This window comes from Streptomyces sp. NPDC058371, assembly GCF_042723265.1.
In the GTDB taxonomy this organism is placed as follows: Bacteria; Actinomycetota; Actinomycetes; order Streptomycetales; family Streptomycetaceae; genus Streptomyces.
Map to the genome: position 1 here is coordinate 62,666 of NZ_JBHXJC010000021.1, position 41,790 is coordinate 104,455.

At 70.6% G+C, this 41,790-nt stretch carries 37 protein-coding genes; 23 read left to right on the forward strand and 14 right to left on the reverse strand.

Annotated features, from left to right (window positions below; translation table 11 throughout):
- Positions 1-143 precede the first annotated feature (143 nt).
- Positions 144-377, reverse strand: coding sequence for a chaplin (locus tag ACFWM2_RS37610; RefSeq protein WP_383289926.1), 234 nt, complete (start codon positions 375-377; stop codon positions 144-146).
- A gap of 300 nt (positions 378-677) precedes the next feature.
- Between ACFWM2_RS37610 and ACFWM2_RS37615 the strand changes: the two genes are divergently transcribed.
- Positions 678-884, forward strand: coding sequence for a hypothetical protein (locus ACFWM2_RS37615; RefSeq protein WP_383289929.1), 207 nt, complete (start codon positions 678-680; stop codon positions 882-884).
- 120 nt (positions 885-1,004) lie between these two features.
- On the opposite strand, the gene ACFWM2_RS37620 is transcribed toward ACFWM2_RS37615, so the two are convergent.
- Positions 1,005-2,003: a GlxA family transcriptional regulator gene (locus ACFWM2_RS37620; RefSeq protein ID WP_383290073.1), complete on the reverse strand. Its 999-nt coding sequence runs from the start codon at positions 2,001-2,003 to the stop codon at positions 1,005-1,007.
- Complete coding sequence (locus tag ACFWM2_RS37625) at positions 2,000-2,647, reverse strand: HD domain-containing protein (RefSeq protein ID WP_383289932.1); 648 nt, start codon at positions 2,645-2,647, stop codon at positions 2,000-2,002. The genes ACFWM2_RS37620 and ACFWM2_RS37625 overlap by 4 nt, the downstream gene beginning before the upstream one ends.
- Before the next feature lie 298 nt (positions 2,648-2,945).
- On the opposite strand from ACFWM2_RS37625, the gene ACFWM2_RS37630 reads away from it, so the two are divergent.
- Positions 2,946-4,130, forward strand: a complete 1,185-nt coding sequence (locus tag ACFWM2_RS37630; RefSeq protein ID WP_383289935.1) for a S1 family peptidase — start codon at positions 2,946-2,948, stop codon at positions 4,128-4,130.
- Between the two features lie 29 nt (positions 4,131-4,159).
- Here ACFWM2_RS37630 and ACFWM2_RS37635 read toward each other — a convergent pair whose 3' ends face one another.
- The gene (locus tag ACFWM2_RS37635) at positions 4,160-5,449 is read right to left on the reverse strand and encodes an MFS transporter (protein ID WP_383289938.1); all 1,290 of its coding nucleotides are present in this window, start codon (positions 5,447-5,449) and stop codon (positions 4,160-4,162) included.
- Positions 5,450-5,697: 248 nt separating this feature from the next.
- On the opposite strand from ACFWM2_RS37635, the gene ACFWM2_RS37640 reads away from it, so the two are divergent.
- The 3 genes from ACFWM2_RS37640 (at position 5,698) to ACFWM2_RS37650 (ending at position 9,367) form a co-directional block, all read left to right on the forward strand.
- Positions 5,698-7,164 (forward strand): hypothetical protein, encoded by a 1,467-nt coding sequence (locus ACFWM2_RS37640; RefSeq protein ID WP_383289941.1) that lies wholly within the window; start codon positions 5,698-5,700, stop codon positions 7,162-7,164.
- 140 nt (positions 7,165-7,304) lie between these two features.
- The gene (locus ACFWM2_RS37645) at positions 7,305-8,114 is read left to right on the forward strand and encodes an alpha/beta fold hydrolase (protein ID WP_383289944.1); all 810 of its coding nucleotides are present in this window, start codon (positions 7,305-7,307) and stop codon (positions 8,112-8,114) included.
- Positions 8,114-9,367, forward strand: a complete 1,254-nt coding sequence (locus ACFWM2_RS37650; protein WP_383290076.1) for a SpoIIE family protein phosphatase — start codon at positions 8,114-8,116, stop codon at positions 9,365-9,367. The genes ACFWM2_RS37645 and ACFWM2_RS37650 overlap by 1 nt, the downstream gene beginning before the upstream one ends.
- A gap of 40 nt (positions 9,368-9,407) precedes the next feature.
- Here the strand turns inward: ACFWM2_RS37650 and ACFWM2_RS37655 are convergent, their stop codons facing one another.
- Complete coding sequence (locus tag ACFWM2_RS37655) at positions 9,408-10,631, reverse strand: cytochrome P450 (RefSeq protein ID WP_383289947.1); 1,224 nt, start codon at positions 10,629-10,631, stop codon at positions 9,408-9,410.
- A 261-nt stretch (positions 10,632-10,892) separates the two neighbouring features.
- Here ACFWM2_RS37655 and ACFWM2_RS37660 point away from each other — a divergent pair, with 261 nt between their 5' ends.
- Positions 10,893-12,536: a GMC oxidoreductase gene (locus ACFWM2_RS37660; protein ID WP_383289950.1), complete on the forward strand. Its 1,644-nt coding sequence runs from the start codon at positions 10,893-10,895 to the stop codon at positions 12,534-12,536.
- A 116-nt stretch (positions 12,537-12,652) separates the two neighbouring features.
- On the opposite strand, the gene ACFWM2_RS37665 is transcribed toward ACFWM2_RS37660, so the two are convergent.
- From ACFWM2_RS37665 to ACFWM2_RS37675, 3 genes are all read right to left on the reverse strand, one after another.
- A complete protein-coding gene (locus ACFWM2_RS37665; protein WP_383289953.1) occupies positions 12,653-13,132 on the reverse strand; it encodes a carboxymuconolactone decarboxylase family protein in 480 nt (159 codons plus the stop codon).
- Between the two features lie 2 nt (positions 13,133-13,134).
- Positions 13,135-14,208, reverse strand: a complete 1,074-nt coding sequence (locus ACFWM2_RS37670; RefSeq protein WP_383289956.1) for a dihydrodipicolinate reductase — start codon at positions 14,206-14,208, stop codon at positions 13,135-13,137.
- Between the two features lie 160 nt (positions 14,209-14,368).
- The gene (locus tag ACFWM2_RS37675) at positions 14,369-14,746 is read right to left on the reverse strand and encodes a BlaI/MecI/CopY family transcriptional regulator (protein ID WP_383289958.1); all 378 of its coding nucleotides are present in this window, start codon (positions 14,744-14,746) and stop codon (positions 14,369-14,371) included.
- A 282-nt stretch (positions 14,747-15,028) separates the two neighbouring features.
- Between ACFWM2_RS37675 and ACFWM2_RS37680 the strand changes: the two genes are divergently transcribed.
- The gene (locus ACFWM2_RS37680; protein WP_383289961.1) at positions 15,029-16,717 is read left to right on the forward strand and encodes a glycosyltransferase; all 1,689 of its coding nucleotides are present in this window, start codon (positions 15,029-15,031) and stop codon (positions 16,715-16,717) included.
- Positions 16,714-17,493: a polysaccharide deacetylase family protein gene (locus tag ACFWM2_RS37685; protein WP_383289964.1), complete on the forward strand. Its 780-nt coding sequence runs from the start codon at positions 16,714-16,716 to the stop codon at positions 17,491-17,493. The genes ACFWM2_RS37680 and ACFWM2_RS37685 overlap by 4 nt, the downstream gene beginning before the upstream one ends.
- 122 nt (positions 17,494-17,615) lie before the next feature.
- On the opposite strand, the gene ACFWM2_RS37690 is transcribed toward ACFWM2_RS37685, so the two are convergent.
- Positions 17,616-18,752 (reverse strand): sulfite oxidase, encoded by a 1,137-nt coding sequence (locus ACFWM2_RS37690; RefSeq protein WP_383289967.1) that lies wholly within the window; start codon positions 18,750-18,752, stop codon positions 17,616-17,618.
- A gap of 166 nt (positions 18,753-18,918) precedes the next feature.
- Here ACFWM2_RS37690 and ACFWM2_RS37695 point away from each other — a divergent pair, with 166 nt between their 5' ends.
- A complete protein-coding gene (locus tag ACFWM2_RS37695) occupies positions 18,919-19,353 on the forward strand; it encodes a cupin domain-containing protein (RefSeq protein WP_383289970.1) in 435 nt (144 codons plus the stop codon).
- Between the two features lie 130 nt (positions 19,354-19,483).
- On the opposite strand, the gene ACFWM2_RS37700 is transcribed toward ACFWM2_RS37695, so the two are convergent.
- Positions 19,484-20,104 carry a hypothetical protein gene (locus tag ACFWM2_RS37700; RefSeq protein ID WP_383289973.1) on the reverse strand — a complete coding sequence of 207 codons (621 nt, stop codon included), beginning with the start codon at positions 20,102-20,104 and terminating at the stop codon, positions 19,484-19,486.
- Positions 20,105-20,395: 291 nt separating this feature from the next.
- Between ACFWM2_RS37700 and ACFWM2_RS37705 the strand changes: the two genes are divergently transcribed.
- From ACFWM2_RS37705 to ACFWM2_RS37720, 4 genes are all read left to right on the forward strand, one after another.
- Positions 20,396-21,859 carry a helix-turn-helix domain-containing protein gene (locus tag ACFWM2_RS37705; protein WP_383289976.1) on the forward strand — a complete coding sequence of 488 codons (1,464 nt, stop codon included), beginning with the start codon at positions 20,396-20,398 and terminating at the stop codon, positions 21,857-21,859.
- A 130-nt stretch (positions 21,860-21,989) separates the two neighbouring features.
- Positions 21,990-22,490 (forward strand): hypothetical protein, encoded by a 501-nt coding sequence (locus tag ACFWM2_RS37710; RefSeq protein ID WP_383289979.1) that lies wholly within the window; start codon positions 21,990-21,992, stop codon positions 22,488-22,490.
- Positions 22,491-22,728: 238 nt separating this feature from the next.
- Positions 22,729-22,899: a hydrophobic protein gene (locus tag ACFWM2_RS37715; RefSeq protein WP_383289982.1), complete on the forward strand. Its 171-nt coding sequence runs from the start codon at positions 22,729-22,731 to the stop codon at positions 22,897-22,899.
- Positions 22,900-22,959: 60 nt separating this feature from the next.
- The gene (locus ACFWM2_RS37720; protein WP_383289984.1) at positions 22,960-23,529 is read left to right on the forward strand and encodes a Dps family protein; all 570 of its coding nucleotides are present in this window, start codon (positions 22,960-22,962) and stop codon (positions 23,527-23,529) included.
- A 143-nt stretch (positions 23,530-23,672) separates the two neighbouring features.
- Here the strand turns inward: ACFWM2_RS37720 and ACFWM2_RS37725 are convergent, their stop codons facing one another.
- The gene (locus tag ACFWM2_RS37725; RefSeq protein WP_383289987.1) at positions 23,673-24,608 is read right to left on the reverse strand and encodes an anti-sigma factor RsbA family regulatory protein; all 936 of its coding nucleotides are present in this window, start codon (positions 24,606-24,608) and stop codon (positions 23,673-23,675) included.
- Positions 24,605-24,898, reverse strand: coding sequence for an STAS domain-containing protein (locus tag ACFWM2_RS37730; RefSeq protein ID WP_383289990.1), 294 nt, complete (start codon positions 24,896-24,898; stop codon positions 24,605-24,607). The genes ACFWM2_RS37725 and ACFWM2_RS37730 overlap by 4 nt, the downstream gene beginning before the upstream one ends.
- A gap of 303 nt (positions 24,899-25,201) precedes the next feature.
- Here ACFWM2_RS37730 and ACFWM2_RS37735 point away from each other — a divergent pair, with 303 nt between their 5' ends.
- The 4 genes from ACFWM2_RS37735 to ACFWM2_RS37750 all read left to right on the forward strand — a co-directional run bounded on the left by ACFWM2_RS37735 (position 25,202) and on the right by ACFWM2_RS37750 (position 33,945).
- Positions 25,202-26,083, forward strand: coding sequence for an RNA polymerase sigma factor SigF (locus tag ACFWM2_RS37735; protein WP_383289993.1), 882 nt, complete (start codon positions 25,202-25,204; stop codon positions 26,081-26,083).
- 394 nt (positions 26,084-26,477) lie between these two features.
- Positions 26,478-30,755: a HAMP domain-containing protein gene (locus tag ACFWM2_RS37740; protein WP_383289996.1), complete on the forward strand. Its 4,278-nt coding sequence runs from the start codon at positions 26,478-26,480 to the stop codon at positions 30,753-30,755.
- A gap of 110 nt (positions 30,756-30,865) precedes the next feature.
- Positions 30,866-33,349, forward strand: a complete 2,484-nt coding sequence (locus tag ACFWM2_RS37745; protein WP_383289999.1) for a SpoIIE family protein phosphatase — start codon at positions 30,866-30,868, stop codon at positions 33,347-33,349.
- Positions 33,350-33,594: 245 nt separating this feature from the next.
- Positions 33,595-33,945 carry an STAS domain-containing protein gene (locus ACFWM2_RS37750; RefSeq protein ID WP_383290001.1) on the forward strand — a complete coding sequence of 117 codons (351 nt, stop codon included), beginning with the start codon at positions 33,595-33,597 and terminating at the stop codon, positions 33,943-33,945.
- A gap of 237 nt (positions 33,946-34,182) precedes the next feature.
- Here ACFWM2_RS37750 and ACFWM2_RS37755 read toward each other — a convergent pair whose 3' ends face one another.
- Positions 34,183-34,614: a MarR family transcriptional regulator gene (locus ACFWM2_RS37755; RefSeq protein ID WP_383290005.1), complete on the reverse strand. Its 432-nt coding sequence runs from the start codon at positions 34,612-34,614 to the stop codon at positions 34,183-34,185.
- Between the two features lie 198 nt (positions 34,615-34,812).
- Between ACFWM2_RS37755 and ACFWM2_RS37760 the strand changes: the two genes are divergently transcribed.
- From ACFWM2_RS37760 to ACFWM2_RS37785, 6 genes are all read left to right on the forward strand, one after another.
- Positions 34,813-35,985, forward strand: a complete 1,173-nt coding sequence (locus tag ACFWM2_RS37760; protein ID WP_383290008.1) for a PP2C family protein-serine/threonine phosphatase — start codon at positions 34,813-34,815, stop codon at positions 35,983-35,985.
- A 145-nt stretch (positions 35,986-36,130) separates the two neighbouring features.
- The gene (locus ACFWM2_RS37765; RefSeq protein ID WP_383290011.1) at positions 36,131-37,027 is read left to right on the forward strand and encodes an STAS domain-containing protein; all 897 of its coding nucleotides are present in this window, start codon (positions 36,131-36,133) and stop codon (positions 37,025-37,027) included.
- Entirely contained in the window at positions 37,024-37,443 is a 420-nt protein-coding gene (locus ACFWM2_RS37770; protein WP_383290014.1) for an STAS domain-containing protein, read from the forward strand. Before ACFWM2_RS37765 ends, ACFWM2_RS37770 begins: the two co-directional genes overlap by 4 nt.
- A 47-nt stretch (positions 37,444-37,490) precedes the next feature.
- Positions 37,491-37,886: an anti-sigma regulatory factor gene (locus tag ACFWM2_RS37775; RefSeq protein ID WP_383290079.1), complete on the forward strand. Its 396-nt coding sequence runs from the start codon at positions 37,491-37,493 to the stop codon at positions 37,884-37,886.
- Entirely contained in the window at positions 37,883-38,953 is a 1,071-nt protein-coding gene (locus tag ACFWM2_RS37780) for a SpoIIE family protein phosphatase (protein WP_383290018.1), read from the forward strand. Before ACFWM2_RS37775 ends, ACFWM2_RS37780 begins: the two co-directional genes overlap by 4 nt.
- A complete protein-coding gene (locus ACFWM2_RS37785; RefSeq protein ID WP_383290021.1) occupies positions 38,950-40,680 on the forward strand; it encodes a PP2C family protein-serine/threonine phosphatase in 1,731 nt (576 codons plus the stop codon). Before ACFWM2_RS37780 ends, ACFWM2_RS37785 begins: the two co-directional genes overlap by 4 nt.
- A gap of 160 nt (positions 40,681-40,840) precedes the next feature.
- Here the strand turns inward: ACFWM2_RS37785 and ACFWM2_RS37790 are convergent, their stop codons facing one another.
- Positions 40,841-41,254, reverse strand: coding sequence for a MarR family winged helix-turn-helix transcriptional regulator (locus ACFWM2_RS37790; RefSeq protein ID WP_383290023.1), 414 nt, complete (start codon positions 41,252-41,254; stop codon positions 40,841-40,843).
- Between the last annotated feature and the right edge of the window lie 536 nt (positions 41,255-41,790).

The following is a 41,790-nucleotide window of genomic DNA, read 5'->3' on the forward strand; positions in this document are numbered from 1 at the left end:
CACCCCGTCCGGACCGTGTGCTGCCCCCGTAGGGATCTGGGGGTGGCAGGCTTGGAACCGGAGAAGCGACCCGGAGGCACAGCCCCGCCGGGTCGCTTCGGCCCACGAGACGCTCAGGGTCGAGCGGCTCGGCCGCCCGACGGTCAGTGGTTCTCGCAGGAGTTTCCGCTCGCGGGGTTGAGCAGGCCCACCACGTTGACCGAGTTGCCGCACAGGTTGATCGGGATGTCGATCGGGATCTGGACGACGTTGCCCGACAGCACACCCGGGCTGTCGGTGGCGATCCCGACAGGGCCCTGGTCGGCGGCGGCGGCACCGGCAGTCGCCAGCACGGTGAGGGTGGCTAGGGCGGCCGCGGTCATCAGGCGGATACGCATAACAAACTCCCATCAGTCGCAAGATTGCGGTTCCTTCACCATCACCTCGGGGGCCCGTTGACGACATTGCTGTACGGCCGAACGGGGCCCGGCCACGACGGGGAGAGTTCCTGGGACCACATTCCGGTTCGCTACATATCGCACGGAATGCAGGGAATGACCGTAACGTGAAGAATACGAACCAGGTCCATCGAGCTGCGTCTGGAGGAGCCGCCACCAGGTGACTCCGGAGCCTTGGGAGTGCGCTCCCGCGGGCCAGGGGTACACCGGGAGAACAGTCAGGTCGACCAGGGAGACACCATGTCAGCCACCCAGCCCGAATCGCCTCCGCCGTCCGATGACACGACGACCCCGGACGCCCTTCTGCACACCGGCTCCGACGGCGAGGTGTCCGCCGAGGACCTGGTGCTGGCCGCCGGTCGTGACATCACCCCGGAAACCCTCGCCTGGGCCGAGCGCAAGCTGGAGCAGGAGGGCCCGGCCGCTCTCGACAAACTGCTTCCCTGAAGGACGTACGACAGGTTCCACGACCTGGGCGTACGGCGGTCCCACGACCCGGGCGTACGTCGTTCGGTGAGCCCGGCGGGTCGGGTGGCGCGCTGCCCGTCGTTCCGTGATCCCGGCGGGTCAGACGTCCGCCGCTCTGCCCGTCGTACGGAACCGCGCCCGGTACGCCGTCGGCGAGATGCCGAGCGCCTGCTGGAACGCGCGTCGCATGGATTCCGCCGAACCGAAGCCGGCCTGCCCGGCGACCGCGTCCACAGGGTCGGTGCCGGCCTCCAGAAGGGCCCGCGCCGCCTCCAGACGGACCGACTCGACGTACTGCCCCACGGTCATCCCCGTCTGCGCGCGGAAGAGCCTGCTGAGGTGGCGCGTGCTGACCCCGGCTCCGCGAGCGAGCGCGTCGAGGTCGTGGACGGCACCCGGGTCGGCTCCGACCAGATTCATGACGCGACGGACCACCAGATGGGTGGCGTCCCGCGGGGTCAGACGGGCACTGAACTGGGACTGGCCGCCGGGGCGGGCCATGAACACGACGAGTTCGCGGGCGACGTCACGGGCCACATCGGGACCGTAATCCTCCTCGACGAGGGCCAGGGAGAGGTCGATTCCCGCCGAGACGCCCGCGGAGGTGATGACGTCGCCGTCCCGGACGAACAGGGGATCGGTCTCGACGGTCACCTCGGGGTAGGCCGCCGCCATCTCCCGGGCGAGCTGCCAATGCGTCGCAGCCCTACGGCCGTTGAGCGTTCCCGCCTCGGCCAGCAGGAACGCACCCGCACAGACGGACGCGACCCGCTTGGCGCGACCCGCGAGGTCCACCGTGGCGGCGATCAGGTCGGGATCGGAGACCGCGTGGCGCCATTCGCGCCTGCCCGGCACGAGGAACGTGCCGAGCCTGCCCGGCACTTGGTCCCAGCTGCCGTCGACACCGACGCGGACGTTGGCGGAAGTACGGATGTCCGCGCCCGTCACGGACACCAGCCGCACGTCGTAGTGGGCTCCGTAGGCGTTGGCCGTCGTCAGGACCTCCACGGGGCCCGTGACATCGAGCAGTTGGACGCCGTCGAACGCGAGGACCGCCACCGCGTGCACCCCGGCCGCGGGACCGCCCCCAGGGGTCATTCGGGCCACGCGGAGTCCAGGATCGTACGCACGAAGTCGCCTCGCTGGAATCCGGGCACATAGTGCTCGAGCACGTCGGCCTTCACATTGCCGAACGTGGTCTCGGGCTTGGGGCGGATGCCGTCGGTGAAGGCACCGAGGATCTGCCGCTTGAAGTCCGGCCGGGGGTGCAGGGCGACGATCGCCGACCGGTCCTCGGCGGAGATGTCGTCGTATCCGATGCCCAGTACGTCGTATTCGACGCCGGCGGTCACCAGGGCCACCTCCGGTTCCATGAACTCGGGGATCCCGGGCGTGGTGTGCAGGGCGATCGCCGTCCACACGCGGCGGACGCTGTCCTCGGGCACCTGGTGTCCCTGGAGGAACCGGCGGGCCTCGTCCGCACTGTCCACCTCGAAGCGGCGCCCACTGCCGTGGAAGCGCTCGGACAGGCCGAGGTCGTGGAACATCGCCCCGATGTAGAGGAGTTCGGGGTCGAAGCTCAGGTCACGGTTGCGGCCCTGCAGGGAACCGAACAGGTACACGCGGCGCGAGTGGTGGTAGATCAGGTCGCTCGTGACGTCCCGGACCAGCTCGGTCGCCTCCCGCGCCAGCTTGGTGTCCGGCGCGCTCACCCCGGCCGTCGATGTCGACTCGATGGTCATCGCATTCACCCGTCTCTTCCTGGTCATCTGCCCTGCCGGTCGCTCCGGCCACACATCCAGCCTCGCCGAACCGGCCGCCTCCTGCCATGACCGCAGGGCCATACAACCCACAGATACGGACACGCGCGTGGCACGGCCCGACGGATATCCGGGTACGGCCGGCGCGCCCGGCTTCCACCCCGCAGGACCGCATGCGTCAAAGCAAAGATGCGCCTTGGCATGGACCTGCTCACTTGGGAGGGCTAACCTCAGCGGCGCACGAGAGCGCTCTCAAAACGCCCTTCCGCTCCACTCCCCCATGCCGGAACGACGAAAGGCAACTCCCTTGAGACGCACGACACTTCTGCGCGCTGGTCTCTCCACGGCCCTACTGCTGAGCACCGTGGCCACCGGCCTCGGCACCCAGGCTTCGGCCGCCGACACCCCCTCCCCCACCCCCGCAACCCGGGCTCCGGCATCGGCCGCCCTGATCACCGCCATGCAACAGGACCTGGGCCTGACCAGGGCGGAGGCCACCACCCGGCTCAAGGCCGAGACGACGGCGCGGACCGTCGAGCGCGCGGCCCGGCGCGCCGCGGGCGCCTCGTACGGCGGCTCGTGGTTCGACGCCGAGCGCGGCGGACTCACCGTGGCCGTCAGCGACAGCTCGCGAAGCCGGGCCGTCGCGGCCACGGGTGCCCGGGTCGCCGTCGTCCGGCACAGCGAGCGGCAGCTCGACGCCACCATGGACCGGCTCGACGCCCTCGACGCACCGTCCGGCGTCAGCAGCTGGCACGTCGACCCGCAGAGCAGCTCGGTCGTCGTCAGTGTGGTCGCCGCACGGCAGGATGACAACGATGTCCAGGCCTTTGTGAGCCGGGCCCGGAAGGCCGGCCCGGTGACGATCCGGGAGACCCGGCAGGCGCCGCGGACCTTCGCAGCGGGGACGGTGGGCGGCGACCCGTACTACACGGGCAACGTCCGCTGTTCCATCGGCTTCTCCGTGTACGGGGGCTTCGTGACCGCCGGGCACTGCGGTCAGGCCGGCGCCGGGGTCAGCGGCTGGGACCGGTCGTACATCGGCAACTTCCAGGGGTCGTCGTTCCCCGACAACGACTACGCGTGGGTCAACGTCGGCAGCGGTTGGTGGACGGTGCCCGTCGTCCTGGGCTGGGGCACCGTGTCCGACCAGCTCGTGCGCGGCTCGGGCGAGGCACCCGTCGGCGCCTCGATCTGCCGCTCGGGCTCCACATCCCACTGGCACTGCGGCACCGTGCTGGCCAAGAACGAAACCGTCAACTACAGCCAGGGCGCAGTGCATCAGATGACCAAGACGAGCGTCTGCGCCGAACCCGGCGACTCCGGCGGCTCGTTCATCAGCGGTGACCAGGCTCAGGGGGTCACCTCGGGCGGCTGGGGCAACTGCAGCAGCGGCGGCGAGACCTGGTACCAGCCCGTCAACGAGATCCTCAGTCGCTACGGGCTCACCCTGCACACCGCCTGATCGCACCCGCAGAGGACGCATCGCCCACGTCAGCCGGCGCCACCCGCGGGTGGCGCCGCGCTGCCGACCTGGGCCGGCCGGTCCAGGACGATGCCTTTGTCGGTGCCCGGCGGCCGGTGCCGGAGCAGGCGGCGGATCGGAGGCACGACGACGAGGGCGATCGCGCAGCACACGCCCATCAGCGCCCCCGCGAACAGCAGGCGATGGACGCCGAGGACTGCGCTGGCGGGGCCGGCGATCGCCTGGCCGAACGGGACGGCCAGGATGGAGCCGGCGATCTCGTACGCGGTCACCCGGTTGAGCCGGTCCTCGGGTATGTGGGTCTGCACGGCGGTGGCCCACTGGACGCCCCAGAACGCCCAGCCGACCCCGCTCACCGCATAGCCGAGCATGACCAGCGGCAGGGCTGGGACCAGGGCGGCCGCGAGCGGCATCATCGGGAACAGGAACATCGCGAGCCCGCCGGCGAAGAGCGGCCGGGCCGGGCGGATGCGGATGGCGGCGAGGCCCCCGAGGACACAGCCCGCCCCGAACGCGCTCTCGGCGTAACCGAAAGCCGCCTTGCCGTGCGCGTCGATGACGGAGACCGCGCCGACCGGCGTGATCGGTCCCCACACGAAGACCCCCAGCACCCACCAGATGAGGATCACGCTCCACAGCCAGGACCGGGAGCGGAACTCGTCCCAGCCGGTCCGCAGGTTCGCGAGCATGGAGTCCGACCGGTCGACTGCGAACCGGGGCAGCCGCAGCCCCACCAGACACAGCCCGCTGACCGCGAAGGTCGCCGCGTCGACCGCGAACACCGTGGCCGCCGAGGTGGCGGCGACGAGCATCCCGGCCACCGCGGGCCCGGCCATCTGGGACATCCCCTGGCTGACCCGCAGCACCCCGTTGGCCTTGTGTCTGTCGGGGGCGACCTGGGGCACCAGACCGGAGACACCCGGCTGGAACATCGCGGTCGCGATCCCGCCGAGCAGTGCGCCGCCGACGATGAACCACAGCGGCGGGTGGCCGAGCCAGAGGTAGGCCGCGAGAGATCCCTGGATCAGGCAGCGGACCGCGTCCGCACCGATCATCAGCGGCCTGGGGTGGAAGCGGTCCGCGAACACACCGCCGAAGACGACGAAGAGGGCGAACGCCCCCATCCACGCGGCGAGCGCGAACCCGACCCCGCTCACCCCGTACCCGAGCGACAGCATGGCGACCGCCATCGCGACCGGGATCATCGTGTCGCCCACCACGGACATCGTGCGGGCGGTGAAGTAGAGGTTGAAGTTCCAGGTCCACAGGCGGGGCGGCACTACAGCGGACGACACCATTCGAGCATCCTTCTGGACGTCCGCTTCTCGGACACCGTTCACGGGGGGGGCAACAGGGGGAGCATCACGCGAGGTTCCGAGCGGCCGACAACTCTGCTGCCGGCTCTCGCAGTTCGTACGGTAGAACGCATGACACTCCCGCGAACAGTATGAACGCAACGATCAAGAGCGTGGCCCCGAGCCGGAAGCCTCCCTAGCATCACAGCCCGCGGCGCGACGGTGCGCCGACGAGGACAAGGAGCCGCGCCTTGGACAGATCGAGCACATCCACCCGCATCTCCGGATGGTTCCGGTCCGCCCCGCGGCGCCGCGCGAGGCCGGTCGCCGCTCTCGCCACGTCGCTCGTCGTCGCGTCGCTCACGGCCGCCCCGTCCGCCCAGGCGGCCGCCGATCGGTCGGCATCGGTCGCGTGCCCGCCCAACCTGGCGGAGCAGGCCACGTGTTACACGGGGCAGGACACGAACGGCGCCGCTTACGCGATCGCTGTCCCCCACGCCTGGAACGGTTCGCTCGTCATGCACGCCCACGGCGGTCCCGACCTCGGCGCGGGCTCCGACCCGTCCCGCAGCGTCGACGACCTGGAACGCTGGTCGGTGATGGTCGACGAGGGCTACGCCTGGGCCGGCTCGTCCTATCGTCGCGGTGGTTATGGCACCCGGATGGCGGCCGCCGACACGGAGACCCTGCGGCGCCTGTTCGTCGCGGAGTTCGGCAAGCCGAGGCGGACCTACGTGCACGGTCAGTCCTGGGGCGGGAACGTCGCCGCCAAGGTCGTGGAGACGTACGGCAGGAAACACGGCCCGTACGACGGCGCTCTGCTCACCAGCGGAGTCCTGGGCGGCGGTTCCCGCGGCTACGACTACCGGGTCGACCTGCGCGTGGTCTACCAGTACTACTGCCGCAACCATCCCCGTCCCGGCGAGCCCCAGTACCCGCTGTGGGAAGGGCTGCGCGCCGACTCGACGATGACGAGCGCCGGACTGCGGGCCCGCCTGCAGGAGTGCACGGGGTTCGCCTCCGCGCCCGAGGAGCGGACCGCGCAGCAGCAGCGCAACCTCGACGACATCCTCGCCGTGACCAAGATCCCCGAGCGCACCCTGGAGTCGCACCTGCGGTTCGCGACCTTCACCTTCCGCGACATCGTGCACAGCCGGCTCGGCGGCCGCAATCCGTTCGGCAACCGGGGAGTGCGGTACTCCGGGTCGCATGACGACAAGGCGCTCAACGCCGGAGTCGAGCGGTTCTCCGCCGACCCGACCGCGGTCCGCGACCTGTCGTACGACAGCGACCTCACCGGCAGGGTCGCCATCCCCGTCCTCACGCTCCACGCGATCGACGACCCCACGGCGTTCGTCGAGCACGAGGCGGCGTACCGGGCCGCCCTCACCGGTGCACACCGGCAGGGGCACCTGGTGCAGACGTTCACCGAGGAGAGCGAGCACAGCGGGCTGAGCGATTCCGAGTACGCGGCCTCCGTCTCCGCACTGGACACCTGGGCGCGCACCGGGCGGAAGCCGACGCCGCGGTCGCTCGCGGCGTCCTGCCCGGCGTTCGACCGCGCCTACGGCACCGGCTGCTTCTACGATCCGGACTTCCACCCGGACTCGTACGCCGCACGGGTCGAGCCCCGGCCGGGCGGCCTCCACTGGCCGGCCATGACCGGGGCCCAGGAGAGGTCCTGGAGCCGTATCGAAGGCGTCGGAATCGCTCCCTGAGGTTTCCGGACCGCCCGTTCCGACCGCAGCCTGCCGCTTCTGTCGCCGTCCGCCTCCGGGGCCGGGACCGGGGGCCGCGAAGCGTCCGCGAGACCCCGCGGGAGGGGTGGTCCGGAGCGGGGTCTGCGAGGATGTGTCACGTGAATGTGCGGAGCAGGAACCACGTGAGGGTGACCGGGCGGTCAGGCGCGCCGGTCGTCGTGCTCGCACACGGATTCGGGTGCGACCAGAACCTCTGGCGTCTGGTGGTGCCGGTGCTGGAGCGCGACTTCACCGTGGTGCTCTTCGACCATGTGGGCTCGGGCCGATCCGATCTGTCGGCGTGGAGCGAGGACCGCTACTCCACGATGGAGGGGTACACCGCGGACGTGCTCGCCGTCTGCCGTGACCTGGCGCTCGGCCCGGTGATCTTCGTCGGTCATTCGGTGAGCGCGATGATGGGCGTACTCGCCGCCTCGCGCGAACCGGATCTCTTCGCCGGTCTGGTGTTGCTGGCTCCTTCGCCGTGTTTCATCGACGACCCCGCGTCCGGCTACCGGGGCGGGTTCACCGCGGCCGACATCGAGGAGCTGCTCGGGTCCCTGGACGCGAACTATCTGGGCTGGTCGGGCGCGATGGCCCCGGTCATCATGGGCAACCCCGAGCGCCCCGAACTGGGTGAGGAGCTGACCAACAGCTTCTGCCGGACCGACCCGGACATCGCCCGGGTCTTCGCCCGGGTGACGTTCCTGTCCGACAATCGCGACGATCTGGCCAAGGTCGGCGTTCCCACGCTCATCGCGCAGTGCTCCCACGACGCGATCGCGCCGCCGGAGGTGGGTGAGTTCGTCCAGGACCGGATCCAGGGCAGCCGTCTGGTCACCCTGAACGCGACGGGCCACTGCCCCCAGCTCAGCGCCCCTGAGGAGACCGCCGCCGCGATCGGCGCGTTCGCGGGCTCCCTTCCGTGATGGACACGCAAGGCGGCCGTGTACCCGGCCGGGGCGGAGTACGCGCCGACCGCGATGCACCGTTCTCGGCCCTCCTCGAGGACAGCGTCGAGGATCTGTACGAGAACGCGCCCTGCGGCTACCTCTCCACGCTCCTGGACGGCCAGATCGCCAAGGTCAACACCACCCTGCTGAACTGGCTGGGTTACCAGCGGGACGATCTGGTGGGGCGCAGACGCTTCTCCGACCTGCTCACGGTCGGTGGGCGCCTGTACCACGAGACCCATTTCGCCCCGCTGCTGCGGATGCAGGGCGAGGTCAGCGGCATCGCGCTGGAGCTCAAGTGCGCGGACGGCAACCGTCTGCCGGTCCTGGTGACCTCGACCGTCAAGACGGACGTCGACGGGCAGCCGGTGCTGATCCGCACCACCGTCTTCGACGCCCGCGACCGTCGCGCGTACGAGACCGAACTGCTGCGCGCCCGACAGGAATCGGAGCGGGAGCGGGAGCGCCTCCAGCGCCTCAACGCCACCCTGCAGAAGACGCTGCTGCCGCCCACCCTGGCCGATGTCCCCGGCCTGGAGGTCGCCGCGGACTACCACATCGCCTCCACGGACGAGGTCGGCGGCGACTTCTACGATCTGTTCCCGCTCGGTGCCGGCAGCTGGGGGCTGTTCCTGGGCGACGTCTGCGGCAAGGGCGCCGCGGCGGCGGCCGTCACCTCCCTGGCCCGCTACACCCTGCGGGCCGCCGCCGTCTACGATCCCGATCCGGTCGCCGTGCTCCGCAACCTCAACACCGTGCTCAACTACGAGTACCAGGGTTCGGATCCTCGCTTCTGCACCGTGATCTTCGGACTGCTCACCCCCGACGGTGACGGGGGTGACTTCCTGGTCACTCTGGCGAGCGGTGGGCACCCGCCGGCGCTGATGATGCGCGCCGACGGCAGCACGGCCTATCTGCCCACTCCCGGTGGCCAGCTCGTGGGCGCACTGACCGACGCGTACACGGTCACCACCACCGTCCGGCTCGCCCCGGGCGACACCCTGCTCCTCTACACCGACGGACTCACCGAGGCGCACACCGCGCTCGCGGGCGACCGCTACGGCGACGAGGCTCTTCTCGACTTCGCCCGGGACCTGGCGCCGACCACCGCGGCGACCGCCGTCGACGCGATCCGCGCGCTTCTTGACAGCTTCGGCACCGGTGTGGACGACGACACCGCCGTACTGGCCATCAACGTGCCCCGGCCCGCCGAAGACCCGCAGCTCTGAGGCCTGCGGGCCCGCCCCGGGGCGTCACGGCATCACCGCGTCACCAGGTGACCGGCAGAGCCTGCGGGCCGCGGATCATCGTGCGGCGCCGCCAGGGGACCTGATCTGCGGGGACCGCGAGACGCAGTCCGGGCAGCCGGTCGAGAAGGGTGTTGACCAGCAGCTCTGTCTGCATACGGGCGAGGACGACGCCCGTGCAGTAGTGGGACCCGTTACCGAAGGAGACATGCGCGCCGGGCTCCCGGTCGATGTCGATCTCGTCGGCGTCGGGGAAGACGTCCGGATCGCGGTTCGCGGCCAGGTAGGACACGTAGACCGGGTCACCCGCGTTGATCCCGATGCCGTGGATGTCGATGTCCTCCTGGGCGATCCGGGCCAGGCCGACGGCGGTGCGGTGCGGAAGGTAGCGGAAGAGTTCCTCGATGGCCCCGGGCCGGATCTCGGGGTGGCTGCGCAGCCGCTCCAGGAGGTCCGGGCGGGTCAGCAGGACGTACAGCATCTGACCGCAGTTGTGAGTGACGGCCTCTCCGCCGATCTGAAGCGGGCCGGCGAGGCCGATCGCTTCTTCCTCGCTGATCTCGCCCCGGCCCACGGCGGCTCCGAGCAGCGACAGGACATCCTCGCCGTCGCTTCCGTGGCGGACGCGGACGGCCTGCGTGATCCACCCGTACATCCCGTTCTTGGCCCGCTCGCCCGCCTCGGCTCCGCCCGCCGTGGAGATGATCTGCCGGGTCCACGCGTGCATCTGCTCCCGCTCGGCGGCGGGCACGCCCATGACCTCGCAGACCACGAAGATCGGGAAGGGCTCAAGGACCCGTTCGATGAGGTCGGCCGGCGGACCGTCCCGCACCACCAGGTCGACCAGGGCGTCGAGCATCTCCTGGGCCCGTGGTCGCAGTCGCTTCATCGCGCCCACCGTGAACGCGCCCGCCACGGCTCGACGCAGCCGGTTGTGGTCGGGCTGGTCGGCGAACGCCAGTGATCCCGGCTTCGGCTTGAAGTGCGGAGCGAGCCGGGTGACCTGGCGGTCGACGACTTCCTTGCGGCTGAAGCGAGGATCGTTGGTGATCATCTTGACGTCGTCGTACCGGGTCGCCAGCCAGGCCCAGCCCTCGCCGTGCGGGAGGCGGATCCGGGTGAGGGGGCCTTCCCGCATCAACTCCGCGAGCACCGGGTCGAATTGCGTGCCGTCGAGATCGCTCGCGGGCCAGTCGCGTACCGGCGGCGGGGCCTGTCCGGTCAGCACGGTGCTCTCCTCAGTCATCCTCCCACCCTCGTGCGGACCCATCGGGCTGTCGCGCCGTAGTACTCCAGGCGGAGCACCGGCACGAGGGCGTTTCACGCCGTGCGGAGACGGACTGCGCTCACCCGTCGGTCGAGCGGCCGGCGACGCGGCGGCTCGCGTCTCGATCCCGGCGCGGCGGCCCGCCCGAGATCGACCAGAAGTTACCTAGAGGTATGTAGTGACTTAACACGCAAGTAACAGTAGAACGTGTTCTCACTCATCGAGAGTGAGGAATGTCACATGGGCCACACTACCATGCACGATGACAACCCGAAGGGTGTCTCGCGTCGCAGATTCATTGCAGGAACAGGTTCTATTCTTGGGGTCGTGACTCTTACGGGTCACGCCATGGCAGCTCAGCAGCCGGCCGCCGTCGCAGCCGGCCCGATCACTCCCGGGGCCCACGTCCCCGTCCTGGTGATCGGCACCGGATACGGCGGCTCCGTGGCCGCACTGCGCCTCGCCGAGGCGGGCGTCAACGTCCACATGATCGAAATGGGCATGGCCTGGGACACCCCAGGCTCGGACGGCAAGATCTTCGCCAACACCACCAGCCCCGACTACCGGTCCTACTGGCTGCGCACCAGGACCAAGCAGCCCCTCAGCAACTTCCTCGGCTTCCCGATCGACAAGGACGTCCCCCGCTACACCGGGATCCTGGACGCCGAGGAGATGGGCGGCATCATCGTCTACCAGGGCCGCGGCGTCGGCGGCGGCTCACTGGTCAACGGCGGCATGGCCGTCACGCCCAAGCGCGAGAACTTCGGCGCCATCCTCCCGTCGGTGAACGCCGACGAGATGTACGGCACTTACTACCCGCGCGCCAACGCGGGACTCGGGGTCGGCACTGTGAACCCGACGTGGTTCGAGACCGCGGAGTGCTACCAGTACGCGCGTGTGGGGCGCAAGCACGCCCAGCGCTCCAACTTCCCGTTCGTCTTCGTGCCCGATGTATACGACTGGGGCTACATGGAGCAGGAGGCCGCCGGGACCGTCCCCAAGTCGGCGGTGGCCGGGGAGATCCTCTACGGCAACAACTACGGGAAGAAGTCGCTCCAGAAGACCTATATCGCCCGCGCCACGGCCACCGGAAAGGTCACCATCTCGGCGCTGCACAAGGTCACTTCGGTCTCCCCCGCGTCCGGCGGCGGCTACACGGTCCTCATCGACCAGCTCAACACCAACGGCGACACCACGACCACCAAGACCGTGACCGCGGACAAGGTGTTCTTCGCGGCCGGCAGCGTCGGCACCAGCAAGCTGCTGGTCAAGCTCAGGGCCACCGGAGCGCTGCCCGGCCTGAACAGCGAGATCGGCAAGGGGTGGGGCGACAACGGGAACGTCATGTGCGGCCGCGCGAACCATCTGTGGGACCCGACCGGCACGGTCCAGGCGAGCATCCCCTGCGGAGGCATCGACAACTGGGCCGCGGGCGGCGCCTTCGCCGAGGTCGCGCCGCTGCCCACCGGGATCGAGACCTTCGCCTCGTTCTATCTGTCGATCACCAAGAACCCCAACCGGGCGCAGTTCTCCTGGAACGCCGCGTCGGGCAAGGTCGACCTGGACTGGCAGACCGCCTGGAAGCAGCCGTCCATCGACATGGCGAAGACCATCTTCGACAAGATCAACGCGAAGGAGGGGACGATCTACCGGACCGACCTGTTCGGCACCTACAAGATCTGGGGCGACCACCTCACGTACCACCCGCTCGGCGGCGCGGTGCTCAACAAGGCCACCGACAACTACGGCCGCCTGCACGGCTATTCGGGCCTGTACGTCATCGACGGCTCGCTGATCCCCGGCAACACCAGCGTCAACCCGTTCGTCACCATCACGGCACTGGCCGAACGCAACATCGAGAAGATCATCGCTACAGACCTGTAGCGGTGGCTCGCCCGTGCTGCTCCTGAACAGCAACACGGAGTGGCTCCGCGTTCCGGCGGGCCGCGCAGGGGCTCCCTGTGCGGCCCGTTGCCCGTCCCGGCCGACCTCACGTCACCTCAGTGCGTGGGCAGTACGCAGACCGCGTCGAGTCCGAGGACATGGTTGAGCCGGCCGAACGCCAGCCAGGAGCCGATGCTCATGCTCAGTTCCACGATCTCGCGCTGGCTGTAGTGCGCGGTCATCCGCGTCCAGAACTCGTCGTCGAGTCCGTGGTGGTCGAGGGCGTAGCGCTCGGCGTACTCGGCGGCCAGCCGGGTGCGGTCGTCGAAGGCGTCGGTGCTGCGCCACTGGGTCACCGCGTCCGGGAAGTCGTCCTCGACCTTCTCGCCCTCCCGTTCGGTCCGCCAGTCGAGGCAGAAGAGGCAGCCGTTGATCTGCGCGATGCGCAGCCGCGCGGCCTCGAACTCGCGCAGCCCCAGCGTCGTGTGCTCGTACACCGACAGGGAGAAGTTGGCGGCGGCCATGCCGATGCCGGGGACCATCTCGCCCCACACGTATCCGATCGGTTCCTGTCCCTCGGGGATGTCGATCTGCATGGTCATTTCCTTCCGAGTCTGCCGACTGCGGGACGCAGCGGGACGTCGAGCGCGTCGTAGAGTCCGGGTTCCGCGTCCACGAGCCAGTCGACGGCGCTCACCAGCCGGCCGACGGCGGTGGCGTTCCCGCCCGCGGACCGGTTCTCGCCCTCGTCGGTGGACTCGATGGTGACCTCGATCCTGGGACGCCCCTCGATGATCACGCGATGTGCTCCGTCACCGTCGGGCGGCGTCGGCCAGTCCGGGGCGCAGGACGCGTGGATGCGGGTGACGTGCTCGATGACGATGCGGGGCTCGCCCTCGACGATCCCCTGCACCTCGAACCGCACCGCGCCCTGGGTGCCGGCCGCGAACTCGCCCATCGTGCGCGTGCTCACCGTGGACTCCAGTGCGCGGCGCTCCATGGTTTCGCGGATGTCGTCGAGTTCGACGCCGAGGGCCCTGGCCATCAGCCGTATCTGGCCGCCCCACACCATGGTCGGGATCGACGGCGCGAGCATCAGCGGTTCGTAGTCCATCGGCTGGCCCATACCGACCAAATAGCGTACGGATTCTTCCTGCTCGTACGTCGAGTAGTCGAAGATCTCCTGGCAGCGGATGGCGTCCATCGTGGTGCCGAGTCCACTGATCAGCAGGGGCAGTACGTCGTTGCCCCAGCCCGGGTCGACACCGGAGACGAACAGCGAACCGCCGCCGTCCGCGATGGCCGCCAGCACCGGATCCCGGAACTCCGGCGGGGCGTTGCGCTGATCGTAGAGCGGGTACAGCGCGGGCGTGACGACGACGGCACCGGACCTGATCGCCCCGCAGATGTCGGCGAGGGCGTCGTCGGGACGGATGTCGCCGGATGCCGCGTAGACCACGGCCCCGGGGGCGGCGGCCAGTACGGCGTCGATGTCGTCGGTGGCCGCGACGCCCAAGTGGTGGTCGAGTCCGCCGAGTTCACCGGCGTCGCGGCCGACCTTCTCGGAGTTGTGGACGAGCACTGCCGCGAGTTTCAGTGCCGGGTGGGCCTCGACGGCGCGGATGGCCGCGCGGCCGACGTTGCCGGTACCCCACACAACCGTGGAAATCATGCGCGGAGGGTAGCGACAGGACCTCGAGGTTCATAGGGCCATGACGCAGGGAATGCCGAGGTCGGGCGATCGGACGGGCCCCGGGGCACCGGCCGTTTCCGGGAGCGACGGCCGATTCCGTGCGCGGCCCGCCGGCCCGTCCGCCCTTCCGGACCGCCCGTCAGTCCTCGCGCTCGTCCAACAGCCGCTTCAGCAGGCGCTCGTCGTCCTCGGAGAGTTCGGAGACGAACCGGGCCAGCACCGCGCCGCGGTCCGACCTGCGCTCCAGCAGCGATCGCATCTGCTCGGCGGTGTGCGCGGCCTCGCTGCGGAGAGCCTCGTAGGCATAGCCCCGGCCGGCCCTCCGGCGGGACAGCAGCCCCTTGTCGAGCAGACGCGACAGGATCGTCAGCACCGTCGTATAGGCCAGATCCCCCGGCAGCAGCGCCTTGACCTGCGCGGGGGTGAGCGGACCGTCCGCCGACCAGAGCGCGGCGAGGACGCTGCTCTCCAACTCGCCGGGCGCCCGCCTGCGGCCGCCGCGGTCCTCGTCAGCCATACCGTTCCCACCTTCCTCGTACGCGGACCGATCCGGAGAAGTGGCGTTCCCACGGTTTCCGAGATCAGGACCCGTGAACCGGGCCCGGGTCGGCCGCGCCCGTCCGCCTCACGTCTGCGGTGGCGCGCCCGCCGCCCTGGACGGCCGCCCAATCTACTACTTCTTGTCGAACTCTTGCCGAAACAGCCGCTGATTCTCAGGCACCACTACTACTACATGTTGTAGTTTTCTCGCGCCCGGCCGACCTGTGCCTGTGCAAACCCTGACGTTCGGAGTCGCTTCATGGTGCCTGTCGGCAGTCGGAAGGCCGAGGACGCGCGCGCGTCCGGGGCCGCATCCGCCTCGGTGCTCCCGTACCCGGCCGCCGGTCGTCCGGGCCGGATCGTGATCATCTCCGCGAGCGTCGGAGCGGGCCATGACGGCGCCGCCACCGAACTCGCCCGCCGGCTGTCCGCCGCGGGTCACCCGGTGGACCGGCACGACTTCCTCGACCTCCTGCCCCTCGGAGTCGGCCGCTTCATCAACGGCGGATACCACCAGCTGCTGACCCACGCCCCCTGGGCGTACCAGCGGATCTACAGCGTCACCGACCGCCCCGCGGGCACCGGCCCGATCGCGCGTGCCCTGCTGCGCCTCGCCGAGCAGCGGACACTGGCCGTGCTGCCGGCGGACACCCGTGCGGTCGTCGCGACCTACCCGGGGGCCAGTCAGGTACTCGGCGCGCTGCGCAGCGACGGCCGCCTCTCCGTGCCCGCATTGACCTATCTCACCGACTTCTCCGTACACCCGCTGTGGGTGGCCGCCGGCGTCGACGCCCATCTCGCGGCCCATTCCGTCCCCGCGGAGCAGGCAACGGCATTGGGGGCGGCGCGGGTCACCGTCTCCGCACCGGTCGTCAACCCTCGCTTCGCGCCGGTCGATACCCGGCACCGGCAGGCCGTCCGGGAGCGGTTCGGGCTGCCGCGCGACGTCCCGCTGGCACTGCTCGTCGCCGGCTCCTGGGGCGTCGGTCCCGTGCAGGAAGCGGCTACGGAGATCCTGGCCGGCGGGACCGCGGTACCGGTCGTGGTGTGCGGTCGCAACGAACGCCTCGCCGCACGGCTGAGATCGGCCGGCATCGAGCACGTCTACGGCTGGGTCGATGACATGCCCGGTCTGATGCACGCCGCCGACATCCTGGTGCAGAACGCCGGCGGGCTCACCTCGCTCGAGGCCTTCGCCTGCGGACTCCCGGTGGTCAGCTACGGCTGCATACCGGGGCACGGTCAGACGAACGCCGCCGCTCTGCACGAAGCGGGTGTCGCCGTGTGGATACGCCGGCCCGGTGACCTGGCACCCGCCCTGGCCGATCTCCTCGACGGCACGGCCGGCCGAAGGCAGCGTGCGGCGGGCCTGGCGCTGTTCGCCGACGGGCCGGGCGACGGGGCGGTGGCCGAGGTACTGCGGGTCTGCGAAGCCGCGGAAGCCCCACTGCGCATCGCCGGACACGACGACACCACGCCCCGCACGGCCGGCCCCCGTACCACCTCGTCCCGCGTCGTACGTCAGGGCGCCGTCGCGTCCCACCTCTCCCCCGGCCCCGCTGCCGCCCGGGCGGCAGCGGGCCTCGCCGTCCGGCACGCGGTCCGCACCGCAGCGGCCACGTTCACCGTCGGCGCCGAGAGCTCCGAACCGCGGCTCTCGACCGGACGACCGGTGGCCGCTCGAATACGCCGGCCGCACAGCAGCGTGTTCGCCGCAGCGGGCAGGACCCGCCGCCTCCGGACCGCGTACCGGCGTACGCTCCTCCCGCCCAGCCCGGGCCGCCAGCGCAGGATGGCCGTAGCCGTCCTCGCGGCAACCACGCTGTGGGCCGGAGCGATCGGTGCCGGGATCGCCGCGACCCATCAAGGGCCCGCCGTCCTTCAGGCCGTCCACCACGGCCTGGACCACCTCGACTGGGACCGGGCCGACGAAGGGCCGCGCACGTGAACTCCACCCGTCTCGCGCGCGCCGCCGTCTGCGCTCTGCTGCCCGCCCTCGCGGCCCACGCGGCTCCGGCCGTCTCCGCCTTCGGCCCCCTGCGCAACCGTCTGATGCCCGGCCTCGCGGCACAGGGCAGACCCGACCACGTGGCCTTGACCTTCGACGACGGCCCCGATCCTGTGTCCACCCCGTTCTTCCTGCGCCTACTGGCCGCCCGAGAGGTGCACGCCACCTTCTTCCTCCTCGGCTCGGCCGCTTCCCGCTCGCCCGGTCTCGTCCAGGAGATGGCGGCCGCCGGGCACGAGATCGCCCTGCACGGCTGGGAGCACCGCATGCTGCTGCTGCGCGGCCCCCGCTCCACCTACGACGACCTCGCCCGGGCCCGTGACACCGTGGCCGCGCTCACCGGCGAGGCACCCCGGCTGTTCCGTCCGCCGTACGGCGTCATGACCACGTCCGCCCATGTCGCCGCGCGCCGACTCGGCCTGACCCCCACGCTGTGGACCTGCTGGGGTGAGGACTGGCGGGCCGGAGCCACTCCCGGCACCGTCCACCACACCGTCACCGCCGATCTCCGCGGGGGCGGCACGATCCTGCTCCACGACTCCGACTGCACGTCCGCCCCAGGATCCTGGCTCAACACGCTCGGCGCGCTTCCCCGCATCCTGGACACCTGCCGACAACGCAGCCTGCGCGTGGGCTCCCTGAAGGACCACGGCGCCCCGCCCGCAGCTTTGGGTGCGGCCCTGTCACCAAGTGGGCAGGCGATGAAGACGAGTTGACGCGACGACAAGCGGGCTGCACTGCCTCGGGCGGCTGTCGCGTACGTCTTCTGTACCGTCTCGGACGGCTGTCGCGTACGTCGTGAGGGGAGCCTCGCCCTCAAGGGCCCGCAGCGTCGGTCTCAGGCGGCGTCGTCGGGTTCGTCGGCGTCCAGGCAGAGCACCGGCACCCGCTGGACGAGGTTGTTCGCGAACCCCCCTCGGTTCCACGGCTGGCGCAGGGGCTGGATGTTGCCCCCGGCGTCGGTGGCCCGGGCGCTGAGCAGATGGCTGCCCGGAACGGCAAGCCAGTCGAAGCGCCACCGGCGCCAGGCCCAGCGGTGCCCGCTCGCGGGCTCCAGCTCGGCCTCGGACCAGGTACGCCCCTCGTCCGTGCTCACCTCGACCGAGGTCACCGGCGCCCTGCCGGACCAGGTACGCCCCTCCAGCGGCACACGGCCCGGCCGGACCACCCGCGCCCTGGACATGAAGTCCGGGAAACCGGGCGGGATCAGCAGGGCACGCGGGGCGATGCGGCTGACCGGCTCGCCCTCGTCGTCCGCCTCCTGCCGGAGCCGGTAGGCCACCGACTGTTGGAACCCGGTGAACGGAGCGTCCGTGACGGTGATGTCGTGCAGCCACTTCACGTGTGCCATGCCGTACCAGCCCGGTACCACCAGCCGCAGCGGATACCCGTGCTGCGGCGGCAGCGCGGCGCCGTTCATCTCGTACGCCACGAGGACCTCGGGGTCGGTGCCGAGCGCCACCTCCCGGGCCAGACCACGCTGGTAGTCCTGCTCCACCCCGCGCTCGACTCCGTGATCGGCACCGGTGAAGACCACGTCACCGGATCCCTGCTCGGCGCCCGCCTCGGCGAGCAGCAGCCTTAGCGGCACTCCCGTCCATTCCGCGGTGCCGACCGCCTCGACCAGCCACGGCTGGCTCACCGGCCGGGGCGCCAGCAGGGCCCGGCCGTTCCCTGCGCACTCCATCGTCATCCGCTCGGTGACCGGCGGATACGACCGCAGATCGGCGAGCCCCAGCCGGAGCGGCTGCCGCACCCGGCCACCGATTGTCAGCCGCCACCGGCCGACGTCCGCGTCGGGGATGTCGTAGTGGGTCAGCACATAGTGCAGCCCTGGTGGGGTCACGTCGTAGCGCAGCGCCTCCAGTGGGAGGCCATGGTTGCGGGCCGCGAGGGCCAGTTCCTCCTGGCTGATGCCCTCCTGCGGACGGGCCAGCCGAGGGGGACCGCTCACGTCACCCAGGCGAGGAGTCATGCCCCAATTGTCCCTCTCCGGCCCGGTGGGGGCACCAGCGGCGACGACTGCGCCACGAGAACCGCGCACACCTGCGATGTGTGCGTGCTCCATGGGTTCGGGGGCGTGCCTGCCGCGGCATATAGGAGAGGAACTCGTGTCCCTCGCCTCCCAAAGGACTCCCTTCATGCGCACCTTGCCCCGTACGGGACTCGCCACGGTCACCGTTCTTGCCTCGGTCTGCTTCGGCGGCACCGCCCATGCGACCCCGCCGGGCCCGGGTGTCACCGGCAGGATCATCTCCCAGACCACCGTGGACGGCACCGACTACATCCTGCGTGAGGTCACCCTGCCGCCCGGCCAGAGCACCGGCTGGCACTACCACGACGGCACGCTGTACGGCCTGGTCAAGACGGGCACCCTGAGCCACTTCGACGCCGGCTGCGCCTCCGACGGCGTCTACCGGCGGGGAACCACGATCACCGAGCCCAGCGGGGCCGATCACGTGCACATCGGCCGCAACCTCGGCACCACCCCGGTCGTCCTGGAGGTGCTCTACGTCCTCCCCCACGGAGCCCCGCTGTCCGAGGACGCCGCCAATCCCGGGTGCTCCTTCCAGTAGGCGGCCGCACGACGCGTACGGCTCACCCCGCCGCGGCCGATCGGTCGCGGCGGGGTGAGCCGTCTTCCTTTTGAGCCGGCCGTGGTCCGTCCCCCGAATCAGCGGACCACGACCTGTCCTTGGGGCCGCGTCAGTACAGCTTGTTGACCGCGGTGGTCGTCGTCTTCTTGAACGCACTCACCGGCGCCGCGCCGAAGTCGCCCAGCGCCGCCCATTCGACGACCGTCACGGCATAGCCGTCGCGGCCGACCGACAGCAGGCGGACGTCGTCGGCGCCGAAGGAGGTGGTCGTGTGCAGGCCGTACGCGTGGGCGCCCTCCTCGACCGGCAGAGTGCCGTAGTCGCGGACCTCCGCGTCCGTTCCCGGGTTGGACTGCTCAACTGTCGTGGCGCACCTCTTGAGTTCCTTGTTCAGCCGTGTCGCCAGACTCTTGGCCTTGGCCTCGTCCTTGACGACCACGGTGAGCTGACGCGCGTTCGTGTCGAGGTCCGTCCAGAACTCGCGGTAGCTGGAGTCGTAGCCCGCGAACGTCTCGGGGAAGCACAGCAGCAGCTGGTCCGGCACGCCACCGGTGACCTTGCCCGCCGTCCACGACGAGGTGGGGTGCGGCGGCAGTTGGGCGGCCGACAGGAACGCGGGCGAGGCGCTCGCCTTCACCGCGGCGCCGGCCGGAGCGCCGGTCACCGTGCCGATGACGAGGCCGGCGGCGGCGAGGGCGCCGAGCGCGGTGAGTCGGGTGCGCATGGTCATGGGTGTCCCCTGTTTCTGTACGTGTGAGTTTCTGTGTACGTAAGTCATCCGATGCCCGCATCGCCGGACCCGTCGTGGTCAGCCGTCCGGGAGGTCATTCCGGCGGCGGTCGGTGCGACACCAAGAGCATCAGCGGCCCCAGCGGTCCGGCACAAGAGCTCACGCCCGGCTCGCCTCGGTGGAACCATCCCAGGCCATCTGACGTGCACCTATGTGAGTGCCTGGGATGCCGTTCCGGGACAACTCGGGGGCCCGCCAACGGGGATGGGCACGGAAGGCCACGGGGGAAGCGTGTCGACTCAGGACGACGTCGAGGAGTTCGCGGCACTGCTGCGCCGTCTCAAGGCACGTACCGACCGCAGCTACGGCTCCCTGGCCCGCCGGTTGAACATGAACACGTCGACGCTGCACCGCTACTGCTCCGGGGACACGGTGCCTCTCGAGTTCGCTTCGGTGGAGCGGTTCGCCGCGCTGTGCGGGGCGTCGCCGGCGGAGCGCATGGAGTTGCACCGGCTGTGGATCCCGGCCGTGGCGGCGCGCCGCCGGACGCGCCCTCCGCGCGGTGACACGGCCGCTGCCGTGGAGCCGGCCGACGGGTTCCCGTCCGCCGGGCCGACGGACCCCGCCGACGGCGCGCTCGCGCCCAACGCCCCGAACTCCGGTGATACCACCGACCCGTCGGACCCGTTGAGACCGTCGGACGCCACGGACGCGGTGAGCCTCTCAGTGGACCTGACCCCGGCTGCAGACACAGCCGCGCCGCCCTCCGGCGAGTGGACCGCGAGTGGGCCGGCACTCCGCGGAGGCGGCGGCCCGGCCGACGTGAAGCGCACGCCCGGCCGGCTCGGAACCCGTCGGCGAGCCCTCGTCACCGCCGCCCTGACGGCCGCGCTCCTCGGTACCGTGGCCGGCCTGCTCGCCCTGCCGTCCGGTGAATCGGGCGCCGATGCCGCCGAAGGCACCGCGCCCACGTCGTCGGCGTCCCACGCCGACCGGCCGCGCCCCACACCGAGCACCGGCAAGTCCGCCAAGAACGTGCGCTCATCGGCCTCGGCTTCGGCGAAGGCGTCCGCGTCCCCGTCCCGGGGCACCGGCGCCTCCGGTGATCCGAAGGAAAAGAAGGGCCGGCCCGCCGCCGTACCCCTGACCTGGACAGCCAACTCGCAGGTGTGGCAGTCCGGTTGCGACCACACCTACCTCGTCGACAAGCCGGCACAGCAGGTTCCCCCGCCGCCGGCCGCGCAGGACGCGGGCGCGTGGGCCCTGTCGCAGGGTGCCGTGCACGGGCGGCAGACCATGGTGGAGATCTCGGTCCAGGGCCGCACCTCCGCGGCCGTGGTCCTGGAGGCACTGCGGGTGCGCGTCGTCGGCCGCGCAACGCCGTTGCCGTACAACGCGTTCCGGATGGACAACGGGTGCGGAGGGGCCCTCACCCCTCGCTCGTTCGACGTCGACCTGGACAAGGACCGCCCGATCGCCCGGTCTGTCGCGGGCAACGACAGCGGTACGACGATCCCGGCGATGCGTCTACCCTACCGGGTGTCCGTCGAGGACCCGGAGGTGCTGCTGGTCAACGCCCGGACCGAGAACTGCGACTGCCGCTGGTATCTGGAGCTCGACTGGTCGGCCCAGGGCCGCACCGGCACCACCCGCATCGACGACGGCGGCCGGCCCTTCCGCACCAGCGGCACGACAGGCCGGCCGCCGTACACGTACGACACCACCGGGCGCAGCTGGATCCGCTACGACAACTGACGGCGGCACACCGGGATCCCGCCCCGCCCGACAGCAACGGCCGGCCGGCGGGGTGCCTCGGCGCGAGGACGCCCGGTGCCGTACAGGACCCCTCGGCCGGGACTCCAGCGGGGGCTGGCACACTGCCGCCATGGCATCGCTGACGCCCGCGCGCGCACTCGTCCTCCTCACCAGCGGGCTCACCTGCCTCCTGGCGGCCACCGCCGGACTCATCGGCGCGCTCCTCAGCGGTGCGGGTGCCGCTCTCGCCGCGGCTGCCTGCGCGGCGGGGGCGGGCACGGTCGGCGCCCTCCTCGTACGACGGCGCGCCCTGGCCGGTTTCGCGGCGGCGCAACGGCAGGCCGGCGCCCGCGGTTACGCCGAAGGCCTCGCCCACGGCGTCCTGGTGCAGGTCGCCGCCTACGAGGCCGCCGTCTTCCCGCGTTCCGGACCGAGCGGCGTGACAACGGAGGAACGCGCCGCGCGCCGTACCCTCGCCTACCGGATGGCCGCGCTCGACGAGGTGCCCGAGTCGGTCAGGAAGGCCGCCGCCGATGTGCTCGCCGTCCTCGACCGGGCCGACCGCATGCTCGCCGAGGAAGCGATGACCCACCTGGCGGCCGTTGTCCGCAAGGAGTACGTCCGCCTGTGAGGCATGGGGTCCCGGGATCGTTCGTGAAGGAGCCCGGCCTCACCTGAAGCCGGTCCGTTGTGCCCGTACCGCGCCGCACGGAGACCAATTCCTCAGTTTCGCAAAGGCCTTTCCGGGAACTCTCCCGCGCTTTGTGACGGCCACCATGCACCCCTCGGTCGCATTCCGTTTCCGCTTCGGAGGGCGGGTGTGTAGCCCGAATGAACCGGGGCACCAGAGGTCCTGGAGGTTGATACTGATGGTTCCCATTCTTCTGGTTCTGCTGCTCGCCCTGCTTCTTTTCGGTGCCGGATTCGCCCTCAAGGCGCTGTGGTGGCTGGCGGTCATCGTCCTCGTCGTATGGCTGCTCGGCTTCGTCATCCGTCCGGGAGCGTCCGGTGGACGCCGTGGCCGCTGGTACCGCTGGTAGCCGCCGCACCCACCGGGGCGACAGCCCCTCTGTTGAAGCCACTCGGGAAGGAGAAACACCATGTCGACAAGCGCAACCCCGAAGTACACGGTCCCCGGCCTCAGCACGCAGGACGGCGGACGGGTCATCGAACTGCTGCGTATGCGACTGCACGCGCTCAACGACCTTTCCCTCACTTTGAAGCACGTGCATTGGAATGTCGTCGGGCCCCATTTCATCGCCGTGCACGAAATGCTCGACCCCCAGGTGGATCGCGTACGGGAAATGGCCGATGACGCCGCGGAACGCATCTCCGCCCTCGGCGGTGTACCGGAAGGCACCCCCGGCGCTCTGGTGGCCGAAAGGACCTGGGACGACTACGACGTGGGGCGGGCCGACGCGATCGCCCACCTCGGCGCTCTCGACCTGGTCTACACGGGAGTCATCGAGGCCCACCGCGCGGCGCTGACCGAGGTCGGCAAGACCGATCCGGTGACGGAGGATCTCCTCATCGAGCAGCTGCGCTCTCTCGAACAGTTCCAGTGGTTCGTCCGTGCGCACCTCGAGAGCTCCGGCGGAGCGTTGTCCACGGCCGGCTCTCATACCGAGCGCCAAGCGGCACAGGACGCAGAGCAGGGCGGCCCGCGCTAGGGGACGTCACCCCGCGCGGCGGCAACGCCCTTCAGTGAAGGCCCGGACCCGGCCATGGGTCCGGGCCTTGCCGTGTACGTGGCAGTCGTGGACGTCCACCCGCCGGCGCGCGCCGATGTGCGCGCCGGCCGAGGACTCCGGGCTCAGCTGAGGGTGAGGTAGCTGCGGACCGTCGTACCGAGCTCGCCGGAGTGCACGCGGACGAGGTCGGAGAGGAAGTGCACGAGGAAGAGGCCGCGGCCACCCAGCTGATCGGGGTGGACCGGGTGCCGGCCGGCCAGCGGATCGGTGAACCGCCCGTCGTCCTGCACCTCGCACACGATCTGGCCGTTCTCGGCCCAGATCCGCAGCGTCCCCGAACCGCCTCCGTGCACCACGCTGTTGGTCGTCAGTTCCGCGACGACGAGAGCGAGGTCCTGCACACGGACGCGGCTCATCCCCCGCACCGCCGCCTCCTGGAGCGCGAAGTCGCGCGTGGTCGGCAGGGCGTCGGCATCGAAATGGACCGACGCCGCTCCCGGCGGATGGCGCAGCGCCTCGTTGTAACGCGCGAGCACGTCCTCGACGGCGTAGGCGCTGCTGGCCTCCTCGCGTCCCTTGTCGATCACGACGGGATGCGTGGCCTGCGCGTCGGCGATCACGTCGGGGGACAGCGCCTTCACGTCGTAGGGACACAGGATCGTCACGTCGCGCCCTTGGAACGCCATGTTGATCAGTGCCTCGTGCTGCACACAGGCCGGATACTCCACCGCGGAGCGCCCGGCCCAGATCGGCTCCCCGATGATGCGTACGCGACCGCCCGTACAGGCGTCGGCGAACTTCCGCAGGACCGACGGGATGATGCGGCCGGGGTTCCGCCCCGCCTTGGTCATGTCGACGAAGTGCACCTCGGACGCGGCCGCGCCGAGCCCCGCCCGGATCACCGCCAGCCGATCGGGGGGCGCGGCGACCGCGACAGGCTCCGCGGCGGCCATACCGTCCAGCAGGAACGGCACGGTCCCGTCCACGTACTCCTGGTCACCGCGGTAGAAAAGCGCGGGGTGGACGAATGGCTCTATGGGGATGGCCGTGTCCGTCATGCAGCCACCTCAATAGTCCGGAGTTCTGGCCAGAAAAGCTGGAGGATGCGGGCTAGCTCGGGCGGCGGCCGCTCCAGGACCAACCGCTGCTTCTCGTCGAGGGCCTGTGCGGTACGTACCAGTTCGGAGGCGCCGGCGACATCGACGAACGTGATCGCGGACAGCTCCAGGAAGCAGACATGGTCGGACTGGCTCGCCAGCTGTGAGAGTGCGTGCCGCCAGACGGGACGAGTGGGCGGGCTGATCTCCCCGACCAGCCGTATCCCCGGGCGCTCCCCCAGCGTGTACATCCGGAGAACGGCGCCTCCGAGATGTGACGGATCAGGGCTCGCTCCCGTGCTGTCACCGCCGTGCGTCATTTCCACCGCCCTCGTTTCGGTCCTCAGAATACTCGGGCGTTCCGGAGTTCCGCCGACTACCTGCAGATCGGATGTCCGGACAGGCGCTCGCGAGGCGAACGGGTACGCGTTCCGGCGGGGACCGCCGTCGTCGGAGCGTCTCCAGATTTTTTCATCGGTTCGGGTGGTGTGATCTTCGGGAGCCGGGGCAAGCGGCCTGTGTCATCAATACCTTCGACGAATGGGGTGGACGGCATGGCAGCCGTGACGGCGCTGGAGACAACTGCCGCGGCACAGCGGACGGCCGAGGTGATCGGCGAGTCCGAACTTCCCTTCATCGAAGACCCTTCGAAGGTGAAGCCGAAGGATGCCCGCGACCTCTCCCGCCAGTTCTTCGACCGGCTCGCCATGCTCGAGGAAGGCACGCACGAATTTCAGTACGTGCGCAACACCCTGATCGAGATGAACCTCTCGCTCGTGCGCTACGCCGCCTCCCGCTTCCGCAGCCGGGGCGACTCCATGGAGGACATCGTCCAGGTCGGCACCATCGGCCTGATCAAGGCGATCGACCGGTTCGAGCTGACGCGCGAGGTCGAGTTCACCTCCTTCGCCGTCCCCTACATCGTCGGTGAGATCAAGCGCTTCTTCCGCGACACCAGCTGGGCGGTCCACGTTCCCCGCCGGTTGCAGGAAGCCCGCGTCGAGCTGGCCAAGGCCACCGAGGAACTGCAGACCCGCCTCGGCCGGATGCCCACCGTCCGCGAGCTGTCCGAGCTGATGTCGCTGCCCGAGGAAGACGTCATCGAGGCGCGCAAGGCCGCCAACGCCTACACCCCCACCTCCCTGGACGCCGCCCTCGTCAGCAACGGCGCGACGGACGGCGACGGTGTCCTGGCCGACTTCATCGGCGAGGAGGACTCCTCGCTGGAGCTCGTCGAGGACTTCAACTCGCTGGCGCCGCTGATCGCCGAGCTGGACGACCGTGAGCGTCTGATCGTGCACCTGCGCTTCGTCGAAGAGCGCACCCAGGCCCAGATCGGCGAGGAGCTCGGTATCTCGCAGATGCACGTCTCGCGGCTGATCACCCGCATCCTCAAGCGGCTCCGTACGGGCCTGCTGGACCCGTCGGTCGCCTGACGACGCCCCTCGTCCATGGCACCGATCCCGCCGTGCCGCTCCACGGGTACCCGCTCGTGAAGCGGCACGGCGGGATCCGCTCGTGTGAGGTCCACTCGTCCGCACCGGCCCGCGACCTTCGGGACGGACGGGGTCGGAGCACAACGAGAGGGTCCTGTGTATCCCCTTCCGGCGCGGTCATGCCTGTTTCCGACAACTTTTTTTAGCGGCCGCTGAGTTCCCCTTCACCGCTTTGTTCATCGCATGATTTGTGGGTTAGCCTTCGGCGTATTTTTCTCCGTGGGCACTTTGGTGAACTGCGGAAATCTCACGGACGGCCCCTGGGGTGGTCCGTGGGTCCGGGGTTGTTCCGAGTCCCGTCCCGGGACTCTTGGGGAGCGGAACGAGGGTACGCATGACCGTGACAACGACTGAGCCTTCAAGCCGGACGCCCGGCGAGCAGGAGCTGCGTCAGTTGCTGGCCGGGCTGACCGCCGTACGCGACGGTGACTTCGGCACCAGGCTTCCCGACGAGGCCGGCGGCCTCCTGGGCGACATCGCCACGGTCTTCAACGGCATGGTCGACCAGTTGTCGGTGTTCACGTCCGAGGTCACCCGCGTGGCGCGCGAGGTCGGCACCGAAGGAACCCTCGGCGGCCAGGCGGAAGTCCCCGGGGTCTCCGGCACCTGGGCCGATCTGACCGATTCCGTCAACGCCATGGCCGGGAATCTCACCACACAGGTCCGGGACATCGCCCAGGTGGCCACCGCCGTGGCCAAGGGCGACCTGTCGCAGAAGATCGACGTCCCCGCCCGCGGCGAGATCCTTCAGCTCAAGGAGACCGTCAACACGATGGTCGACCAGCTGTCCGCGTTCGCCGACGAGGTCACCCGTGTCGCCCGCGAGGTCGGCAGCGAGGGGCGCCTCGGCGGACAGGCCCAGGTGCCCGGCGTCGGCGGTGTGTGGCGCGACCTCACCGACTCCGTCAACCTCATGGCGGGCAACCTCACCGCCCAGGTCCGCAACGTGGCGCAGGTGACCACGGCCGTGGCCAAGGGCGACCTCTCCCAGAAGATCACCGTCGACGCCCGCGGCGAGATCCTCGAGCTGAAGAACACCATCAACACGATGGTCGACCAGCTCTCCGCGTTCGCCGACGAGGTCACCCGCGTCGCCCGAGAAGTCGGCACCGACGGACGCCTGGGCGGACAGGCCGACGTCAAGGGAGTCAAGGGCACCTGGCGCGACCTCACCGACTCGGTGAACTTCATGGCGGGCAACCTGACCGCCCAGGTCCGCTCCATCGCCCAAGTGGCCACCGCCGTCGCCAAGGGCGACCTCTCCCAGAAGATCACCGTCGACGCCCGCGGCGAGATCCTCGAGCTCAAGGACACCATCAACACGATGGTCGACCAGCTCTCCGCGTTCGCCGACGAGGTCACCCGCGTCGCCCGCGAGGTCGGCACCGCCGGCAATCTGGGCGGGCAGGCCACCGTGCGAGGCGTCTCGGGCACCTGGAAGGACCTCACCGACAACGTCAACGTGATGGCGTCGAACCTGACCGGTCAGGTCCGCTCCATCGCGCAGGTGGCGACCGCCGTCGCCAAGGGCGACCTCTCCCAGAAGATCACTGTCGAGGCGAAGGGCGAGGTCGCGGCCCTCGCGGACGTCATCAACACGATGGTCGACACGCTGTCCGCCTTCGCCGACGAGGTCACCCGCGTGGCCCGCGAGGTCGGTACCGAGGGACGCCTGGGCGGCCAGGCGCACGTACCGAACGTGGCGGGCACCTGGAAGGACCTCACCGACAACGTCAACTCGATGGCCAACAACCTCACCGGCCAGGTGCGCAACATCGCCCTGGTGACGACCGCGGTGGCCAAGGGTGACCTCTCCAAGAAGATCGACGTCGACGCCCGCGGCGAGATCCTGGAACTCAAGACCACCATCAACACGATGGTCGACCAGCTCTCCGCCTTCGCCGCCGAGGTCACCCGCGTCGCCCGCGAGGTCGGCAGCGAGGGCCGGCTCGGCGGACAGGCCGAGGTGGAAGGCGTCTCCGGTACTTGGAAGCGCCTGACGGAGAACGTGAACGAACTCGCGGGCAACCTCACCCGCCAGGTCCGCGCGATCGCCGAAGTGGCGAGCGCCGTGGCCGAGGGCGACCTGACGCGCTCCATCAACGTGGAGGCGTCGGGCGAGGTCGCCGAGCTCAAGGACAACATCAACTCCATGGTGGAGTCCCTGCGCGAGACCACCCGGGCCAACCAGGAGCAGGACTGGCTCAAGACCAACCTGGCCCGTATCTCCGGCCTGATGCAGGGCTACCGCGATCTGGACGTCGTCGCCGAGCTGATCATGGACGAGCTCACGCCCCTGGTCTCCGCGCAGTACGGCGCCTTCTACCTCGCGGAGGAGACCGGCCACGGGACGGACCTCAGGCTCGTCGGGTCGTACGGATACCCGGACGACACGGACCGGCCCGCTCGGATCCGGATGGGTCACTCCCTCGTCGGCCAGGCGGCCCGAAGCCGCCGCGCCATCACGGTGGACGAGCTGCCGCCGGGGTACGTGACCATCTCCTCCGGACTCGGCCACACGGTGCCGACGGCGCTGGTGGTACTGCCCATCGTGGTCGAGGAGCAGGTCCTCGGCGTCATCGAGCTGGCCTCGGTCTCCCGCTTCACGCCGGTCCACCAGACCTTCCTCGAGCAGCTGATGGAGACGATCGGTGTCAACGTCAGCACCATCGTGGCCAACGCCCGTACCGATGAACTCCTGGGCGAGTCCCAGCGTCTGACGGCCGAACTGCAGGCGCGTTCCGAGGAGTTGCAGGTCCAGCAGGACGAACTGCAGCGCTCCAACGCCGAGCTGGAGGACAAGGCCTCGCTGCTCGCCACGCAGAACCGGGACATCGAGGCCAAGAACCTGCAGATCGAGCAGGCCCGGCAGGAACTCGAAGCGCGGGCCCAGCAGTTGTCGCTGGCCTCGAAGTACAAGTCCGAGTTCCTCGCGAACATGAGCCACGAGCTGCGCACGCCGCTCAACAGCCTGCTGATCCTGGCCCAGCTGCTGGCCCAGAACCCGTCGCGCAATCTCACGCCGAAGCAGGTCGAGTACGCGGGCATCATCCACTCCGCAGGCTCCGACCTGCTGCAACTGATCAACGACATCCTGGACCTGTCGAAGGTCGAGGCCGGCAAGATGGACGTCTCTCCGGAGCGGGTGTCGCTGCGCCGGCTCCTCGAATACGTCGAGGCGACCTTCCGGCCGATGACGTCGCAGAAGAGCCTGGAATTCACGATCAGCACCGCGCCCGGCGCGCCCGGCGATCTGCTCACGGACGACTCCCGGCTGCGCCAGGTGCTGCGCAACCTGCTGTCCAACGCGGTCAAGTTCACCGAGCAGGGCAGCGTCGAACTGCGCATCGAGCCGGCGGCGGGACACGAGGTTCCGGAGGGGGTGTTGCGCAGCGGGAGCGTCGTCGCCTTCCGGGTGAAGGACACCGGCATCGGCATCCCGGAGCAGCAGCTGGAGACCATCTTCGGCGCCTTTCAGCAGGCGGACGGCACCACGAGCCGCAAGTACGGCGGCACGGGCCTGGGGCTGTCCATCACCCGGGAGATCGCCCATCTGCTGGGCGGCGCCGTCGCCGTGGACAGCACGCCCGGCAAGGGCAGCACCTTCACCCTCTTCCTTCCGGTGGCCCGTCCCGACTTCGAGGAACTGCTCAGCGGCGGCCGCGCGTTGGAGGCCGCTCCGATCGCGGAGACCACCGACACGGTGGCGGTACGCCGTCCGGTGCCCGGCCCGGCCGGGCCGCCCCGGCGCAACCGGCGCCGGCTCCTCGTCGTGGAGGAACGTCCGCGCGGCCTGCTGACCCTCGTCGCCGAGAGCGCGGTCGGGGACCTCGCCCTCAGCCGTGACGACAGCGACGCGCGCAGGACCGTCGACGTCATTACCGTCATGGGGGCACAGGAGGCGGCGAGCGCGCTGGCGGCCGAGCCGTGCCACTGCGTCGTCCTCGAACTCGGTATGCCCGAAGGGGAAGCCCCCCACTTCCTGCAGGCCGTCGAAGGCGACGCGGCGCTGGCGAACGTTCCTGTGCTCGTCCACAACGGCAACCGCGTGGACCTGGCCCAGGAGCGGGCGCTGCGGTCCCTGTGCGGGGACCGGCCGCTGGAATTCCTCTCCAGCCTCGACGAGTTGCGTGAGCGCATCGCCCTGCATCTGTCCGCCGACGAGCCGGGGGACGTGCTCCCCCTGGTCCGGGCCGAGGAACCGCAGCAGCAGAACTCCGAGTTCGTCGGCGAGATGTTCCACGGCACCACGGTGCTCGTGGTCGACGACGACGCCCGCAACCTGTTCGCGCTCAGCGGGATCCTGGAGCTGCACGGATTCCAGGTCCTGCACGCGGAGAACGGCAGGAAGGGCATCGAGACCCTGATCAGCCGTCCCGACATCGCGCTCGTCCTGATGGACGTGATGATGCCGGAGATGGACGGGTACGCCGCCACGGCCGAGATTCGCAAGATGCCCCAGTACGCCGATCTGCCCATCATCGCGGTCACCGCCAAGGCGATGCCCGGCGACCGGGAGAAGAGCCTTCTGTCGGGCGCGAGCGACTACGTGACCAAGCCGGTCGACACCGACGACCTCATCGCCTGCGTCCGACGCTGGCTGAGCGTGTGACATCGGATGGTGTCCGTCCGGTTCGAACGGCCGGGCAGGCGCCGTCCCGCACCGCACCCACTCTCTCTCCCCCGCGCCGGCAGGCGTCCCAGCCGAGGAGCAACCGCACAGTGAGCAGCACTCCTGAGCAGCCCGGTGAGCCGGGCCCCGGCGAGCTCCCGCCCGAATCCGCCGTTTCCCTCGTGACGTCGGATCCTGCGGGCTCCCTCGCGCTGCCGTCGAACGAGGGCAGCGCCGCGGGCCGTCCGCCCGGCGTCCCGTCGACGTCTCCGGTGGGCAGGCTGGCGGCCACCGTGGAGCGGCTGCGTCGCGAGGTGCAGGCCGCCCAGGCCGAAGCCGACGGACGCGCCTTGATCGAACTCGCCAAGGGCATCCTGGTCGAGCGGCTCGGCTGCGGGCCCGCGCAGGCCGCCCGGCAGCTCGCCGAACTGACCGAGCAGGCGAAGGTTCCGCTGCTCGAACTCGCCGTCGACGTCATCAATCAGGCGGCGCGCGACCGGCTGTCGGAGGTGACCAGTACGTTCCTGGCGGCCACGGCGGAGGGCGGCGCGAGCGGCTCCGCCCCGGCGGTACGACTGCGGGAGGCGGAGAGCGGTGCGCTGGCCGCCGACGACACACAGGCGGTGGCCGACTCCCTGCTCCAGCACGCGCTGGCACCCCTCGGGGCGGTGGCCGTGGCCATCTGGGCGGCCGGTGCGGACGGTTCCCTGAGCCTGGCGGGCAGCGCCGGGTTCTCCGCCGCGGAGGCCGGGCGCTGGCGCTACGTGCCGCCCGGGGTGGCGACGGTGGCGCGCCGTGCCCTGTCGAGCCGTACGACGCAGTGGACCTCGTCCGTGTCGGAGGAGGGCCTTCCGACCATCGGGCACGCCTACTATCCGGACGGCGGAAGGGTCGCCGCTCCGGCCAGTGCCGGCGGTCGTATCCACGGTGTCCTGGAGATCGCCTGGCCGTCCCCTCTGTACCCGCAGCCGCCTCAGGTGGTCCGCCAGGTCGACGCCCTCGCCGAGTTGTGCGCCCACACGCTCGAAGCGCAGCCGCTCCTGGTCGACAGCCAGAGCTTCCACGGCTCCCGTGTCACGGCGGGCGTCGCGGAGCTGGTCGATCTGGTCGACGGACTGCACGACCCCTCCGTGGTCCTCGTGCCGCATCTCGACCAGGACGGGCGGCTCTCGGACTTCCGTATCCGTCACGTGAACCGGCGGTTCCTCGATCCCGCCGGCCGGCCCAGCGGTGTCATCAACGGAGCGTTGCTGCTGGAGGCCTACCCGATGGCAGCCGGGGAGAGCGAGCTGTTCCAGCACATCGAGCGGGTCTACGCCACGGGTGAGCCGTTCCGGGCCGAGCGGATGGATCTCACGGCCCTGGTCGACCAGGTACCGCTGGCGACGGTGGCCGACATCAGCCTCAGCCGGCACGGCGACACGGTGCTGCTGATCTGGCGCATCGAGGACGAGACGGCACGACTGGCGAGTCTGCTCCAGCACGCCCAACGGCTCGGCAGGATCGGCGGCTTCGAGGAGAATCTGCTCACCGGCGAGATCACCTGGAACGGCACGCTGTTCAGCCTGTACGGCCGCCCGGCCTCCAGTGCCCCCGTGCCGCTGGAGGAGCTGGCCGCGCACGCGCACCCGGACGACGCCGTCGCCATCGGCCGCTTTCTGCGGACCGTGCTGCACCACGGGCGGCCGGCCACCGCGGCGTTCCGGCTGCAGCGCCCGGACGGGGTGACCCGGCACGTCCGGATGGTGGCGGAGCCCGTACTCGACGCCGACGACCGGCTGTTCGTCGTACGCGGGGCCTGTCAGGACATCTCGGCCCAGCACTGGACGGAGGTCGCGCTGGCCGCCACGCGCGACCAACTCGCCCACTCCGAACAGCAGGCACACGAACGCAACCGGCTGACCCTCCAGCTGCAGCACGCGATCATGCCGCCGGCGCAGGCCCCGCTGAAGGCTCCCGGGCTCCAGGTGGCCGTCCGCTACCGCCCGGCGGAGACCGAGCAGCTGGTGGGCGGCGACTGGTACGACGCCGTCGTCCTGCCTTCCGGCCTTGTCCTGCTGAGCGTCGGCGATGTGGCCGGTCACGGGATCGAGGCGGCGACGAGCATGGTGGTGCTGCGCAACGCGCTGCGCGGACTCGCCGTGACCGGCGCGGGCCCCGGCCAGTTGCTGTCGTGGCTCAACATCGTGGCGCACCATCTGACGGGCGGCGTCACGGCCACGGCGGTCTGCGGCCTCTACAACCTCGAGCGCCGCACGTTGCGCTGGGCCAGGGCCGGTCATCTGCCGCCCGTTCTGGTCCGCGGTGCGGACGCGGGCCCGCTGTCGCTGCTCAAGGGGATACTGCTCGGCGCAGTACCGGAGGCCTCGTACGAGGAGGCCGAAATCCAGCTCGCCGTCGACGACACCCTCTTGATGTACACGGACGGTCTGGTCGAGCGCCGCGACCGCTCGGTGGAGGAGTCGCTGACCCAGCTGCTGACCACCGTTCGCACGACCCCCACCACGCTGGACCACCAGCTGGACCGGCTTCTCACGTACAGCAGGTCCGACACCGACGACGACACGTGCATCGTCGGGATCCGGGTGGCGTAGTTCCGCCCGCGGGCGTGCCACGGCCGCCCGCCCCGACCGCCGAGGGGCGGCACGCAACCTCCAGGTGTGCATGGTCATTCGAGGGGTAGACGTGGACGTGCTCGCTGCGCCCGGCACCTGCGCATCATCGACGGACTGACGACGTTTAAGGACCGACGCCGGATGCTTCGGGATCATTCCCAGTTGAGGAAATGCCTGACCCTGGCGTTTATTGGAGGTAAACCGTGCCGGCCGAACGAGCCCCCGTGTCCATCAACGTGACACTGCCTCGGGAAGGCATAGCCCTGGTCGCGGTCGACGGATACCTGGACGTGGACACGGTTCCTCAACTGCGCGACCACCTGTCCGATCAGGTGGGGCGCGGTCGCCGTCATCTCCTGCTCGATCTGACCGCGGTTCCCTTCATGGACTCGTCCGGGATCAACGTCATTCTCAGAGCGTACGAGGAGACCCGCCGGGTCGGCGGCAGTGTCCGCCTCATCTCCCCCACGCCGACCGTCCAGCGCGTCCTGGACCTCACCGGCGTCAATCGCACGGTGGCCGGCGCGACGAGCGTCGCCGACGCGTTGGCGCAGGTGGGCGAAGTCACCCTTTGACGCCCGGTCTTCGGGACAGGCTCCACAGCAGAGGTGAACGTCGGGAACCGGATGGCGGAGACACGTGGACAACAGTTGCTATTTGACAACTGTAGTCGGGAGGCAACAAAGCGATGAGCTGTCCGAGGCACGGAAGGGGCCGGGAATGCTGCGGTGGTTGAAGCCGGCTGCCGACGCCGGCCGGCCGCGGCACGACGACGCGTGCGGGCTGATTCCGGCCACCGGCAGCGCCGCGGGTCAGGCCGTCCTGACGTCCAGCTCGTCGGCCTCGTGGATCTGCGTCGCCGCGGCGGCGCAGAAAGCCTCCAGCCCCTGCAGCAGCGCGGTGCGCTGCGCGGCCGGCATCTGTGCGAGGACCGACTCCAGGGCACGTTCGCGGCGTACGCGCAGCTCGCTCAGGAACGACCTGCCCCGGCGGCTCAGGAACAGCCGCAGCTCACGACGACTGATGGCGCTGGGCCGACGCTCGACGAACCCCACCGCCTGGAGCCGGTCGCACAGCCTGCTGGTCGACGGAGGAGTGGAGCCGAGCGCGTCGGCGAGGGTGCGCAGATTGATGCCCTCGCTGTGCTCCAGGATGAACAGCACCCGCAGCTGGGACGCCGAGACGGGAGCCGTCGAGGCGCGCCCCCAGAGGATTTCCAGCAGCTCGGACGCCTCTGAGGTCACCCGAGCCACCTCGCTGGGCTGCGGACGCGGGCCGGAGGAAGTCACGGTCTCACTCTCCCAGTCTTCTCGAGCACTGTCGGTCTGCCGGAGCCGGGGCCGACACAAAACAATAGATACCGGCACCCGCGGCCGAGCAACCGATCTTCTCAAGGCGTGGACCCGGAATCGTACTAGTCGAAGAATGGCGTAACCGACATCGTGAACAGATTCGTGGCCGCGGAGCGGGCCCTGCGCACCGCGGCTCCCCATCAGCTGCTGGACGCGGTCAGCCCCGTCCTGTGCGGTGACTACGCGGCCGAGACGGTCGAACTCCTCATGGCCGACTACGGACTCACCGTGCTGCAGCCCGTCTCCGAGCTTCCGCACACGCTGGAAGCGGTGCCGGTGCACAGCAGCCCTGCCGGACGGGCGTTCGGGGCGCAGGAACCGTTCGTGGAGGAGCGCACCGGCGGGCGCGTGTGCGCACATCTGCCCGTGACCGTACGCGGCGACCGGCTCGGCGTCCTGTCCGTCACCCTGCTCTCCGAGCGGCTGGACGAGGAGACGCTGGCCGAACTAGCCGACATCGCCGAGGTGCTCGGCCACGAGGTCCTCGTGGCCGAGCGCGACACCGATCTGTATCTGCAGGCGCGCCGCAGGGACCGCCTGACACTGGCCGCGGAGATGCAGTGGCAGTTGCTGCCCGGCCGCTCGTGCGCCCGGCCCGAGTACGAGCTCGGCGCCCAACTGGAGCCCGCCTACGCGATCTTCGGCGACAACTTCGACTGGTCGGCGGCGGCCGACCGCCTGACGGTGTACATCACCAACGGGATGGGTGAGGGCATCGAGGCCTCGCTGCTGACCAGTCTGGGCATCAACGCGCTGCGCAACGCGCGCCGCGCGGGCATCCCCATCGAGGATCAGGCGGCCCTCGCCGACCAGGCGATCCACGCGCAGTACCGGGGCGCCTCGTATCTGTCCGTGCTCATGCTGGACTTCGAGTTGTCCACCGGCCGGATACGGGTCGTCGACGCAGGCTCGCCCCAGATGCTGCGCCTGCGCGGCCGGGGCGTCGAACGGGTCGACTTCGAGGCCCAGTTGCCGCTGGGCATGTTCGAGGAGACCGACTACGTGGTGCAGGAGTTCCGCGTGGAACCGGGCGACCGGCTGCTCTTCGTCAGCGACGGCGTGTACGGGGTCGCCGCACCGGGCGGCGAGAAGTACGGGGAGAGGGCGCTGGCGAAAGCCATCACGTCGACCAGGCTGCTCCCGGCGGCCGAGGTGCCCCGCGCGGTGCTCAGGGAACTGACGGGCCACCGCGGCGGACCCAAGCCCGAGGACGACGCCCTCGTGCTGTGCCTGGACTGGCACGGTCCGCAGACTCCGGGGTAGGAGTCCCCGAGCGGGACGATCTTCGCGGAGGGCGCGGGGTCGTACGCGGGCAGGCCATGACTACAGTTGTCGCACGACAAGAGACAGAGCCCTCCCGGTGGTTTCCGCAACGCCGGAACAGCGTACGGACGAAGGAGACGAACACGTGGCGGACCACGAGGCAGCAGCACACCGGAAGTCCCCGGCCCAGGACGTCGGGGACTTCCTGCAGCGCCGCCGTGAGCAGATCGCCCAGCGCTGGGCCGACGAGGCTCTGTTCCGCACCGTCTTCACGGTCTCCCGGGACGAGGCGGTGGAAGCGGGCCGAGCCGTGGTGGAGGCGCTGGCCGCCGTCGCGGCCGCCGATCGGACGGAGGACCTCGGCGCCCCCGGCTTCAGCACGGTGCGCGACCAGCTGGGACGCATGGCGGCCTCCCGCGCGCGCTCCGGAGCCACGTCCGTGCAGATCGCCCACGAGGTGGCCGCGCTGCGCCCGTCGGTCTCGGAACTCCTCGCCGCCGAATCCGACGCGACCCCCGCGCAGGCCGAAGAGCGTGCCGTCACTCTCACCGCTCTCCTCGGTACGCTCCGGCTCGTCGTACTGGAGACCACCCTCAGCGAGGGCCAGGACCTCATCGACCGGCAGCGCCTGCAACTGCTGGAAGTGGCCACGCCCGTCATCAAGTTGTGGACCGGCGTCGTCGCCGTCCCACTGATCGGCACCCTCGACAGTGCCCGCAGCCAGGTGGTGATGGAGAGCCTTCTCGAGGCCGTCGTCGCGCAGCAGGCCCGGTTCGCGATCCTGGACATCACCGGGGTACCGACCGTCGACTCCCTCGTGGCCCAGCACCTGATGAAGACGGTGGCGGCCGCTCGGCTCATGGGCGCCGAGTGCATCGTCTCGGGCATCCGGCCCGCCATCGCGCAGACCATCGTGCACCTCGGCATCGACCTGGGGTCGGTCGTCACGCGGGCGACGCTCGCCGACGCCCTCGCCTACGCCCTGCACCAGCAGGGCAGCGTGATCGTCGACCAGGCCCGCACGGGTGCGAGCGCGCAGTGAACGGCGATTTCACCGGCCGCACCGGCTCCTCCGTGCCGGTGCTCAAGCTCGGGAACGTCCTTCTCATCACGCTCCAGGGCGAGTTGCACGACCGGGCCGCCGAGCGGTTGCAGCAGGACATCGGCGACGCCATCGCGGGCAGTTCCGTCGCCGGGGTCGTCATCGACATCTCCGGGGTGGACATCGTCGATTCCTTCCTCGGCCGGGTGTTCGCGGAGATCGCGGCGAACGCGAAGTTGCTGGCGGCCCGGACGGTGGTGGCGGGGATGCGCCCCGCCGTCGCCATCACCCTGGTCGAACTGGGGCTCACGCTCCCCGGGTTGCGCACCGCGCTCGACACCGAGGAGGCCCTGCGGATACTCACGCCGGTGCCCGCTGCCCTCCCCCACAGCCCAGCACGCCAGGAGAGCCCGTGACGGAAACTTCCGGCTGCGTCACCACCTGCCTGCCGATTCGCTCGGACATGGATCTGGCGTGGGTGCGCCAGCATGTGCGCCAGGCGGCCGCAGAGCTCGGTTTCGGCCTGGTGGACCAGACGAAGCTGGTCACCGCCGCGAGTGAACTCGCCCGCAACACGCTGGTCCACGGCGGCGGGGGCCAGGTCGAGTCGACGGTGCTGCAGAACGGTCTCGCCCGTGGTCTGCGACTGACCTTCACCGACGAGGGGCCCGGAATCCCCGACATCGAGCGGGCACTCAGCGACGGGTACACCTCGGGCGGCGGCCTCGGCCTCGGTCTGGGCGGCGCCCGGCGGCTCGTGCACGAGTTCTCGCTCGACAGCCGTCCCGGCGCGGGCACCGCCGTGACGGTGATCTGCTGGGTGGCCGGTCCCCCACGCCAGCGCAAGGAGATGCGATGACACGCGTCTGGTACGTGCCGGTCCACGACTCCACCCGGGTGCGGGACGCCCGGGTGGCCGCCGAGTCCGCCGCCGGCCACGCCGGGCTGGACAAGGGCCGTACGGCCGTGGCGGCACTAGTCGCCACGGAGCTGGCCACCAATCTGCTCAAGCACGCCGGAGGCGGACAGATACTGATCGACACCGTGGACGCGGATCTCGCGCCGCCCGGCGCGGGGCCGGCTCCGGCGTTGCAGGTACTGGCGATCGACCACGGACCGGGGATCGCCGACGTCGCGACCGCGCTGCGCGACGGCTATTCGACCGCCTCGTCGCTGGGCGCGGGACTCGGCACCTGCCGGCGCATCGCCGACGACTTCGATCTCCAGACCACGCCGGGCCAGGGCACCGTCGCCCTGGCGCGGATCCGCTCGGCGCCCGAGGGCCGGCGCCGACACCACCGGCCCAGGGCCGGCGCACCCGTGCGGGCGGGAGGGATCAACATCCCGCTCGCCGCCGCCCCTTACTCCGGCGACGCGTGGGCCTGCGTACGGGCCGACGACCGCGTCACCCTGCTGCTGGCCGACGGACTCGGCCACGGCGAAGCCGCGGCCGAGGCGTCCGGCGCGGCACTGGACCAGTTGCACAGCTCGGCGCACCTGCCCCCGGCGGAACTGCTCGGCCGGCTGCACACCGCGCTCCGTGCCACCCGCGGAGCCGCCGTCGCCGTGGCCCAGCTCGATCTCGCCACCGAGGTCCTCGACTTCGCCGGCATCGGCAACATCGGGGCCCGGCTGCGAACGGGCGACACCTGGCAGCCGCTGCTGTCCCACCCCGGGATCGTCGGCGCCCACCGTCCGGCACGCCTGCCGCGGTGCCGGCAGCCGTGGACACCCGACAGCCTGCTCATCCTGCACAGCGACGGGCTGCCCAGCCGCTGGACTCCCCCGCCCTCCGTCCCCCTGTCCGCCCTGGACCCCGCGGTCACCGCAGCCGTGATCGTGCGGGACTCCAGCAGTGCCGCCCGGCCCGTACGGGACGACACCACCGTGGCCGTGCTCACTCCGTTGCCGGATCTCGAACCATGACCCATACCTGGCAGATCACCACGGTCACCGACGCCGCCCGCGCCCGTATCGCCACCGCCCGGTTCGCGGCCGCCCACGGTGTCTCCACCCTCGAGCGCACACGCCTGGTCACCGATCTCAGCGCCCAGCTCCGCCAGTGCCTCACCAAGGGCGGCACCTGGCAGTTGAGCCTGCGGGCCGACATGCCCTCGGGCGACGAGGGACACGGCAGGATCACAGCCGCCGTCCGATCCGGCGAGACAAACGCGGCCGGCACCGGAGCACAGCCGGCCTGGCAGGCGGCCGTCGAGTTTCCCGAGCGCGGGAACGTGGCCGGCGCCGCCCACGTGATCCGGGACCGGACGACCATCGCCGATGCGCTGCTGAGCGCCGACGAGGACACCGCCCGGGTCCTGAAGAAGCTCACCGAGCAGGAAGAGCTGGTCGCCTTCCACCGGGAGGAACTCCACCAGACGAACCAGGGTGTCCTCGCCCTGCACGCCGAACTGGACGCGGCCGGCCGGGCCCAGCAGGAGCTGTTCGCCGCCGAGCGCAAGGCCCGCACCGAGGCGGAGAGCGCCCGCCGCAGGCTGACCTTCCTGGCCGACGCCAGCGCGGCCCTCACCGCCTCCCTCAACCACGAGGAGATCCTGCGCCGGCTGCCCCAACTCCTCGTCCCCGCCTACGCCCGGAGCGTCGACGTATGGCTCTTCGCCGACGACGAGGACAACGCCCTCAAGCACGGCCCCCATCCGGCGGCCGCCGTCGTCGCGGCACGCAGGGGGCGCCCGCAGTACGCCGCCGACCACGCGGGAGACTTCCCCGGCGTCGACGACCAGCCACCCTCGGCCCTGCACCCGGCGCGGCCCCTCCTGTGCATCCCCCTGCCCACGCGACGCGCTCCCCTGGGCGTGGTGACACTCACCCCGCCCGCGGACGGGTGGAGTGCCGATGACGCCATCATGCTCGTCGAACTCGCCCGCCGGACCGGCATCGCGATCGACAACGCACAGCGCTTCGAGCACAGTCGGGACATCGCCGAGACCCTGCAGCGCGCCCTGCTCACGGACCTGCCCACGACACCGGGCCTGCATCTGGCGGCGCGCTATCTCCCGGCCACCCACGGTCTGAACATCGGCGGCGACTGGTACGACGCGTTCCGCCAACCCGACGGCAGTCTGGTGGCCGTCATCGGTGACGTCACCGGACACGGCCTGCACGCCGCCGTCATGATGAGCCAGCTGCGCACCGCGCTCCGCGCCTACGCCGTCGACGGGGGCACCCCGGGCCAGCTCCTGACGCGCCTGCACACCTTCCTCCACCACCTCCAGCCCGACCTGTACGCCACCGCGGTCATCGCGCGTTTCCGGCCGGACGAGTCCACCGTCACCTGGGCCGCCGCCGGGCATCCGCCACCCGTGCTGCGCACCCCCGAAGGCGAGGTGCGCATACTGGACGCCAAACCCGGGGCGATGCTGGGCATCCCGCTGGAGCAGGACATCCGCGACCACACCGCGCACCTCCCGCCGGGGTCCACGCTGGCGCTGTACACGGACGGACTGGTGGAACGGCGGGCTCACGGCATCGATCCCGGGATCGAGCGCCTCGCCGAGGCGCTGTCCGCCCAGGGTGCCGCCGAGCTGGACCGGGACCTGGAGCGCAGCGCCGACCGGATCCTGGACCCGATGCTGCGGGACTCGGAGCGCGACGACGACGTGTGTCTGCTGCTCTGCCACATCAACGGCTGAGATGCCGGGCTGCCTCTGCCACATCAAGGGCTGAGCTGCGGGGCTGCTCTGCCACATCAACGGCTGAGCTGCCGGGCGCGGCCGGGGCGTTGAGGGCGGCCGGTCCCGGCGTTTCTTCGGCCCCGGGCCTCCGGCGGCGGGACGTCCGACGCCGGACGGCTCACTGCCCGGTGTGGTCCTGCCTCTCCGGCTCGGAGCCCGCCGCGTCGAGAGCTCGGTGGAACCCGTGCAGTCCGCTCTCCAGCGACGCGCGCTGAGCGGGGGTCATGGCCGCCAGTACGGACGCGAGACTCAGCGACCTGCGCTCGGCGATCTCCGTGAGCACCAGCCTGCCCCGAGGTGTGAGCAGGAGTTGCAGTTCGCGCCGGTTGCCGGGGTGCGGAACCCGCTCCAGCAGGCCCGCGGCCTCCAGGCGGTCGCACAACCGGCTGGCCGCGGGCAGCGCGATCCCCAGGATCTCGGCCAGCGCGGTGAGATTGAGCTCGGAACGGTGCCTGACCACCTTCAGAGCCCTGAGTTGCTGCGCCGAGAGGCGGGGGCCGGCCGCCTCGCCCGCCGAGGCCCAGAGCACCACGAGTCTCTCCACCGCTTCCGCCACACGGTGAGCAACCGCTTCCGGACGGGTGTCGGTCTCTCCCGCACCGTTCATGTCCCCGTCATCCCCCACGGGTCATCACGCGCTCCCCCGAAGTCCGTTCGCCACGCCGCCGGCCGGTGCGGGGCGGTCGCCGGCCCTTTCCGGCCTGCCAACGGCCCGCCAACGGGCGGCACTTCGGCCGCCCGCGGAGGTCCGCCCGGCCCCGGGCCACAGCAGTGGATCACCAGCAGTTCTCATTCCCTCGGCCGTCGCTCGCCTTCCCTGTGGACACTTCGCTCCGGCACAGCCGCCCGGCTCCCGATCCGCGTTCAGGGGCAGGCTGCCCCCCTCCTGCCCGTGGCGTCTGAACCCATGTCAGTGCATCGAACACCTTCACACCGTGGGCACACGAACGCCGTGGTGGGGGGGGGGGGGGGGGGGCCGCGGCCCCCCCCCCCAACCCACCCCCCAACGCGGGACGGGGACCCGCGCAGCGCCCCGGGCAACCACCCCCTTCCACTGCCACCCCACCC

What these genes read in the sequence shown, in the direction of transcription:
- ACFWM2_RS37650 (WP_383290076.1), top strand. Translation starts at nt 8,114, where the DNA reads ATGGACACGCAAGGCGGCCGTGTACCCGGCCGGGGCGGAGTACGCGCC.
- ACFWM2_RS37670 (WP_383289956.1), bottom strand. Translation starts at nt 14,208, where the DNA reads ATGATTTCCACGGTTGTGTGGGGTACCGGCAACGTCGGCCGCGCGGCC.
- ACFWM2_RS37710 (WP_383289979.1), top strand. Translation starts at nt 21,990, where the DNA reads ATGGCATCGCTGACGCCCGCGCGCGCACTCGTCCTCCTCACCAGCGGG.
- ACFWM2_RS37665 (WP_383289953.1), bottom strand. Translation starts at nt 13,132, where the DNA reads ATGCAGATCGACATCCCCGAGGGACAGGAACCGATCGGATACGTGTGG.
- ACFWM2_RS37700 (WP_383289973.1), bottom strand. Translation starts at nt 20,104, where the DNA reads ATGACCATGCGCACCCGACTCACCGCGCTCGGCGCCCTCGCCGCCGCC.
- ACFWM2_RS37695 (WP_383289970.1), top strand. Translation starts at nt 18,919, where the DNA reads ATGCGCACCTTGCCCCGTACGGGACTCGCCACGGTCACCGTTCTTGCC.
- ACFWM2_RS37715 (WP_383289982.1), top strand. Translation starts at nt 22,729, where the DNA reads ATGGTTCCCATTCTTCTGGTTCTGCTGCTCGCCCTGCTTCTTTTCGGT.
- ACFWM2_RS37630 (WP_383289935.1), top strand. Translation starts at nt 2,946, where the DNA reads ATGCCGGAACGACGAAAGGCAACTCCCTTGAGACGCACGACACTTCTG.
- ACFWM2_RS37675 (WP_383289958.1), bottom strand. Translation starts at nt 14,746, where the DNA reads ATGGCTGACGAGGACCGCGGCGGCCGCAGGCGGGCGCCCGGCGAGTTG.
- ACFWM2_RS37690 (WP_383289967.1), bottom strand. Translation starts at nt 18,752, where the DNA reads ATGACTCCTCGCCTGGGTGACGTGAGCGGTCCCCCTCGGCTGGCCCGT.
- ACFWM2_RS37660 (WP_383289950.1), top strand. Translation starts at nt 10,893, where the DNA reads ATGGGCCACACTACCATGCACGATGACAACCCGAAGGGTGTCTCGCGT.
- ACFWM2_RS37655 (WP_383289947.1), bottom strand. Translation starts at nt 10,631, where the DNA reads ATGACTGAGGAGAGCACCGTGCTGACCGGACAGGCCCCGCCGCCGGTA.
- ACFWM2_RS37740 (WP_383289996.1), top strand. Translation starts at nt 26,478, where the DNA reads ATGACCGTGACAACGACTGAGCCTTCAAGCCGGACGCCCGGCGAGCAG.
- ACFWM2_RS37610 (WP_383289926.1), bottom strand. Translation starts at nt 377, where the DNA reads ATGCGTATCCGCCTGATGACCGCGGCCGCCCTAGCCACCCTCACCGTG.
- ACFWM2_RS37785 (WP_383290021.1), top strand. Translation starts at nt 38,950, where the DNA reads ATGACCCATACCTGGCAGATCACCACGGTCACCGACGCCGCCCGCGCC.
- ACFWM2_RS37775 (WP_383290079.1), top strand. Translation starts at nt 37,491, where the DNA reads ATGGATCTGGCGTGGGTGCGCCAGCATGTGCGCCAGGCGGCCGCAGAG.
- ACFWM2_RS37625 (WP_383289932.1), bottom strand. Translation starts at nt 2,647, where the DNA reads ATGACCATCGAGTCGACATCGACGGCCGGGGTGAGCGCGCCGGACACC.
- ACFWM2_RS37720 (WP_383289984.1), top strand. Translation starts at nt 22,960, where the DNA reads ATGTCGACAAGCGCAACCCCGAAGTACACGGTCCCCGGCCTCAGCACG.
- ACFWM2_RS37615 (WP_383289929.1), top strand. Translation starts at nt 678, where the DNA reads ATGTCAGCCACCCAGCCCGAATCGCCTCCGCCGTCCGATGACACGACG.
- ACFWM2_RS37680 (WP_383289961.1), top strand. Translation starts at nt 15,029, where the DNA reads ATGGTGCCTGTCGGCAGTCGGAAGGCCGAGGACGCGCGCGCGTCCGGG.
- ACFWM2_RS37780 (WP_383290018.1), top strand. Translation starts at nt 37,883, where the DNA reads ATGACACGCGTCTGGTACGTGCCGGTCCACGACTCCACCCGGGTGCGG.
- ACFWM2_RS37725 (WP_383289987.1), bottom strand. Translation starts at nt 24,608, where the DNA reads ATGACGGACACGGCCATCCCCATAGAGCCATTCGTCCACCCCGCGCTT.
- ACFWM2_RS37635 (WP_383289938.1), bottom strand. Translation starts at nt 5,449, where the DNA reads ATGGTGTCGTCCGCTGTAGTGCCGCCCCGCCTGTGGACCTGGAACTTC.
- ACFWM2_RS37620 (WP_383290073.1), bottom strand. Translation starts at nt 2,003, where the DNA reads ATGACCCCTGGGGGCGGTCCCGCGGCCGGGGTGCACGCGGTGGCGGTC.
- ACFWM2_RS37730 (WP_383289990.1), bottom strand. Translation starts at nt 24,898, where the DNA reads ATGTACACGCTGGGGGAGCGCCCGGGGATACGGCTGGTCGGGGAGATC.
- ACFWM2_RS37735 (WP_383289993.1), top strand. Translation starts at nt 25,202, where the DNA reads ATGGCAGCCGTGACGGCGCTGGAGACAACTGCCGCGGCACAGCGGACG.